52 protein-coding genes and 1 pseudogene (1 of these 53 only partly in view) are annotated in these 55992 nt (G+C 71.0%); 20 read left to right on the forward strand and 33 right to left on the reverse strand.

The window, feature by feature from the left end:
• Together RNB18_RS33120 and RNB18_RS33125 are read right to left on the reverse strand one after the other, a co-directional pair.
• Positions 1–444: acyl-CoA dehydrogenase family protein (locus RNB18_RS33120; RefSeq protein ID WP_311717790.1), on the reverse strand; the 444-nt coding region annotated here is incomplete at its 3' end.
• Position 445: 1 nt separating this feature from the next.
• A complete protein-coding gene (locus tag RNB18_RS33125; protein ID WP_311717791.1) occupies positions 446–1579 on the reverse strand; it encodes an acyl-CoA dehydrogenase family protein in 1134 nt (377 codons plus the stop codon).
• 139 nt (positions 1580–1718) lie between these two features.
• On the opposite strand from RNB18_RS33125, the gene RNB18_RS33130 reads away from it, so the two are divergent.
• The gene (locus RNB18_RS33130; RefSeq protein WP_311717792.1) at positions 1719–3227 is read left to right on the forward strand and encodes a class I adenylate-forming enzyme family protein; all 1509 of its coding nucleotides are present in this window, start codon (positions 1719–1721) and stop codon (positions 3225–3227) included.
• On the opposite strand, the gene RNB18_RS33135 is transcribed toward RNB18_RS33130, so the two are convergent.
• Both RNB18_RS33135 and RNB18_RS33140 read right to left on the reverse strand, forming a co-directional pair.
• The gene (locus RNB18_RS33135; RefSeq protein ID WP_311717793.1) at positions 3206–3718 is read right to left on the reverse strand and encodes an EF-hand domain-containing protein; all 513 of its coding nucleotides are present in this window, start codon (positions 3716–3718) and stop codon (positions 3206–3208) included. The genes RNB18_RS33130 and RNB18_RS33135 overlap by 22 nt on opposite strands.
• A gap of 173 nt (positions 3719–3891) precedes the next feature.
• Positions 3892–4272: an STAS domain-containing protein gene (locus RNB18_RS33140; protein WP_311717794.1), complete on the reverse strand. Its 381-nt coding sequence runs from the start codon at positions 4270–4272 to the stop codon at positions 3892–3894.
• A gap of 313 nt (positions 4273–4585) precedes the next feature.
• On the opposite strand from RNB18_RS33140, the gene RNB18_RS33145 reads away from it, so the two are divergent.
• Together RNB18_RS33145 and RNB18_RS33150 are read left to right on the forward strand one after the other, a co-directional pair.
• Positions 4586–5167, forward strand: coding sequence for a sigma-70 family RNA polymerase sigma factor (locus RNB18_RS33145; protein ID WP_311717795.1), 582 nt, complete (start codon positions 4586–4588; stop codon positions 5165–5167).
• A gap of 107 nt (positions 5168–5274) precedes the next feature.
• Positions 5275–6652, forward strand: a pseudogene (locus RNB18_RS33150) (MDMPI N domain containing protein).
• Positions 6653–6698: 46 nt separating this feature from the next.
• Here RNB18_RS33150 and purU read toward each other — a convergent pair.
• Both purU and RNB18_RS33160 read right to left on the reverse strand, forming a co-directional pair.
• Positions 6699–7568, reverse strand: coding sequence for a formyltetrahydrofolate deformylase (purU, locus tag RNB18_RS33155; RefSeq protein ID WP_062044560.1), 870 nt, complete (start codon positions 7566–7568; stop codon positions 6699–6701).
• A gap of 46 nt (positions 7569–7614) precedes the next feature.
• Positions 7615–8115 (reverse strand): SCO4402 family protein, encoded by a 501-nt coding sequence (locus tag RNB18_RS33160; protein WP_311717796.1) that lies wholly within the window; start codon positions 8113–8115, stop codon positions 7615–7617.
• Between the two features lie 118 nt (positions 8116–8233).
• Here RNB18_RS33160 and RNB18_RS33165 point away from each other — a divergent pair, with 118 nt between their 5' ends.
• Positions 8234–9583, forward strand: coding sequence for an ABC transporter substrate-binding protein (locus RNB18_RS33165; RefSeq protein WP_311717797.1), 1350 nt, complete (start codon positions 8234–8236; stop codon positions 9581–9583).
• Positions 9584–9617: 34 nt separating this feature from the next.
• Here RNB18_RS33165 and RNB18_RS33170 read toward each other — a convergent pair whose 3' ends face one another.
• Positions 9618–11447: a hypothetical protein gene (locus tag RNB18_RS33170; RefSeq protein WP_311717798.1), complete on the reverse strand. Its 1830-nt coding sequence runs from the start codon at positions 11445–11447 to the stop codon at positions 9618–9620.
• A 170-nt stretch (positions 11448–11617) separates the two neighbouring features.
• On the reverse strand, positions 11618–13003 hold the full coding sequence (locus RNB18_RS33175; protein WP_311717799.1) for a tetratricopeptide repeat protein: 1386 nt from the start codon (positions 13001–13003) through the stop codon (positions 11618–11620).
• A 457-nt stretch (positions 13004–13460) separates the two neighbouring features.
• On the opposite strand from RNB18_RS33175, the gene RNB18_RS33180 reads away from it, so the two are divergent.
• The 4 genes from RNB18_RS33180 to RNB18_RS33195 all read left to right on the forward strand — a co-directional run bounded on the left by RNB18_RS33180 (position 13461) and on the right by RNB18_RS33195 (position 19171).
• A complete protein-coding gene (locus RNB18_RS33180) occupies positions 13461–14123 on the forward strand; it encodes a bifunctional DNA primase/polymerase (protein WP_311717800.1) in 663 nt (220 codons plus the stop codon).
• A gap of 36 nt (positions 14124–14159) precedes the next feature.
• Positions 14160–14930 carry an ABC transporter ATP-binding protein gene (locus RNB18_RS33185; RefSeq protein ID WP_311717801.1) on the forward strand — a complete coding sequence of 257 codons (771 nt, stop codon included), beginning with the start codon at positions 14160–14162 and terminating at the stop codon, positions 14928–14930.
• Positions 14927–16516 (forward strand): transporter, encoded by a 1590-nt coding sequence (locus tag RNB18_RS33190; protein ID WP_311717802.1) that lies wholly within the window; start codon positions 14927–14929, stop codon positions 16514–16516. Before RNB18_RS33185 ends, RNB18_RS33190 begins: the two co-directional genes overlap by 4 nt.
• Before the next feature lie 117 nt (positions 16517–16633).
• The gene (locus RNB18_RS33195; RefSeq protein WP_311717803.1) at positions 16634–19171 is read left to right on the forward strand and encodes a hypothetical protein; all 2538 of its coding nucleotides are present in this window, start codon (positions 16634–16636) and stop codon (positions 19169–19171) included.
• Positions 19172–19259: 88 nt separating this feature from the next.
• On the opposite strand, the gene RNB18_RS33200 is transcribed toward RNB18_RS33195, so the two are convergent.
• Together RNB18_RS33200 and RNB18_RS33205 are read right to left on the reverse strand one after the other, a co-directional pair.
• Entirely contained in the window at positions 19260–20171 is a 912-nt protein-coding gene (locus tag RNB18_RS33200; protein WP_311717804.1) for an alpha/beta fold hydrolase, read from the reverse strand.
• Positions 20172–20717: 546 nt separating this feature from the next.
• Positions 20718–21410: a metal-dependent transcriptional regulator gene (locus RNB18_RS33205; RefSeq protein ID WP_057608532.1), complete on the reverse strand. Its 693-nt coding sequence runs from the start codon at positions 21408–21410 to the stop codon at positions 20718–20720.
• Between the two features lie 205 nt (positions 21411–21615).
• On the opposite strand from RNB18_RS33205, the gene RNB18_RS33210 reads away from it, so the two are divergent.
• The 4 genes from RNB18_RS33210 to RNB18_RS33225 all read left to right on the forward strand — a co-directional run bounded on the left by RNB18_RS33210 (position 21616) and on the right by RNB18_RS33225 (position 25142).
• Positions 21616–22392, forward strand: a complete 777-nt coding sequence (locus RNB18_RS33210; RefSeq protein WP_311717805.1) for an SIS domain-containing protein — start codon at positions 21616–21618, stop codon at positions 22390–22392.
• 366 nt (positions 22393–22758) lie between these two features.
• Positions 22759–23157, forward strand: a complete 399-nt coding sequence (locus RNB18_RS33215; protein WP_311717806.1) for a RidA family protein — start codon at positions 22759–22761, stop codon at positions 23155–23157.
• Positions 23158–23188: 31 nt separating this feature from the next.
• Positions 23189–23608 (forward strand): GNAT family N-acetyltransferase, encoded by a 420-nt coding sequence (locus RNB18_RS33220; protein WP_311718014.1) that lies wholly within the window; start codon positions 23189–23191, stop codon positions 23606–23608.
• 121 nt (positions 23609–23729) lie between these two features.
• Complete coding sequence (locus RNB18_RS33225; RefSeq protein WP_311717807.1) at positions 23730–25142, forward strand: PAS domain-containing protein; 1413 nt, start codon at positions 23730–23732, stop codon at positions 25140–25142.
• A gap of 20 nt (positions 25143–25162) precedes the next feature.
• On the opposite strand, the gene pdxH is transcribed toward RNB18_RS33225, so the two are convergent.
• Positions 25163–25834: a pyridoxamine 5'-phosphate oxidase gene (pdxH, locus tag RNB18_RS33230; protein ID WP_311717808.1), complete on the reverse strand. Its 672-nt coding sequence runs from the start codon at positions 25832–25834 to the stop codon at positions 25163–25165.
• A 124-nt stretch (positions 25835–25958) separates the two neighbouring features.
• Between pdxH and RNB18_RS33235 the strand changes: the two genes are divergently transcribed.
• Positions 25959–27071: a citrate synthase 2 gene (locus tag RNB18_RS33235; protein ID WP_311717809.1), complete on the forward strand. Its 1113-nt coding sequence runs from the start codon at positions 25959–25961 to the stop codon at positions 27069–27071.
• Here the strand turns inward: RNB18_RS33235 and RNB18_RS33240 are convergent.
• The 8 genes from RNB18_RS33240 to RNB18_RS33275 are packed head-to-tail and all read right to left on the reverse strand — an operon-like array spanning position 27068 to position 37066.
• Positions 27068–27682 carry a TetR/AcrR family transcriptional regulator gene (locus tag RNB18_RS33240; protein WP_311717810.1) on the reverse strand — a complete coding sequence of 205 codons (615 nt, stop codon included), beginning with the start codon at positions 27680–27682 and terminating at the stop codon, positions 27068–27070. The two genes, RNB18_RS33235 and RNB18_RS33240, sit on opposite strands and share 4 nt — an antisense overlap.
• Positions 27670–28404 (reverse strand): enoyl-CoA hydratase family protein, encoded by a 735-nt coding sequence (locus RNB18_RS33245; RefSeq protein ID WP_311717811.1) that lies wholly within the window; start codon positions 28402–28404, stop codon positions 27670–27672. Before RNB18_RS33245 ends, RNB18_RS33240 begins: the two co-directional genes overlap by 13 nt.
• Positions 28401–29969 carry a 4-coumarate--CoA ligase family protein gene (locus tag RNB18_RS33250; protein ID WP_311717812.1) on the reverse strand — a complete coding sequence of 523 codons (1569 nt, stop codon included), beginning with the start codon at positions 29967–29969 and terminating at the stop codon, positions 28401–28403. The genes RNB18_RS33245 and RNB18_RS33250 overlap by 4 nt, the downstream gene beginning before the upstream one ends.
• 17 nt (positions 29970–29986) lie before the next feature.
• The gene (locus RNB18_RS33255; RefSeq protein WP_311717813.1) at positions 29987–31117 is read right to left on the reverse strand and encodes an acyl-CoA dehydrogenase family protein; all 1131 of its coding nucleotides are present in this window, start codon (positions 31115–31117) and stop codon (positions 29987–29989) included.
• Positions 31118–31159: 42 nt separating this feature from the next.
• Positions 31160–33001, reverse strand: a complete 1842-nt coding sequence (locus tag RNB18_RS33260; RefSeq protein WP_311717814.1) for an acetyl/propionyl/methylcrotonyl-CoA carboxylase subunit alpha — start codon at positions 32999–33001, stop codon at positions 31160–31162.
• An 11-nt stretch (positions 33002–33012) separates the two neighbouring features.
• Positions 33013–34653, reverse strand: coding sequence for an acyl-CoA carboxylase subunit beta (locus RNB18_RS33265; protein ID WP_394817712.1), 1641 nt, complete (start codon positions 34651–34653; stop codon positions 33013–33015).
• Entirely contained in the window at positions 34608–36275 is a 1668-nt protein-coding gene (locus RNB18_RS33270) for an acyclic terpene utilization AtuA family protein (RefSeq protein ID WP_311717816.1), read from the reverse strand. The genes RNB18_RS33265 and RNB18_RS33270 overlap by 46 nt, the downstream gene beginning before the upstream one ends.
• The gene (locus RNB18_RS33275; RefSeq protein ID WP_311717817.1) at positions 36272–37066 is read right to left on the reverse strand and encodes a TIGR03084 family metal-binding protein; all 795 of its coding nucleotides are present in this window, start codon (positions 37064–37066) and stop codon (positions 36272–36274) included. The genes RNB18_RS33270 and RNB18_RS33275 overlap by 4 nt, the downstream gene beginning before the upstream one ends.
• A 125-nt stretch (positions 37067–37191) precedes the next feature.
• Here RNB18_RS33275 and RNB18_RS33280 point away from each other — a divergent pair, with 125 nt between their 5' ends.
• A complete protein-coding gene (locus tag RNB18_RS33280) occupies positions 37192–37932 on the forward strand; it encodes a class I SAM-dependent DNA methyltransferase (protein ID WP_311717818.1) in 741 nt (246 codons plus the stop codon).
• Positions 37933–38176: 244 nt separating this feature from the next.
• Here RNB18_RS33280 and RNB18_RS33285 read toward each other — a convergent pair whose 3' ends face one another.
• The 5 genes from RNB18_RS33285 to RNB18_RS33305 all read right to left on the reverse strand — a co-directional run bounded on the left by RNB18_RS33285 (position 38177) and on the right by RNB18_RS33305 (position 44105).
• Positions 38177–39115, reverse strand: a complete 939-nt coding sequence (locus RNB18_RS33285; protein WP_311717819.1) for an EamA family transporter — start codon at positions 39113–39115, stop codon at positions 38177–38179.
• Between the two features lie 129 nt (positions 39116–39244).
• Positions 39245–39706, reverse strand: coding sequence for a GNAT family N-acetyltransferase (locus RNB18_RS33290; RefSeq protein WP_311717820.1), 462 nt, complete (start codon positions 39704–39706; stop codon positions 39245–39247).
• Between the two features lie 22 nt (positions 39707–39728).
• Positions 39729–40499 carry a metallophosphoesterase family protein gene (locus RNB18_RS33295; protein WP_311717821.1) on the reverse strand — a complete coding sequence of 257 codons (771 nt, stop codon included), beginning with the start codon at positions 40497–40499 and terminating at the stop codon, positions 39729–39731.
• A 30-nt stretch (positions 40500–40529) separates the two neighbouring features.
• A complete protein-coding gene (locus RNB18_RS33300; protein ID WP_311717822.1) occupies positions 40530–41114 on the reverse strand; it encodes a hypothetical protein in 585 nt (194 codons plus the stop codon).
• 93 nt (positions 41115–41207) lie between these two features.
• Entirely contained in the window at positions 41208–44105 is a 2898-nt protein-coding gene (locus RNB18_RS33305; protein ID WP_311717823.1) for an FAD-binding and (Fe-S)-binding domain-containing protein, read from the reverse strand.
• A gap of 91 nt (positions 44106–44196) precedes the next feature.
• Between RNB18_RS33305 and serC the strand changes: the two genes are divergently transcribed.
• Positions 44197–45315, forward strand: a complete 1119-nt coding sequence (serC, locus tag RNB18_RS33310) for a phosphoserine transaminase (protein WP_311717824.1) — start codon at positions 44197–44199, stop codon at positions 45313–45315.
• Between the two features lie 69 nt (positions 45316–45384).
• Here serC and RNB18_RS33315 read toward each other — a convergent pair whose 3' ends face one another.
• A complete protein-coding gene (locus RNB18_RS33315) occupies positions 45385–46206 on the reverse strand; it encodes an RpnC/YadD family protein (RefSeq protein WP_311717825.1) in 822 nt (273 codons plus the stop codon).
• 168 nt (positions 46207–46374) lie between these two features.
• Positions 46375–47310 (reverse strand): NADP-dependent oxidoreductase, encoded by a 936-nt coding sequence (locus RNB18_RS33320; RefSeq protein ID WP_311717826.1) that lies wholly within the window; start codon positions 47308–47310, stop codon positions 46375–46377.
• 66 nt (positions 47311–47376) lie between these two features.
• Here RNB18_RS33320 and RNB18_RS33325 point away from each other — a divergent pair, with 66 nt between their 5' ends.
• From RNB18_RS33325 to RNB18_RS33335, 3 genes are all read left to right on the forward strand, one after another.
• Positions 47377–47586, forward strand: a complete 210-nt coding sequence (locus RNB18_RS33325; RefSeq protein ID WP_311717827.1) for a winged helix-turn-helix transcriptional regulator — start codon at positions 47377–47379, stop codon at positions 47584–47586.
• Positions 47587–47744: 158 nt separating this feature from the next.
• Positions 47745–47915 (forward strand): hypothetical protein, encoded by a 171-nt coding sequence (locus RNB18_RS33330; protein ID WP_311717828.1) that lies wholly within the window; start codon positions 47745–47747, stop codon positions 47913–47915.
• A complete protein-coding gene (locus tag RNB18_RS33335) occupies positions 47912–48193 on the forward strand; it encodes a winged helix-turn-helix transcriptional regulator (RefSeq protein WP_311717829.1) in 282 nt (93 codons plus the stop codon). The genes RNB18_RS33330 and RNB18_RS33335 overlap by 4 nt, the downstream gene beginning before the upstream one ends.
• Here the strand turns inward: RNB18_RS33335 and RNB18_RS33340 are convergent.
• The 4 genes from RNB18_RS33340 to RNB18_RS33355 form a co-directional block, all read right to left on the reverse strand.
• Positions 48177–48851, reverse strand: a complete 675-nt coding sequence (locus RNB18_RS33340) for a Type 1 glutamine amidotransferase-like domain-containing protein (protein WP_311717830.1) — start codon at positions 48849–48851, stop codon at positions 48177–48179. The genes RNB18_RS33335 and RNB18_RS33340 overlap by 17 nt on opposite strands.
• 156 nt (positions 48852–49007) lie before the next feature.
• Positions 49008–50522 carry a cellulase family glycosylhydrolase gene (locus RNB18_RS33345; RefSeq protein WP_311717831.1) on the reverse strand — a complete coding sequence of 505 codons (1515 nt, stop codon included), beginning with the start codon at positions 50520–50522 and terminating at the stop codon, positions 49008–49010.
• Positions 50523–50651: 129 nt separating this feature from the next.
• A complete protein-coding gene (locus tag RNB18_RS33350) occupies positions 50652–51461 on the reverse strand; it encodes an ABC transporter permease (protein WP_311717832.1) in 810 nt (269 codons plus the stop codon).
• Positions 51458–52423, reverse strand: a complete 966-nt coding sequence (locus RNB18_RS33355) for an ATP-binding cassette domain-containing protein (RefSeq protein ID WP_311717833.1) — start codon at positions 52421–52423, stop codon at positions 51458–51460. Before RNB18_RS33355 ends, RNB18_RS33350 begins: the two co-directional genes overlap by 4 nt.
• Before the next feature lie 89 nt (positions 52424–52512).
• Between RNB18_RS33355 and RNB18_RS33360 the strand changes: the two genes are divergently transcribed.
• A complete protein-coding gene (locus tag RNB18_RS33360; RefSeq protein WP_311717834.1) occupies positions 52513–53274 on the forward strand; it encodes a TetR/AcrR family transcriptional regulator in 762 nt (253 codons plus the stop codon).
• Here RNB18_RS33360 and RNB18_RS33365 read toward each other — a convergent pair.
• The gene (locus tag RNB18_RS33365; RefSeq protein WP_311717835.1) at positions 53269–54261 is read right to left on the reverse strand and encodes a WD40 repeat domain-containing protein; all 993 of its coding nucleotides are present in this window, start codon (positions 54259–54261) and stop codon (positions 53269–53271) included. The genes RNB18_RS33360 and RNB18_RS33365 overlap by 6 nt on opposite strands.
• Positions 54262–54375: 114 nt before the next feature.
• On the opposite strand from RNB18_RS33365, the gene RNB18_RS33370 reads away from it, so the two are divergent.
• Positions 54376–55053 carry a GDSL-type esterase/lipase family protein gene (locus RNB18_RS33370; RefSeq protein ID WP_311717836.1) on the forward strand — a complete coding sequence of 226 codons (678 nt, stop codon included), beginning with the start codon at positions 54376–54378 and terminating at the stop codon, positions 55051–55053.
• A 111-nt stretch (positions 55054–55164) separates the two neighbouring features.
• Here RNB18_RS33370 and RNB18_RS33375 read toward each other — a convergent pair whose 3' ends face one another.
• Entirely contained in the window at positions 55165–55950 is a 786-nt protein-coding gene (locus tag RNB18_RS33375; protein ID WP_311717837.1) for an ABC transporter permease, read from the reverse strand.
• Positions 55947–55992, reverse strand: partial view of an ATP-binding cassette domain-containing protein gene (locus RNB18_RS33380; RefSeq protein WP_311717838.1) — the 3' end only. Its footprint extends 917 nt past the window's final position; the window shows 46 of its 963 coding nt (coding positions 918–963); its start codon lies beyond the right edge, outside the window; its stop codon occupies positions 55947–55949. The genes RNB18_RS33375 and RNB18_RS33380 overlap by 4 nt, the downstream gene beginning before the upstream one ends.

Consider the following 55992-nt stretch of genomic DNA (forward strand, 5'->3'; position numbering starts at 1 on the left):
TCCTGGAACCCGGTGCAGCGGCGTCAGCGGGTCCACGGACCGCAGCGATACGGCCGCCGTGGCGTCCCCGCGTACGACGTCCGCCTCGGACAGCCACTCGACCAGCCCGCCGCTGTCGACGTCCGTCACCACCGCCTCGCCGGAGGCCGCCCCCGGTACCGTGCCCGCCGCGAGGTGGGTCGCCACCAGTGGCCCCGGCAGCAGGGCCCGCCCGGCCTCCTCGAAGACCAACACGGCTTCCGGCAAGCCCAGCCCGACCCCGCCGTCCGCCTCCGGTACCCGCAGCGCGAAGAACCCGGCCGCACCCAACTCCCGCCACAGCGCCCGGTCCAGACGGGGTTCCTCCGCGGCGGCCCGCTGCGCAGCCCCGTCGTAGCGCCGTGCGAGCAGCTCCCGCATCCCGGCGCGCAACGCCTTCTGGTCCTCGGTCAGTTGAAAGCGCACGTCAACGCCCCTTCGGCAGCCCGAGGATCCGCTCGGCCACGATGTTCCGCTGAATCTGCGAGGTCCCGGCCGCGATCGTGTACGACAGCGAGGACAGCCGGTCGAGCACCCAGGGCCGGTCGAGATCCAGACTGTCCGGCCCCAGTACGTCCGCAGCGGTGTCGTACAACTCCTGGCGGGCGTGCGAGTAGCGGAGTTTGAAAACCGAACCCCCCACCCCCGGCACCCCGCCACTCGCCTCGGCCTCGCTCACGTTCCACTGCGTCAGCCGCCACAGCGCACGGAACTCGGCGTTCAGCCGCCCCAGCCGCCGCCTCAGCACGGGATCGTCCCAGCGCCCGTTCTCCCGTGCCGTACGGGCGAGTTCGCCCAGCACCCGCCGGCAGGCGACGACCTCGCCCACGAAGGCCGTACCGCGCTCGAAGGACAGCGTCACCATGGTCACGCGCCAGCCGTCGTTCTCCTCGCCCACCCGGTTCGCCACCGGCACCCGCACCTCGTCGAGGAACACCTCGGCGAACTCGGCGGAACCGGCGAGCGTGCGCAAGGGGCGCACCACGACACCGGGCGAGGACATGGGCATCGCGAGCCAGGTGATGCCCTTGTGCTTCGGAGCCGCCGGATCCGTCCGCACCAGCAGCTCGCACCAGTCGGCCACTTCGGCATGCGAGGTCCAGATCTTGGACCCGGTCACCACATAGTCGTCGCCGTCCCTACGCGCGCGCGTGCGCAGTGCCGCGAGATCGCTCCCGGCGTCCGGTTCGCTGAACCCCTGGCACCAGACCTCCTCGCCCCGCAGGATCGGCGGCAGCCAGCGTGCCCGCTGTTCGGCGGTGCCCTCGGCGGCGATCGTCGGTCCCGCGTGGAGCAGTCCGACGAACCCGGCGCCCACATAGGGCGCGCCCGCGGCCTCCGTCTCCTCCAGGAAGATCAGCCGCGTGGTGGGCGACGCGTCCCAGTGCACGTGGGCGTACCCGGCGTCGTACAGCATGCGCTGCCAGCCGAGGTCGTAGGTCCGGCGCCCGGGCCAGTCCTCCGGGGACGGCTTCGGGGGCAGCGTGGGGAGCGCCTTGGCGAGCCACTCCCGCAGCCGCGCCCGGAACTCCTCCTCTTCCGGCGTGTACGCGAGATCCATGACGGCACTCCATATCTGATAACCCGTCAGATACCGCTCGCACCGGAAGGCTAAGTCCCGCACCCCTGGACCGACAAGGCGTCCCGCCCTACGCTCTGCCCACGATCTGACTACCCGTCAGCTCCACTAGGGGGCCGCCGTGACCGACACCGCCCACGCGCTCAGCGCGTCCCGCACCCTCTGGGAGCTGGTCGCCCGCCGCGCCGACCTGACCCCCGACCGCCGGGCCCTCCTCCAGGACGACCGCACCCTCACCTTCGGCGGGCTGCACGCGCGTGCCGAGCGGGTGGCGGCCGGCCTGTACGACATGGGCGTACGCCCCGGCACGGTCGTCGCCTGGCAACTGCCCACCCGTATCGAGACAGCCCTGCTCTCCTTCGCGCTCGCCCGTCTGGGCGCCGTACAGTCGCCCGTCATCCCCTTCTACCGGGACCGCGAAGTCGGCTTCGCCCTGAGGGAGTCGAAGGCGGAGTTCTTCGCGGTACCGGGCGTCTGGCGCGGCTTCGACCACACGGAGATGGCCCGGCGGCTCGGCGCGAAGGGGATCTTCGAGGCGTACGACGACCTCCCCGACGGCGATCCGGCCGTCCTGCCCGCCCCGCCCGCCGACGGCACCTCCGTCCGGTGGATCTACTGGACCTCGGGAACCACCTCCGACCCCAAGGGCGTTCTGCACACGGACCGGTCGCTGATCGCGGGCGGCTCCTGCCTCGCGCACGCGCTGCGCCTGACGGCGGACGACGTGGGGTCGATGGCCTTCCCGTACGCGCACATCGCGGGCCCGGACTACACCGTGATGCTGCTGCTGTACGGCTTCCCGGCGGTGATGTTCGAGCAGTTCGCCCTGCCGGAGGCGCTGGCGGGATACCGCCGCCACGGGGTGACGGTGGCGGGCGGTTCGACGGCGTTCTACTCGATGTTCCTCACCGAGCAGCGCAAGCGGCCGGGCGAGCAGATCATCCCCTCCCTGCGGCTGCTCGCGGGCGGCGGGGCGCCCAAGCCGCCGGAGGTCTATCACGCCGTCGTACGGGAGCTGGGGGTGCAGCTGACGCACGGGTACGGCATGACCGAGGTACCGATGATCACCATGGGCGATCCGGACGACACGGTGGAGAACCTGGCGACCACCGAGGGACGGCCGCCGGAGGGGATGTCCGTGCGGATCGTGGACGGGGAGGTGCGGCTGAAGGGGGAGGCGGTGTGTCAGGGGTATCTCGACCCGTCCCAGACGGCGGAGGCCTTCGACGAGGAGGGCTACCTGCGCACAGGTGATCTCGGACGACTCACGGGCACCGGCCACCTGGTCCTCACCGGACGGCTCAAGGACGTGATCATCCGCAAGGGCGAGAACATCTCGGCGAAGGAGATCGAGGACCTGCTGGCCGCGCATCCGGCCGTCGGGGACGTCGCGGTGATCGGTCTGCCGGACGCCGAGCGCGGGGAACGCGTGTGTGCCGTGGTGGAGCAGCCCGAGGGGGCCGGGAAGTTGACCCTGGACGCCGTGACGGCGTATCTGCGCGCGGAAGGGCTGTCGACCCACAAGCTGCCGGAGCAGGTGGAGGTCGTGGACGCCCTCCCGCGCAACGAGACCCTGCGGAAGGTCCTGAAATACAAGCTCAGGGAGCGCTATTCGGGCACGGTGAAGTAGCGGGCGAAGGCGGGCACGATCTCGTCCTCGCCGACCTTGCCGTCGCCGTCGGCGTCCAGGGTGGCCGCGGCGGCCCGCGCGATGTCCTCGCTCACACCGAGGATCCTCAGCACGCGCGCGGTGTCCTCGACGGTGGCGCGGCCGTCGCCGTCCTGGTCCGCGACGGCGAGCGCGGCGTGCAGGAAGGGGCGGGCGATCTCGGCGAAGCGCTCCGGGTTGTCGCGCAGCCGCTTGACCGCGCCGTTCACGAACTCGTCCCGGGTGATCCGCTGGTCGCCGTCCCGGTCCGCGATCCCGGCCATGCCCTGCCAGAAAGCCTCCGCGCCGACGTACAGCGCCTGTCCCTTGTCGGAGCGTGCCGCGACACCGAACTCCGTGAGCAGGGCCTTGGCCGCCACGTTGAAGTCCTCGCGGTCGATGTAGCCGTTGCCGTCCTGGTCGAAGGTGACGAACCGGCCGGCGATCCTGCGCTCGTACTCGCTGCTGACCATGTCTCTTCGGGCCGCCTCACATCACATCGGGTGCATCTCGCACGGAGCGTACGACGCGGGCGGCGCCCCGGGGGCCGGAAGGCGGCGCCTGTGCCAAGACCGGGGGAATTTCGGGACAACGGTGTGGCAGTCGGGGTGCCCCAGGTCACAACCGGGCGAGTTTACTGACGCGCTCAGGCCGACAGTGGTCCCGCCTCCTCGTCGGTCGCCGAGTCCAGGTCCGGGTGGACCTCGAACAGGCGGCGGACGCCGAGGGCGCCGAGGACGCGGTTGACGTGCGAGCCGTCGGCGGCGCCCTGGGCCGGGAGGATCAGGCGCAGATCGCCCTGGCAGGAGCGGATGAGGCGGCGGGAGGCGATGAGGACGCCGACACCGCTGGAGTCGCAGAAGTACACATCCGAGAGGTCGAGGACGAGACTGTGGCGCCCCTCGGCCACCACGTCGTGGACGCGCTGGCGGAGCACCGGCGAAGTCACCAGATCCAGCTCGCCCGTCACACTGAGCACGGTCCAGTCGCCCTGCTCGTTGCCGGTCACATTGAACGCCACCACCATGCCCTTCGCTCGCCGGAAACAAACGGAAGCCTTTCCTACGCTTCCTTGCAGCGCGGCTGCCCAGCGGCCGTTCCCTGAAACAAAGACCGAGAAACGGAAATCGTTCGAAAGAGGCTTGTTTTAGTCGGCTTCGATCCTGTTCGATCAGGTCTGATCAGCGAGTGGGCGGGTAGGCAAGGTCCACTACCACCTGCGGGCCCCCAGGGGGCGTGCATTGGAACAAAGGGGCGTGCGCTGTCGGAGGTGCCGACTACATTCGAGGAGACGGTGGGCGCAGGCTTGACCCGGACACTTCCAGGGGTGAGGGGGCCGCATGGCGAAGAACGACGCACCGCCCCGCTGGGACCGCAAGATGCAGCAGCGGCTCGCACGCGGTGAGGCGGCCGCCCTCGGCGAGCTCTACGACCGTTTCGCTTCACTCGTGCACGGTCTCGCCCATCGCGTGCTCGGAGACGAGCGCGCCGCCGACGGCATCACACGGGAGGTCTTCGTCCACGTCTGGGAGCACCCCGAGGCCTACGACCCCAAACAGGGCCCACTGCGCTCCTGGGTCGCCGGGCTGACCCACCGCCTGGCCGTGCAGCGGCTGCGCGCCACCGAGACCGCCGCGCTCACCCAGGGCACCGAGGGCTCCACGGAGGAACTGGAGCGCAAGGTGCGCCACGCCTCGGTCGCCGCCCGCGCCGACTACATCGTCCAGTCCATGCCCACCCCGCTGCGGGCCGCCCTGGAGCTGGCCTACTTCCAGCGCCGTGACTACCGCCAGGCGGCCGCCGACCTCAGCATCACCGAGGACGAGGCCCGCCGGCGCCTCCGCCTGGGCCTCCAGCTCCTGTCCACGGCCCACGACACGGGAGCGCCTGGGGCGCCGCCGGGATACGGAGGCGCGGCGTGAGCGGAGCAGACGGTTTCGAGGCGCACGACGAGCAGGACGGGTACGAGGGCAGGGGGGCGCGGGAGGGTTCGGAGGACGGTGGGGTGCTTCCCGAGGACACGGAGAAAATGACCGACGACCTCGGGACCGACGCCGTCGGCACCGGCAGCGCGGCCGACGCCCACGAAGGCGGCCCGGGCGCGGACAAGCACGGCAACGGCGACACGACCCGCGCCGGCACAGACGAGCACGACCCCGCCGACCCCGTGGGCAACCACCCGGACGGCACCGAACCCCACCACCCGCCCCGCATACCGCTCCCCCGCGCCTCCGTCGAGGACACCGGCCGTCCGCTGCCGGTGCTGGAGGAGCCGGTGCCCTCCGCTCCCCTCGTCCTGGAGCACCGTGTGCTGAAGGCGCTGCTCGGGGCGTGCGTGGGCGCTGGCCGCGTGTTCGGCGGAGGAGACGGCCGCCGTGGAGGACCACCTCGGCGTCTGCGGCGCCTGCGCCGACGAGGCACTGCGGCTGCGCGGGGCGGTGGGCCTGCTGCAGCGCCCGGAGAGCCTCGACCTGGACCCGGGCCTGCGCACCCGCGTCCTCGACGGCTGCCTCGACCGGCGTCCGCCGCGCATCCCGATGCCCGAGTGGGCCACGCCGTACGACGCCGAGACCGCCCGCCTCGACGCCCTGCTGCAGGACTTCGGCGACGCCGAGTGGCACGCGCCCGTGCGGCTGCGCTGGTTCGACGCCGACGAGGCGACGAGCCGCCGTACGACGGTCGCCGGGGTCATAGCCCACCTGCTGTCGGTCGACGGCCTCGTCGCGGTCGCCCTGGGCCTGGACGACCCGATGGGCGAGGTCCCCGCGGACGCGCCCACACCGGCCGGCCGCACCGAGGCGTACTGGCGCGCGTCGCACTTCCCGCCGACCCGCTCCGTCCGGACCCCCTGGCGCGAGCAGAGCCACGACCTCGTCCGCACGGTGTCGTTCACCGGCGGCACCTCCGGCAAACTCGAGGTGGCCTACGGCGACTTCGTCCTCCCCCTCCACGACGCGATGCTGGACCGCGCCTTCGAGTGCTGGGTCCACGCGGAGGACATCGCGGAGGCGGTCGACTACCCGTACGAGCCACCGTCCCCCCGTCATCTCAACCGCATGATCGACCTGGCGGCCCGTGTGTTGCCCGCGGTGCTGGCGGAACGGCGGCAGAAGGGCTTGGCGTCACCGGCCCACGGACGGCATCTCGTGAGCGCCGGCGGCCCTGGCCGCACTCTGCGTCTGGAGATCGAGGGGCTGGGTGGGGGTGAGTGGCTGATCCCCCTGGACTCCCCGGCGGCCGTGGGTTCGGCGGAGCACGAGGTGGCTCATGTGGCGCTGGACGGCGTGGAGTTCTGCCAGCTGGCCGCGGGCCACGTGCCGCCTGCGGAGGCTGCGGCGGGGCAACTGGGTGATCGCGAGGCGATCAGGGACGTACTGTTCGCGGCGGCGAGCTTGAGCCGGATGTAGGGGCGGGCAGCGCTTTCGTCGGGCGGCGCGCAGAACCCCTGAGTTCTTAGGCGAAAACGACCGTCCGCCGCCCGTTCAGCAGAATCCTGCGCTCGGCGTGCCACTTCACGGCCCGCGCCAGCGCCTGGCACTCCACGTCCCGCCCGATCGCGACGAGCTGGTCCGGCGTCACGCCATGCCCCACCCGCTCGACCTCCTGCTCGATGATCGGCCCCTCGTCGAGGTCCGCGGTCACATAGTGCGCCGTCGCCCCGATCAGCTTGACCCCCCGCGCATGAGCCTGGTGATACGGCTTCGCGCCCTTGAAGCTCGGCAGGAACGAGTGGTGGATGTTGATGATCCTGCCGCTGAGCTGCTTGCACAGATCGTCGGACAGCACCTGCATGTACCGGGCGAGCACGACGAGCTCGACGTCCTGCTCGCGCACCAGCTCCAGCAGCCGCGCCTCCGCTTCGGCCTTGTTCTCCCGCGTCACCGGAATGTGGTGGAAGGGAATGTTGTACGACCCCACGAGCTCAGCGAAGTCGGTGTGATTGGAGACCACCGCGGCGATCTCCACCGGCAGCGCACCGATGCTCGCGCGGAAGAGCAGGTCGTTCAGGCAGTGCCCGAACTTGCTGACCATCAGCACGACCCGCATCCGGTCCTCGACCCGGTTGATCTGCCAGTCCATGTGGAAGGAGTCACCGATCGCGGCGAACGACGCCCGCAGCTTGTCCACCCGCACCGGCGCCTCCGCCGAGAAGTGGACGCGCATGAAGAACAGACCCGTGTCGTGGTCGCCGAACTGCTGGCTGTCCTCGATGTTGCAGCCGGTCATGAAGAGATAGCTCGACACGGCGTGCACGATGCCCTGCTTGTCGGGGCAGGACAGGGTCAGGACGTACTGGTCGGCGGGGGCGGACTGCTCGTTCATGCAGGACAGGGTCGCATATCCACCGGTGCGGCAGACATCGCGTCCGTCACGCGGACCGGGTCATGATCTGCAGCACCTCGAGCGTGCGCGGCGGCCCGTCCGGGTCCTCCCCGTCGGCCGTCGCCATGCGCACGTGCGCGTCCCGCGCCGCCCGCACCGCGTCCGGCCATCCCGGGTTCTGCATGTACACGGAGACGGGGGCGTCGGGACCGACCTGGTGCATGATCCGCAGCACCCGCAGGACGGCGGTGTCGACGAGGGCCGCCTCCTGGGAGTCCCGGAAGATCGTGCCCACGTATTTCTCGGCGGACCAGTTGTCCAGCCAGGTGTCCTCGACGAGTCGGTACACGGCGTCGGTGACGTCCCCGTACCCCTCGACGCCGGCCAGCCAGACGTTCTGCTGGAACCCTGGGTCGGAGAGCATGTGCAGCGCGGAGCGCACATTGCTGCGCCAGCGCCACCACGGCATGTCGTTCAGTGGCATGCCGCCCATGGTGGAGGAGCGACGGCCGCGACGGGAAGAGTTCTCCGAACCTTGCACGGTCACCGATCGTACGTTCTTCCCCCATACGTGCCTCACAGGCCCCCGCTGTTCACCTTTACGTCACCCTTCATCTACCGAGGGTCACTCCCGAGTTGGCGATGTGACGGAAGCGTGTGGGTCCATGACCGGCAGGCGACGCATCCGCAGCACCTTCCTCCCCCAGCACCACCGGCCCGTCAGAGCCACCGCCCTCGCGGCGGGGGCACTGGTGGCGTGTGCTTCCCTCGCCGTCGGTTGCGGGGTCGTCCCCGGCACCACGGGGGGTTCCGGGGACGGCCCGATCAAGGTCATGACCTGGGCCCCGTCGGACACCAAGGCGACCAACAAGCCCGGCATGCCCGCCTTCGCCCAGGCGTACGCCCGCTGGATCAATTCCAAGGGCGGCATCAACGGCCGTAAGCTCACCGTCCTGACCTGCAACGACCACAACGACGGGGTGTCCGCGGCGAAATGCGCCCGGCGCGCGGTCAAGGAGAACGTCGTCGCGGTCGTCGGCTCCTACAGCCAGTACGCCGACTCCTTCTTCCCGCCCCTCGAAGGCGCGGGCATCCCCTACATAGGCGGCTACGGCGTCACCAACGCCGAGTTCACCAGCCCGCTGTCCTACCCCGTCAACGGCGGCCAGCCCACCCTGCTGGCCGGCCTCGGCAAGGCGCTCGCCACGGCCTGCGGCAACGTCACCCTCGTACGGCCCGACACCATCGCGGGCGACGAGCTGCCCGTCCTGCTGGACTCCGGGCTGACCACCGGCGGCCACCGGGCCGCGGGTGACGTGCGGGCGGCGGACGACGCCACCGAGTACTCGGCGCAGTCGACGAAGGCGCTCGACGGCTCGACGTCCGGCACCCCGGCTTCCGGCTCGGTCTCCGGCTCGAAGGAGGGGTGCGTGGTGCCCGCGCTCGGCGACCGCACCAGCACCTTCATGGACTCCTTCCGGCGCGCCCGGGAGGAGTACCCGCAGGTGCGCACGGCCATGGCGATGGGCAGCGTCGACCAGACGGTGATCGACGCGTCCGGCGGGGCGTCGGGACCCTACGAGGGGTCGTACATCACCGGCTGGTACCCCGTGGAGAGCGATGCCCGCTGGGCCGCGATGAAGAAGGTCATCGACAAGGCGGCCTTCGGCGACAACCGCATCGACTCGGCGGACGCGGGGGTGCAGACCACCTGGATCGCCTACACGGTGTTCACGAAGGCCGTCGAGTCGCTCGGCAGCGGCGAGGTGTCCGCCGGCAGCATCCGCGCCACCCTCAACAACGGCCTCAAGATCCCGACCGGCGGTCTGACGCCCACCCTCCGGTGGACCACCCGGGACACCTGGAGCTCCACCGACGACCTCGCCTCGGTCGGCTTCCCGCGCATGGTCAACGCCCATGTGACGCTCCAGGTGGTGCGCCAGGGCCAGCTCGTGGCGGCACGCAAGGGCTTCACCGACGTGACGACGACACTCCAGAACGCGGACGTCAACTGACCCGCGGGGGGCCGGGACGCCCCCCGCGGACCGCTCACAGCTGGGTCGCCGTGCGTTCGGTCAGGCTGTACTTCCTGGCGATCGCGTTCCACAGCCGGGCCGCCTTGGCCTTCTCGGTGCTGGCGGTGCCACTGTCCCGGTTGCCGGCCTGGGTCTGGCCCGTGGTGCGGGCCTGGCCCTTCTTGCAGCCCTTCTTGCCGGCGGACTGGTCCGCCCAGGCCGCGTAGTGGTTGTCGGCGGACGCGGACGCCTGCCAGGCCTTGGTGAGGGCGTCGGTCAGCTCGGCGTGGCTCGGCAACTGGTCGACGGGGAGCGCCTTGAGCCGGGTCACCAGGCCGGTGCGCTGGGCCGCCGCGTCCCGCAGGTCCTGGGCCGCCTGGCCGAGGTTCTTGCAGGACTTCACGTTCGCCACCGCGCTGATCACCGAGGAACGGCTGTTGCCACTGTCGGCGAGCAGCTTGTCCAGCTCGGCGGCCTGCGCCTTCGCGGGATCGGCGGAAGGAGAGGCGGAGCCGTCGGTCGCGGGGGCCGTCGCCGACACGGTCTGGTTCTTGTCGCCCCCGTCGTCGCCCCCGCCCCCTGCGAGCAGCGCGCCCGCACCGATGCCGAGCACGACGATCCCGATGCCCACAGCCGCGATGACCGGCACCCGCGAGCGCCTGCGGCCGCCTCGGTCGCCGTCGTCGTAGACGTCACCGCCCGGCGGGCCGTACGGCGGCTGGGCACCGTATGACGGCTGCTGGGCGCCGTACGACGGCTGCTGGGCGCCGTACGACGGCTGCTGGGCCCCGTACGCGGGCGGTACGGCCTCGGGCTGGGCGAACCGTGGCATCTGCTGCGTGGACGCGGCCCCGCCGTCACCGCCCGGCCCACCGCGGAAGAGGTTGTCGAACTCGGAGGGCGGCTGCCGTTCCCCCCCGTAGGGCGCGCCGGGGGCCTGCCCGGGCACGGGCGCGATGAACTGCGTGGCCTCGGCGTCGGGGCCGCTCGGCGCGCTGGGCGGGAACGGGCCGGCGCCGGGGGCCGCGTGCTGCGGGGGCTGCGCGCCGTACGGGGACTGCGGCTGCTGCCTCGGGTAGTGCGCCGCCTCGGCGGACACCTCGGGCGGGAGCGCGCCGGGGCGGACGGGCGGGAGGTACTGGGTGGCCCCCTCGGGGGCGGCCGTGACCGGCGGTATGAACTGCGTGGCGCCCTCGTCGGCGGGCGGCAGGGGCGCGGAGGCGGGTATGCCGGGGCCCGACGGGAGGGGCCGGCCCACGGGCGGGAGGTAGTAGGAGGTCGGCTCGTTGGAGTCATAGCCCGGCGCGGGCTGCTGCTGCGGTGCACCGGCCCCGGGAGCCTCGTAGGGCGCGACCTGGCCCTGCTGCGGGGGCAGCGGCTGGGACTGGGGGGCGGGCCGGCCGACGGGCGGCAGGTAGTACGAGGTCGGTTCGTCCGTGTCGTAACCCGGCGCGGGCTGCGGCTGGGACTGGGGCGGCATGCCGCCGGGCGGCTGGGGCGTGCCCCAGGTCTGGGTGGGCGGCTGCGACCAGTCCTGGGCCTGCGGCTGGTCCTGGCTCTGCTCGGCCTGCCCCTGCTGCTGGCCGGGGCCCCACGGGGTGCCCCACGCCTGGCCGCCGGGCGGCTGGCCGTAGGACGGGGCGCCGGAACCCTGGCCGTACGCCGCGTCGGGCGCCTGGCCGGACGGGCCCGGCTGCGGAGGGCCGCCGTATCCGCCCTGCTGCGGGGGGCCGTATCCGGGCTGCGGACCGCCGTGTCCACCCGTCTGTCCCGGCAGCAGGGGTTCCCCGCCGTCGGAGGGCAGCACGATGCCTTCGCGCGCTTCGCGCGCCGAGGGCTGCTCGCCCTGTCCACTCTGCGTCACCGGGACTCCTACTGATGCGGGAACTTCGGAATCGTCGGTTCACGCTACCGGGTCCTCCGAGCCCGGTGCCACGTAGCACAGGACGTGACCTGCGTCCCTGTGACCGCAGTAACAAATCCCGGGAGATCACGTGACAGTTCCGGGCCCGCATCCGCTGTATACGTCCTCCTTTACGCGGCCGCCTGAAGGTCCAGCCGGGCCCCGAACTCCCTTACGACGGGCTCGTCCCGGAACGGCTCGAGGCGCTGCTGGAAGTCGTCGAGGTACTCCGCACCCCGGTTGGAGCGCACGGTCTCCAGCAACTCGACCGCTTTCAGGCCGGTGTTGCAGGCCTGTTCGATCTCGCGCTGCTGCACCTGCGCGGAGGCGAGCAGGACCAGACCGATGGCCCGCCGGCGCGCCTTGTTCTCGGGAAGCCCGTCCAGGGACTCCTGCGCGCACCGCGCCGCCGCCTCGGCCTGGCCGAGGTCACGGTGGCAGTGGGCCAACTCGTCGGCCAGATAGGCCTCGTCGAAGTGCGCGATCCAGGCGGGGTCGTCGCCGGAGGAGGGGTCCGCCGCCTCCAGCGCGTGCACGGCCCGACCGGACGCCGCCTGGGTGGCCCGCGCGTCGCCCATGAGTGCGTGCCCGCGGGCCTCCGCCGCGTAGAACATCGCCTCCGCGCGCGGTGTCACACGACCCCGCGCCCCCTCCTGCGCCGCCCGAGCCAACTGGGCGATCTCGCGCGGATTCCCGAGCTGCGCGGCGAGGTGGCTCATGGACGCGGCGAGCACATAGCCGCCGTATCCGCGGTCGCCCGCCGCCTGCGCGAGCCGCAGCGCCTGGATGTAGTACCGCTGGGCCAGGCCCGGTTGCCCGGTGTCGATCGCCATGTACCCGGCGAGCTCCGTCAACCGGGCCACCGCGGCGAACAGTTCACGCCCGATCGCCTCCCGGTACGACCCCGCGAGCAGCCCGGAGACCACGCTGTTGAGGTAGTGCACCACGACCGGGCGCACATGCCCGCTGCCGTACTGGTGGTCGAGGTCGACGAGCGCCTGGGTCATCGCGCACACGGCCGCCACGTCGGACTGCCCCACGCGCGGGCCCGCCTGGCGCGCCACCTGCGAGTCGGGCGAGGAGATCAGCCAGTCGCGGCTCGGCTCCACCAGCGCGGACGCGGCGACCGAGGAGCCGGACAGGAAGTCCCGGCGACCCACGTCACTGCGCCACAGCTCACACACCTGCTCGATGGCGCCCAGTACGGTCGGCGAGAACTGGAGCCCGACGCCGGAGGCGAGGTTCTTGCCGTTGGCCATGCCGATCTCGTCGATCGTGACGGTACGGCCGAGTTTGCGCCCGAGGGCCTCCGCGATGATCGCCGGCGCCCTGCCCCGCGGCTGTTGTCCGCGCAGCCAGCGTGCCACGGACGTCTTGTCGTAGCGCAGGTCGAGGCCGTGCTCGGCGCCGCACATGTTGACCCGGCGGGCGAGCCCGGCGTTCGAGCACCCCGCCTCCTGAATGAGCGCCTGCAGCCGTTCGTTCGGCTGCCGCGCGACGAGAGGCCTTGCGGCCATTGGCGTACCCCCTGTGGCTGCGGTGCCTGCCCACGCACCGAGTTGACGTGTCTTCCACCGGATCGGTCCGTCGGATCCCTTCGAACCCACCGAAAAGATCCGGCCGTGAAGATCAATGCCCCACCAAGACGTCTAAAATGCGAGGCATGCGAGGATTGCCGGGGTAAAGGCAGAAGCCTGCCCCCCTCGTGGTTACCCAGCCCACGCCCCGGTTCCTCTCGCGCGCCCCCACACGTGCATCCATGCGCCCCAGTTGCCCGATCAATGCTCCTCCCCCGCGCGCGCAGGTCCTGGCGTCGGACCGGCTCCGTCCGCCTGCAGGGCGCGCCTCACGGCCGACGACGGCAATCCCCCGCGCGAGCGCAGCGGAGCACGCCGGAATACGCGCCGGCATCACGCGGCAGAAGTCGGTCCGACGCCGGTGCCCTGGCCGTAACCCGAGGTGGGCGCTGGAGTTGTGCTGAGCGTGGAAGAGACGATCGCGGGCACCGAAGCCGTTCAGATTCCGAAGCAGCGCGGGGAATCGCTGTTGGAGACAGCCGTTCGATACGCCGAGGAGCGCCACTGGGACGTCTTCCCCGGCACCTGGCTAAAAGCCGTCGACGGGGTGCAGCGGTGTTCCTGCGGTGACGCCGCGTGCGCCGTGCCCGGGGCACACCCCTCCCGGGAGGACTGGGCGACGCAGGCCACCGGCAGTGCGACGGTCGCGCGCCGGATGTGGCAGAAGCAGCCGACGGCGTCGATTCTGCTGCCGACCGGCCGGACGTTCGACGCGATCTCCGTTCCGGAGACGGCGGGGTTTCTCGCGCTGGCCCGTATGGAGCGGATGGAGTCGACTCTGGGGCCCGTGACGTTGACGCCCGATCGCCGGATGCACTTCTTCGTGTTGCCGGGTGCGTCGGTGAAGGTGCCGGACCTGGTACGGAAGCTCGGCTGGACGCCCTCGTCGCTCGATCTGATCGCGCTGGGGGAAGGGTCGTACGTCGCCGGTCCCCCTACTCGGTATGGGTCGTCCGGTGCCGTGCAGTGGGCCTGCCGTCCGACGCCCGCGAACCGTTGGCTTCCGGATGCCGAGGAGTTGATCTCGCCGCTTGCCTATGCGTGCGGTCGGGACAGGTGACGTGGGTGGTGTCCCGCGCGCCTAAGGTTGGCGTTCATGACGTCGGCTGTGAGTGTGCGTGGGCTCTGGAAGCGGTTCGGGCAGCAGGTTGCTGTCGCCGGGATTGATCTCGAACTGCCTGCTGGGAAGTTCATCGGGCTCGTGGGCCCCAACGGGGCCGGGAAGACCACCACTCTCTCCATGGTCACCGGGCTGCTCCGCCCCGATCAGGGATCTGTCGAGATCGTCGGGCAGGACGTGTGGCGGGACCCGGTGAACGTCAAGGCGCGGATCGGCGTCCTGCCCGAGGGGTTGCGGCTGTTCGAGCGGCTGTCGGGTCGTGAACTGCTCGCCTATTCCGGCCGGTTGCGGGGGCTGCCCGGGACCGAGGTCGACCGGCGGGCCGCTCAGCTGCTCGACGTGCTCGATCTGGCCGCGGCCCAGCACAAACTGGTCGTCGACTACTCGACCGGGATGCGGAAGAAGATCGGGCTCGCGGCGGCCCTGCTCCACAACCCCGAAGTGCTGTTTCTCGACGAGCCGTTCGAGGGCGTCGACCCCGTCTCCGCACAGACCATCCGGGGCGTGCTGGAGCGGTACACGGCGTCCGGCGCCACCGTCGTCTTCTCCTCGCATGTGATGGAGCTCGTGGAGTCCCTGTGCGACTGGGTGGCCGTCATGGCCGCCGGGCGCATCCGCGCCCACGGGCCGCTCGACGAAGTGCGCGGCGGCGCGCCTTCACTGCAACGGGCGTTCCTCGAACTGGTCGGCGCACAGGGGCAGAACACCGGCGCGAACCTCGACTGGCTGGGCGGCGGGGCCCGATGACCGGAGACGTCACCCCGGTCGTCGTACGACTGAAGCTGTCGCTGCTCAGGAACGGCCTGCGGCAGTCCGGCGGGCGGCGGGCCGCCTACATCGCCTCGGCCGTCGCCGTACTCCTCTTCTCCGTCCTCCAGCTGCTCGGCCTGATCGCCCTGCGCGGCAACGAGCACGCCGCCTCCGTCGTCGTCCCGCTGGTCGCCGTGCTGGCGGCCGGCTGGGCCGTGATGCCGCTGTTCTTCCCCGGCGGCGACGAGACCCTCGACCCCACCCGCCTGGTGATGCTGCCGCTGCGGCCCCGGCCCCTCGTACGGGCGCTGCTGGTGGCCTCACTGCTCGGTATCGGGCCGGTGTTCACGCTCTGCATGCTCGTCGGGTCCGTCGTCTCGGTCGCGCACGGGGCGCCGGCGTACGTCGTCTCCGTGCTCGGTGTCGCGCTCGCGCTGCTGGTCTGCGTGGCCCTCGCGCGAGCCGTCGCCGTGGCCAACATCCGGCTGCTGACCAGCCGCAAGGGCCGGGATCTGGCGGTGCTGAGCGGACTGGTCATCGCGGTCGGCGCGCAGGTCGTGAACTTCGGCGCGCAGCGGCTCGGTTCGGGCGGACTCGGGCAGCTGGACGGGCCTGCGGAGGTGCTGAAGTGGATCCCGCCCGCCTCGGCGATCGGGGCAGTCGACTCGGCGAGCGAGGGGTCGTACGGGGTCGCGGCCCTCCAACTGACCCTGTCCGCAGCCGCGTTGGTCGGCCTGCTCGCTCTCTGGTCCCGCCATCTGACCCGGTTGATGACCTCCCCCGACGGCTCCACCCTCCCCTCCTCCCAGGGGGCCGCCCGTGAGCGGAGCTCGACGGGGCTCGCCCGGCTGCTGCCCGCCGGTCGCACCGGCATCGTCATGGAGCGCAGCCTGCGCTATGTGTGGCGCGACCCCAAGACCAAGGCCGCATGGGTGACTTCGCTGGCCATCGGGCTGATCGTGCCGGTGTTCAACGCAGTACAGGGCACGGGGTCCATCTATTTCGCGTGCTTCGCCGCGGGAATGCTCGGCGTGCAGATGTACAACCAGTTCGGGCAGGACACCTCCGCGTTCTGGATGGTCGCGATGACCATCTCCTCGACGCGGGACGCCTACGTCGAACTGCGGGGGCGGGCGCTGGCGTTGCTGGTGATCACATTGCCGTACGCCACCCTCGTCACGGTTCTGACGACCGCGCTGATCGACGACTGGCCGAAGCTGCCCGAGGTGCTCGGCGTGTCCTTCGCGCTGCTCGGGGCGATGCTGGCGACCGGGGCGTGGACGTCGGCACGCTTTCCGTACTCGATTCCGCAGGAGGGCTACAAGAACGTGGCCCCGGGACAGTCCGGTCTCGCGGCAGCCGCCGTCGTCGGAGGGATGGTCTCGGCCGCCCTGCTGTGCGCTCCCGTGATCGCCCTGACGATCTGGGCCAACCTCAGCGCGGACGGCGACGAGTGGAGCTGGATACTGCTGCCGATCGGCGCGGTGTACGGCACCGCGATCACGCTGGGGGGACTACGGCTGGCGGCCCCACGAACGGCACGTCAGCTGCCGGAGATCCTGGTGGCGGTCAGCAAGGGCTGACGGATCGGCGGGGTGACCGGGGCCGGTGTCAGACCCCCTGTCTAGAGTGCACTGTGCGACTCCTGTGAGGTGGACCGGGAAGGTCGCGAAGGGGATCAGGGGCAAGGGGGCTTATTCATGAACGGTGTTCGAAGATCCGTCGGGACGGGGCTGTGCGGGGCGATACTGATCGCGTCCGTGCTGCTCGCGCCTTCAGCCGGGGCGACTCCCTCGGTCGAGGCGGCTCGGGCGACGGCCGGCACAGGGACGGTGCACGCTCAACCGGGCGCTGCGGGCGTCGAGTTGGGCAACGGCGACCGTGTGGACCTGGTCGGCGGCCGGAACCTCCACATCACCGCGGCGGACCGCGCGGAGCGGACCCGTTACTCGGTCGCGTCGCTCGACGGCCGGGTCTCCGTGCGGCCGAGCGCCGAGCGCGCGGCGGACCGGGCACCGGCGAGCCTCGCAGTGCAGCCGGCCGCGACCACCGCCACCGCTTCCGCGGCGACGTACTCCGTCAAGCTGACGATCACGCACGCGAGCGTGGCGAGCAAGCTGTTCTACGTCTGGAATCGCAAGACCTGGACGTCGTACCCGGTCAACAGCGACGCGTACGGTCCGACGTCCAGCGTCAAGCTGCCGCCGGGCGACTACTTCGCGGTGGCGCTGCACAACGACTGGCTCCAGCCGAGCTATCTGCTCGCCCAGTCCTTCACGGTCGGCTCGGCCGCCAGAACGGTGAACTTCGACCAGCGGGCCGCCAAGGAGACCGGCATCCGCACCGACGACACCACCGCCACCCGGCAGTCCGCGGCGGTCTGGCTGAGCGTGCCGGGCGGTGACCTGGCGGGCTTCGCCGGCTCCGACGACGCCAAGGTGTACGTCACGCCGTTCACCATGCCGGGCGTCTCGCTGCGCATCCACGACGTCCTGGCGAAGAAGGGCTCCTCGGCGAACGTCCCGAGCCCCTACCGCTACGACCTCACCCACAGCTTCACCACCACCGTGCCGACCTCGCCGGTCAAGAAGGTCACCAGGGCTTCCCTGGCCAGGACCGTCACCCAGGTAGGCGCCCCCGGCACCCGCACGACCGCAGTCCTCCAGTCGGTGCCCTTCTTCGGCGAGTGGACCGGCGTCTACATCGGCACCGCCGTGCCGGTGGCCGGTTCCGTCACCGAGTACGTCACCCCGGGCGTCGAGTACGGCCGGCTCCTGGACTACGGCACCTTCGACCAGTACCTCGACCTGGCCGCCCGCACCCTGCCCGCGGGCACCAGCGCGGGCGAGACGGTGGGCGCGGCCCCGCTCCAGCCCGTGCTCGGCGAGTTCACCGCCTCGGAGCTCTACAACCGCAGGTTCTACCTGGACGAGGGAAGCGCGTTCGGTGACGCCGACGGCCACCAGGGAACCGACGGCCGCGCGCGGTCCTCGTACCGGGTGACGGGCGAGGACGGCGTCGTCTACGCCGACGGTTCCGGCATCGACGCGTACCACTCGCTGAGCTCCTCGGCGCTGCCGGCGCGCGAGCAGTCGTACACCCTGCAGCAGACCGTGCACCGCCGGGTGCCGTACGCGCGGCTGACCACGGACGTGCGCAACACGTGGACGTTCCGCTCCAGCAGCACCTCCGCGGGTGTCGCCGGGCCTGCGCTCCCGCTCATCGACGCCCAGGTGAAGGTCCTGGGCCTCGACGCCTCGGGCCGGGCCGCAGCCGGGACCGTGCGGGTCGCCGCGACCGCGACCACCCGCAACGCCGACGCGGACACCGCGCACACCCGCGTCACCGGCCTCGCCGCCTCCACCGACGGCGGCACGACCTGGACCGACCTGCCGCCGGCGGCGGACGGTTCGGCGCCGTACGCCGTCCCGGCCGGCGCCGCCTACGTCACCCTGCGCGTCACCGCCGTCGACGACCAGGGCGGCAGCCTCGACCGCACCCTCGTGCGGGCCTTCGCGGGCCCCGCCCGGCAGGGCGACGAGACGGTCGGCTCGACCCGGATCTCCAACGTCGTCGTCAACGGCGGCAAGCCGGTCCGGCTCCACGACCAGCCGCTCCAGGAGTTCACGGCGAAGTTCACCGCCACCGACCCGTCCGGCATCGCGAGCGGCGACATGTACCTGTACAAGGGGTCGTACGACGCCCCGAGCGCGGTCCTCTACGGCACCTGGCCCGCGTCCTGCACCAAGGTCGACGCGACGACGGCGACCTGCACGGCCCAGTTCGCCTACATCTGGCCCCGCTGGAACTTCGGGCGCAACGCCCTCGCCGGCACCTGGAACGCGGCCGCCTGGGCCGAGTCCGCCGACGGCGGCGGGTACACCGACCGGCACGCGGTGAAGTCGGTGCCGGTGCTGCGGGACGCGGCGATCACCGTCAACGCCTCCCCGGAGCCCGTCGCCAAGAACAAGACCCTCACCGTCACCGGGAAGCTCTCCCGTGCCGACTGGGAGACCCTCGGCGGCTTCCACGGGTACGTGGGCCAGAAGGTCCAACTGCAGTTCCGCAAGAAGAGCGCGACCACGTACACGACCGTGAAGACGGTCACGACGAACAGCACCGGAAACCTGCAGACCACGGTCAAGGCGACCACCGACGGCTACTGGCGCTACAGCTTCGCGGGCAGCACCACGACCGCGACCGCCACGGCCGGCGGCGACTACGTCGACGTGCGCTGATCCTTCCGGCCCCCGGCGGACACGGTCCGCCGGGGGTCTCGCGTCCGTCAGGAATACGAGGGCGCCCGCCTCGCGGCCCTGCCGTGCGTCAGCCGGTGTTCCCGCCGCCCAGGCCGTCCAGGCCGTCCAGGAAGGGCTCTATGGCGGCCCGCCACGCCTCCGGCTGGTCGTAGTGGACGAGGTGGCCGGCGTCGGCGACCTCGGCGTACTCGCCGCGGGGCAGGACGCGGACCATCTCCTGGGCCTCGGCGCGGCCCAGTTCGCCGTCGAGACCGCGGACGACCAGGGCGGGGCACCTGACCTGGGTGAGTTCCTCCCAGTGGGCGTCGTAGACCCAGGTCTCGCGGGAGGACAGCATCTGCTCGGGCTCGAAGACGGGGCGCCAGCCGTCGGGGGACTCGGCCATCACCTCGGCGTAGAACTCGCCGCGCGCCGGGTTGGGCCGCTCCACCCAGGGGTCGTCCTCGCCGAACCACTTGCGTACGTCGGCGAGCGTGGCGAAGGGGACGGGCCAGGCCTTGAACCACTCGCCCCACTCCCGCTGCGAGGCGGCGCCGAGCGCGGAGGCCCGCATGTCGCAGATGATCACCCCGCGGACCAGGTCGGGCCGCCGCGCGGCGAGCTGCCAGGCGGTGAGGGCGCCCATGGCATGGCCGATCAGGACGGTCGGGGCGAGATCGAGCTGTTCGAGGGCGGCCTCGGCGTCCTCGACGTACGCGTCACGGGTGAATGCGGCCCGAGGGGGCTTGTCGCTCTGGCCGTGACCGCGCTGGTCGAGCGCGACGGCGCGGTAGCGCTCGGAGAGCCAGCGGGCGGTGGACGCCCAATGCGAGGCTCGGCCCATCAGGCCGTGGAGTAACAGCACCCCGGGTGATCGTTTCTCCGGGGCTTGCGGGAACTCCCGCGCCGGATCCGTCGGGTCGGTCTTGGGAGGATCACCGAACTCCCAGGCCGCAAGACGTACGCCGCCCGCCCCGGTCACGTCGATGCGCCGCGCCATTGGCACCCCCCTAGCTCCGCCCGGACCGCCCGCTCCCGCTCGAGCCGCCCTGTGAACCGTGTCCTGACTGCCGTGCCTGTCCTGTCTGCCGTTGCGTGCCGTACATCTCTGCAGCGCACGTCGGGTGCGTCCCGTCACTCGCAGATTATCGAATACACATTCGGAGATGGGCCCTCGGAACGGCAACACCCCTCGTTCGAGTGACCCCCCTCAAGGAATGATCGCCGCCGCCGAGGGGAGATCTTCAGCGGGAGGCGGACCGCTCGGGGAAATCGGTCCGCGGGGAATGACCCTGAGAGCTCGGGGCTCCGGGTCAGCACAGGGGAGGACCGGCCCCGGCACCGAAAGGTGCCGGGGCCATCCATATGTCTACGGCACATCCGCCCGCCCCCTCAGGTCATATGCCCCACGCGACAGCCTCGCACGGGAAGCGTCGAAGCGCTGCGATTCCGCATACTGAATCTTGGTTTCGACGGCCCCCGGGAAGAGGCTCAGGAAAGCCACAACTGCCCCACAGGACCCGGCAATTGAGCCCCCCGGCGACCGTCAGCGCTTGGCCACGAACACGTGCGAGGCAACGTCCGACTCCAGCTCGGCCGCCTCGCCGCCGCTGCCCACCAGCACCCCGCCCGCCGACTCCGTCACGCTCACCACCGAACCAGGCTGCACACCCGCCCGACGCAGCGTGTACATCAGCTGCGCGTCCGTCTGGATCGGCTCGCCGATACGGCGTACGACGACCGTCTTGCCGTCGAGACCCGGGTCCAGCTCGGCCAGCGACACCATGCCCTCGTCCAGGAACGGATCGGCACCGTCCTTCTCGCCCAGCTCCTCCAGACCAGGGATCGGGTTGCCGTACGGCGACTCGGTGGGGTGGCGCAGCAGCTCCAGCACCCGACGCTCCACCGCCTCGCTCATCACATGCTCCCAGCGACACGCCTCCGCGTGGACCTGCTCCCACTCCAGCCCGATCACGTCGACCAGCAGGCACTCCGCCAGCCGGTGCTTGCGCATCACGCGCGTGGCCAGCCGCCGGCCCTCGTCCGTCAGCTCCAGATGCCGGTCACTGGCGACCGACACCAGCCCGTCGCGCTCCATCCGCGCCACGGTCTGGCTGACCGTCGGCCCGCTCTGGTCGAGCCGCTCGGCGATCCGGGCGCGCATGGGGACCACACCTTCCTCCTCCAGCTCGAGGATGGTGCGGAGATACATCTCCGTGGTGTCGATCAGTCCGGACATACGTGCCCCTTGATGAGATTGCCGGAAGCACGACAGCTTCCCGGCGCGTGCGCTGGCCCTGGCATCAATTCTGCCGGATACCACTGACAAGCGTGCCGCGCCGTTGAAACCAAGCGGTTACGACCAGGCGCGCGGCCGTATTGACATCCCACTGGTCCAGACCGCACGGTGATCCGCGACACGGCGACGAAGGGTTGGACGACGCATGGGCGAGACGGGCTCCGAGAGCGCTGACGGCAAGCTGTCCGGGCAGTTCTTCGACGCCGCGATCGGGCTGCTGCAACGGGTCCGGGACGAGGAGGCCGAGTCCGTCGCGGCGGCCGGTGAGCTCCTCGCCGACACCGTCGCCGCCGGTGGCCGCCTCTTCGCCTTCGGCGCCGGGCACTCCTCGCTCGCCGCACAGGACCTCGTCTACCGGGCCGGCGGACTCGCCCTCATGAACCTGCTGACCGTGCCGGGGGTCGTGGGCGTCGACGTCATGCCGGCCACCCTCGGCTCCGCCCTGGAACGCGTCGACGGCCTCGCGAGCGCCGTCCTGAGCTGCTCGCCCCTCCGCGCGGGCGACGCCCTCGTGATCATCTCCCTCTCCGGCCGCAACGCCCTCCCCGTGGAAATGGCCCTGACCGCGCGCTCTCTGGGCGTGAAGGTCATCGGCGTCACGTCGGTCGCCTATACGACGGCGACGAAGCCCCGCCACAGCTCCGGCACCTTCCTCAAGGACCACTGCGACGTCGTCCTCGACTCCAAGATCGCCGTCGGCGACGCGGAACTCTCCCTGGACACCATCCCGGCCCCCTTCGCCCCCGCCTCCACGGTCGTGACCTCGGCACTGCTCCAGGCTGTGATGGCGACGGCGGCGGGAGCGCTGGCGGAACGGGGGATCGAGCCGCCGCTGCTGCGGTCGGGGAACGTGGATGGCGGGCTGGAATGGAATGAGCGGGTGTTCGAGGAGTACGGGGACCGGATCTTCTACCGGCAGTAAGCAGAACGCAGACGACCCGCGAGCTCTGGTCCCTCTGCCTTGCGGCGAGGGAGCCGGCCGGACGTACCGGCGAGCTCGCGGGTCGGGTGACTGCGTTGAATTGGCCGGCTGCGTGCACCTTGTACACGCGGGTCCGGCACCGCACTGAATGTGGTGGCAGGCCGCTAGCCCGCAGCCACCTCGCGCGTCCGGGTTTCAGTCATTTACCCGATCACCTCCCTTCATGCGTAGACCACACCCTAGGAAGCAGTCGGGCATCGATCAACCGATTTTCCGGGATGTTGACTCCGAGGGCTCCGACCGAGTGCTGTAGCCGTATCCGTCGCCTCGTGCCAGGAGGGTCTGACAGCGATTAGCGTTCCGTGCATGACAACGCGACGAGCGATCATGAGTGGTTCCGCCTTCGAGGAACACATCGGGTACGCGCGCGCCGTGGTGGACGGGGACCGGGTGCACGTGTCCGGGACGACCGGGTTCGAATATGCCGCGATGACGATCTCGGACGACGTGGTGGAGCAGGCCGAGCAGTGTCTGCGGAACATCGGGGCCGCGCTGGCCGAGGCGGAGTGCACCTTGGCGGACGTGGTGCGGGTGCGCCACCTGTTGCCCGACCGGGACGACTTCGAGCCTTGCTGGCCGGTCCTGCGCCGCCACTTCGGCGATGTCCGGCCAGCCGCCACGATGCTCGTGTGCGGCCTCGCCGATCCCCGGATGAAGATCGAGACAGAGGTGTACGCGCGAAGGGGAAGTGGTGGCCGTGACTGATCTGCGGATCGAGCCCGTCGTCGGGGACGGCATGCTCGAGCAGTGGCGGTATGTGCACAACGTGATCGTTCCGCCGGCTGCCATGAGCGCCGAAGACGCACGCGAGCGTGGCCGGCGATATCGGCTGGAGAACGCGTATCTCGGGGACACTCTCGTGGGGTGCTCGACTGTTCGGCCGCCGGACGGGGAGGACGCCGTGGCGACCGTCATCGCGCGTGTGCTGCCCGATTACCGGGGGCGGGGTTTCGGGACGGCTCTGTACGAGAAGGGTCTTGATCATGCGCGTGTGCTCGGCGCCCGGGTGATCGAGACATGTGTGCTGGCCGTCAATGGGGACGGAGTGCGGTTCGCGCTGGCGCGCGGGTTCGTCGAGGTCGACCGGTATGTCCTGGACGGCGAGAGCGACGAGTGGATCGACCTGCGGCTGGAGCCGGACCGGAGAGCTGTTTAAGGGGATTCGGAGCGTTTCCGGCGTACAACGATTCCTTCAATCTTGCGGGAACCTGGTGTGTGCTGCGTCACGTTCGAGTTGAATGATTGTTAGTGAGTGAAGCAGCCGGCAGGGGGTCCAGGTGAGTGCTTCCCGGCGTAGTGGGACCACCGACGAGCTGGGGCCGGACGGGCCCGGGCCGGACGGTCCGGAGGGCTCGGACGGCGGCTCGGACCTGCTCGCCGCGCTCCTCGACGGGATGGACGCGGCACTGTGTGCCTTCGACGCGGACGGTGTCGTCACCCATTGGAATCGTGAGGCGGAGCGGATCCTGGGCTGGACCGCGGCCGAGGCCGTGGGGCGGCACGGGTTCGCCGGGTGGGCCGTACGGCGGGCGGACGCCGAGGAGGTCGAGGCGCGGCTGATGTCCGCCATGCAGGCGCCCGGGCGGCAGGTGCATGAGTTCGCGCTGCTGACCAAGGACGGCGGCCGGGTGCTCGTACGCACCCAGTCCGCGGCCGTACGCGGGCCCGACGGTGAGCCGGCCGGTGTGTACTGCGCCTTCAGCGAGGTGCACACGCAGATCGACCTGGAGCGGTCGATCGCGCTGAGCGAGGCGTTGTTCGAGGACGCCTCGTGGGGTGTCGTGCTCGTCGACGCCGATCTGCGGCCCGCCGTGGTCAACGCGCACGCGGCCCGGTCGCTGGGCATCGGGCGTACGTCCGTGCTGGGGCGGCCCCTCGGGGAGCTCCTCGCGCAGGGCGTGGAGGAGCTGGAGAGCGCGCTCACTCATGTGCTGGCCGAGGGCGCGCCGCCGGCTCCGGCCGAGATCTGGGTGGGGGTGCGGACTCCGGACGGCGAGAAGCGGCGCTGCTGGCGCTGCGGGTTCGTACGGCTGGCCTCGCCGCTCGCGGAGGAGCCGGTGCCGTTGGGTGTCGGCTGGCTGTTCCAGGACGTCACCGAGGCCAAGCAGAGCGAGCAGGAGGCCTCGCTGCTGCGGTTCCGGACGAACCAGCTGCACCGGGCGGCCCGGGCGGCCGCGGAGTGCGAGGATCCGGTCGAGGCTGCCGTCGTGCATCTGGACTTCGCCCTTGCCGGGTTCGCCGACCACGCGCTGATCGACCGGGTGTCCGGGGAAGCGGTGGCCGACGGCGAGGAGACGAGTCCGGTCCGTCTCGTAAGGGTCGCCGCGACGCCGTCCGGGGCACCCGGGCCGAGTCTGCAGGCGTCGGGCAAGGCCGGGTTTCCCGTGCGGTACGGGGAGGGGCATCCGGCGCTGCAGTGCGTGGACCGGATCGGTTCGGTGCGGGCGAGTGTGGGGTCGGTGTCGGGTGAACGGGCCCGTGAGTGGGCCGTGGCCCGGCAGTGGCCTCCGGATGTGGTGCACGCGTTGTGTGCGGTGCTGCGGAGCCGGGGGCGGACGCTGGGCGTCGTGACGTTCTTGCGGGGGTCCGGGAGGGGACAGTTCGAGCGGGGCGACGCGGTGTACGCGGAGGACGTGGCGGTCCGGATCGCTGCGGCGCTGGATCTGAGCGGGGTGGTGGGGCGGGCGTAGGGCCGCGTCGAGCCGCTTCTTCAGGGGCTCAGCCGCTCCACCCGCCAGCTCCCGTCCGCCTCCGCCACGTATCGCAGCCGGTCGTGGAGGCGGTTCTCGCGGCCCTGCCAGAACTCGATCGTCTCCGGCGCGACTCGGAAGCCGCCCCAGTTCGGGGGGACAGGGACCTGTTCGCCTTCGGGGTAGCGGGCGGCCAGTTCGGCGTAGGCGGTGTCGACCTGGTCGCGCGTGTCGATCACGGAGGACTGGGCGCTGGCCCAGGCGCCGAGCTGGGAGCCGTGGGGGCGGGTGCGGAAGTAGGCGGCGGTCTCGTCGCGGCCGGTGCGGCGGGCGAGGCCGGTGACGATGACCTGGCGGCCCATGGGGTGCCAGGGGAAGAGCAGGCAGACGTACGGGTTCTGTGCGAGGTCCCTCGCCTTGCGGGAGTCGTAGTTCGTGTAGAAGACGAAGCCCTGTTCGTCGAACTGCTTGAGGAGCACCGTGCGGGAGCTGGGGCGGCCCTCGGCGTCCGCGGTGGAGACGATCATGGCGTTCGGCTCGAAGAGGTGCGCCTCGGTCGCCGCCTGCTTGAACCAGCGCGCGAACTGTTCGACGGGGGTGGCGGCCAGGTCGGTCTCGGCGAGACCCTCCGCGCGGTACTGCTGGCGCATGGAGGCGGGGTCCGGGGCGGCGGCGTCTGCTGCGTCGGTCACGCGGTCATCTTGCCGTACGGATGCACTCACCGATGGTGGCACTGAGTGCCGCAGAGGCTCCCCAAAGGTGGCACTCGGGGATATCGTGGCGTCATCCGTCGTACACATCATGAGGAGCCGCCTGATGTCCGACTTCGACCCCGGCTTTGTCCCTGGCCTCGAAGGAGTCATCGCGTTCGAGACGGAGATCGCCGAACCGGACAAGGAGGGCGGCGCGCTGCGGTACCGGGGCGTCGACATCGAGGATCTGGTCGGCCATGTCTCGTTCGGCAACGTGTGGGGGCTGCTGGTGGACGGCGCCTTCAATCCCGGTCTGCCGCCCGCCGAGCCGTTCCCGATCCCGGTGCACTCCGGGGACATCCGCGTGGACGTCCAGTCGGCGCTCGCCATGCTCGCCCCGGTGTGGGGGCTCAAGCCGCTGCTCGACATCGATGCGGGGCAGGCGCGTGCCGACCTCGCCCGGGCGGCCGTGATGGCCCTGTCCTACGTCGCCCAGTCCGCGCGCGGGCAGGGGCTGCCGATGGTGCCGCAGCGGGAGATCGACAAGGCGCAGTCCGTCGTCGAGCGGTTCATGATCCGCTGGCGGGGGGAGCCGGATCCCAAGCATGTGGCCGCCGTGGACGCCTACTGGACGTCGGCCGCGGAGCACGGGATGAACGCGTCCACGTTCACCGCGCGCGTGATCGCCTCCACGGGTGCCGATGTCGCCGCCGCGCTCTCCGGGGCCGTGGGTGCCATGTCCGGGCCGCTGCACGGCGGGGCGCCCTCCCGGGTGCTCGGGATGATCGAGGAGATCGAGCGGACCGGGGACGCCGAGGCGTACGTCAGGCGGGCGCTGGACCGGGGTGAGCGGCTGATGGGGTTCGGGCACCGGGTGTACCGGGCCGAGGATCCCCGCGCGCGTGTGTTGCGTCGTACCGCGCGGGAGCTGGGGGCGCCGCGGTTCGAGATCGCGGAGGCGCTGGAGAAGGCGGCGCTGGCGGAGTTGCATGCGCGGCGGCCTGATCGGGTGCTGGCCACGAACGTGGAGTTCTGGGCGGCCATCATGCTCGACTTCGCGGAGGTGCCGGCGCACATGTTCACGTCGATGTTCACGTGTGCGCGTACGGCGGGGTGGTCGGCGCACATCCTTGAGCAGAAGCGGACGGGGCGGCTGGTGCGGCCTTCGGCGCGTTATGTGGGGCCCTCGGCGCGGGATCCCCGGGACATCGAGGGGTACGGAGGCATCGCCGACTAGGCCAGCGCCTCGTTCAGCAGTACCGCCCACTGCGTCACCACACGGTCGCGTCTGGCCGCGTCGTCCGTGAGGAGGTTGGCCAGGCCCAGGCCTCTGGCCATGTCCAGGAGGCCCTGGACCGTTTCGCGGACTCCCGGGCGTGACTCGTCCGCGCCGAGCAGGTCCACCGCGATCCGATGGGTCTCCCGGCCTACGCGCGCCTCCAGTTCGGTGACCTGGGGGCGCAGTTGCTCCTCGTTGGAGGCGGCGACCCAGAGGTGGAGGGCGGCGCGGAACAGCGGGCCGGTGTAGAGGTCCACGAGGGCTGAGATCACCGCGCGGCGGTCTTCGGCCGCGCCCTGCGGGAACAGGGCGCGCAGGGCCGTGGAACGCTCCTCTGCCACGTATTCGACCGCCGCCGTGAAGAGGTCCTCCCTGGTCGGGAAGTGGTGCTGGGCGGCGCCTCGGGAGACGCCGGCGCGTTCGGCGACGACGGTGACCGTGGAGCCGGCCCAGCCGTGTTCGGCGAGACAGGACACGGCGGCTTCGAGGAGGCGCTGCCGGGTGGCCCGGCTGCGGTCCTGCTTGGGTACGCGTTCGGCGCGGTCGCCGATCGTGGTCACACCAGCCATGAGGGATCCCGTCGTTCCAGGAAGGCCGTCATGCCTTCGCGCGCGTGCGGTGAGGCGAACAGCCGGGCCGAGAGCGCGGTCAGGTCGGCCGCGTCCCGGTCGAAGGTCTCCAGCACCTTAGCCGTGAGCAGCCGTTTCGTCTCGGCCAGGGCCTCGGGGGCGGCCCGGCGCAGACCGTCCAGGATCGGTTCGAGTACGGCGTCCACGTCGTCGCCCGCCGTCGTCACCAGGCCGATGCGGGCCGCCTCGGCGGAGTCGAAGCGCTCGCCGGTGAGGTAGTGGCGGGCGAGGGCGCGGGGGTCGGTGCGGGGCAGCAGCGTCAGTGAGATGACCGCGGGGGCGAGCCCGATCCGTACCTCGGTGAAGGCGAAGGTCGACTCCGTGGACGCGGCCGCGATGTCGCAGGCGGCGAGGAGGCCGAGGCCGCCCGCGCGGACATGGCCGGTGACGCGTGCGACGACCGGCTTGCCGAGCTCCACGATCTGCCGCAGGAGCCCCACCAGGGCGGCCGGGTCCGGGGGGGCCTTCAGATCGGCGCCCGCCGAGAAGGTGTTGCCGGTGTGGGTGAGGACGATCGCACGTACGGCGTCGTCCTTGGCGCAGTCCGCCAGGCAGGAGGCCAGCTCCCCCACGAGCGCCGCCGACAGGGCGTTGCGGTTGTGCGGGGAGTCGAGGGTGAGGGTTTCGATGCCACGCGCGCGTGTGCGGCCGATCAGTGTCATGCGCGCTCCCTGAGCTGTCGTCGGAGAATCTTGCCGGAGGCGGCCCGGGGCACCGCGTCGATGAAGGTGACCTGGCGGACGCGTTTGTAGGGGGCGACGCGCTCGGCGACGTACATCATGACCTCGCCCTCGGAGAGCTCCGTGGCGGTCGGCTGGCGGACGACGAAGGCCTGCGGGACCTCGTTGCCGTCGTCGTTGTAGACGCCGATGACGGCCGCGTCGGCGATCTGGGGGTGGGTGAGCAGGAGGGCCTCCAGTTCGGCGGGGGCCACCTGGAAGCCCTTGTACTTGATCAGCTCCTTGACCCGGTCGACGACGAACAGCCAGCCGTCGGCGTCGACATGGCCGACGTCGCCGGTGTGCAGCCAGCCGTCGGGGTCGATCATCGCGGCGGTGTCGTCGGGGCGGCCGAGGTAGCCCTTCATGATCTGCGGGCCGCGGATCAGGATCTCGCCGGGCTCGCCGATGTCGAGGTCCTTGTCGGGGTCGTCGAGGGAGACGATCCGCATCTCGGTGCCGGCGATGAGCTTGCCCACCGTCCCGGGGGGTGCCTCGCGCATGGCGGACAGGGGGACGACGTGGGTGCCGGGCGAGAGTTCCGTCATGCCGTACGCCTGGCCGACGGGCGGGAGGCCGAGCCGGGCCGAGCAGGCGGCGGCGAGCCGGGCGTCCAGGGGGGCGGCGGCGCTGACGATGTAGCGCAGGGACGACAGGTCGTAGTGCTCGACCAGCGGGTGCTTGGCGAGGGCGAGGACGATCGGAGGGGCCACGTACAGGCCGGTGATGCGGTGGTTCTGGATCGCCGCGAGGAAGGTCTCCAGGTCGAAGCGGGGCAGGACGACGACGGAGGCGCCGAGGCGCAGGGGTGCGTTCATGAGGGCCGTGAGGCCGTAGATGTGGAAGAAGGGCAGGACCGCGAGGATGCGGTCCTCGGGGCCCGCCGCCATCAGCGGTTCGAGCTGGGCGAGGTTGGTGGCGATCTGCCGGTGGGTGAGCATCACGCCCTTGGGGGTGCCGGTGGTGCCCGAGGAGTACGGCAGTGCCGCCACGTCCGTCACCGGGTCGATGGCGAGGTCCGGCTCGGGGGCCGTCGAGGACAGCATGTCGATCAGGGAGCGGTGACCGGGCGCGCTGTCGCAGACGAAGATCTCCCGTACCCCGCCCGCGAGTTCGGCGGCCCGCCGCGCCACCTCCAGGAGGGGGGAGACGGTGACGATCCAGCGGGCCGCGGAGTCACTGAGCTGCTTGGCGAACTCCTCCGGCGTGGAGAGCGGGTGCACGGTCGTGACGGAGGCACCCGCGCGCGTGGCGGCGTAGAACGCGGCCGGGAAGGCGATCGTGTTGGGGCTGTGCAGCGCGAGCACGTCCCCCTTGGCGACGCCCGCCTCCGCGAGACCGGCGGCGACCCGGCGGTGGAACCGGTCGAGCTGTCCGTAGGTGAGGGTGGCGCCGTCGGTCCCGTCGATCAGGGCGGGCGCGTCACCGAACTCGGCGGCTCGCGCCAACACCGCGTCGTGGATGGGGAGTTCTACCGGCGTGACGTCTGCGTACTCGCTGCGGAACATGGTTCCTCCAACACGGCCTAGTACGACTTGGGCAGGCCCAGGGTCTGGTGGGAGACGTAGTTGAGAATCATCTCCCTGCTCACCGGTGCGATACGAGCCACGCGCGCGGCCGTTATCAATGAGGCGAGCCCGAACTCGCGGGTGAGGCCGTTGCCGCCGAGGGTGTGGACCGCCTGGTCCACCGCCTTCACACAGGCCTCCCCCGCGGCGTACTTCGCCATGTTGGCGGCTTCTCCGGCGGCCACGTCGTCTCCCGCGTCGTAGAGGTGTGCGGCCTTCTGCATCATCAGGCGGGCGAGTTCGAGGTCGATGTGGGCCTGGGCGAGGGGGTGGGCGACGGCCTGGTGGGCGCCGATGGGGGTGTTCCAGACCGTGCGGTCCCTGGCGTAGGTGATCGCCTGCGAGAGGGCGTAGCGGCCCATGCCGATCGCGAAGGCGGCCGTCATGATGCGTTCGGGGTTGAGTCCGGCGAAGAGCTGGAGGAGGCCCGCGTCCTCGTCGCCCACGAGGGCCTCGGCGGGGAGGCGTACGTCGTCGAGGGTCAGCTCGAACTGCTTTTCCGCCGCCTGGAGTTCCATGTCTATCTGGCGGCGCGTGAAGCCTTCGGCGTCTCGGGGGACGATGAAGAGACAGGGCTTGAGGCGGCCGGTGCGGGAGTCTTCCGTGCGGCCGACTATGAGGGTGGCGTCGGCTATGTCCACGCCGGAGATGAAGACCTTGCGGCCGGTGAGCAGCCAGTCGGCTCCGTCGCGGTGGGCCGTGGTGGTGATGCGGTGGGAGTTGGAACCGGCGTCCGGCTCGGTGATGCCGAAGGCCATGGTGCGGGTGCCGTCGGCGAGGGCGGGGAGCCACTCCTGTTTCTGGGCTTCCGTGCCGAAGCGGGCGATCACTGTGCCGCAGATGGCGGGAGAGACGACCATCATGAGGAGGGGGCAGCCGGCTGCGCCGAGCTCCTCGAGGACTATGGAGAGTTCGGCGATGCCGCCGCCTCCGCCTCCGTATGCCTCCGGCAGGTTGACGCCGAGATATCCGAGCTTGGCTGCCTCGGACCACAGGGTCTCTCGGTCGTAGGTGCGGCCGTGGCGTTTGCCCAGGGCGGCTACTGCTTCCCGTAGGGACTTGTGCTCATCGGTTTCGGTCGTGGGCATGTGGCTCCTTCGTGGGGGCTGGTCGCGCAGTTCCCCGCGCCCCTAGGTAGATCGAACTACTGCCAGTAGAGAGCCGACCGTTACCTGTTGGCCGACAACTGCATTCAGCTCGCTGAGCGTTCCTGTGTGCGGTGCCGTGATCTTGTGTTCCATCTTCATTGCCTCCAGCCACAGCAAAGGCTCTCCGGCCTCTACTGCGGCTCCCTGGGCCAAGCCCTCGGCGATCCGGACCACCGTTCCCGGCATGGGAGCCAGCAGGGAGCCCGGGGCGTGTTGCGTGGTGGGGTCGGGGAAGCGGGGCAGGGCCGTCAGAGTCGTACGGTTGACGTGGACCTGGTCGTCGTACCTCGCCACCTCGAACTTTCTCTGCACACCGTCCACTTCGAGTACGACCCGGCTCGGGTCCGCGTGAAGCACCCGGACCCCGTCCGCCTCCAGCCCCTCCCTCGTGTGGCGGTAGTGGACCTCGTGTTCCTCGCCCGCCATCGCGTACCGCTTCGTCTGGGGGGCCGAGTGCAGGTTGCGCCAGCCGCCGAAGCGGGAGCGGCCGACCGCGTCCGCGAGGGACGCGGCCAGGGGGGCGTACGGGTCGGAGTTCGGCTCGGTGAGTTCGGGCAGGTGGCGGTCGTAGAAGCCCGTGTCCATGCGGGCCGTCGTGAACTCCTTGTGGCGCAGGGAGTTCACCAGCAGGTCCCTGTTCGTGGTCGGGCCGTGGATCGTCGCCCTTTCCAGGGCGCCCGCCAGTTTGCGGACCGCCTCCGCGCGGGTGGGGGCGTACGCGACGACCTTCGCGAGCATCGGGTCGTAGTGGACGCCGATGTCGTCGCCGCTCTCGTAGCCCGTGTCCAGGCGGACGGACGGGGGGATCGAGAGGTGGTGCAGGGTGCCGGTCTGGGGGGTCCAGTCCCGCGCAGGGTCCTCGGCGTAGAGGCGCGCTTCGACGGCGTGGCCACGCGCGCGTGGGGGCTCGTCGGGCAGCGGGGTCCCTTCGGCGACGCGGATCTGTTCCGCCACCAGGTCGACGCCGAACACCGCCTCCGTGACCGGGTGTTCGACCTGGAGGCGGGTGTTCATCTCCAGGAAGTGGGCCCGGGTGCCGGAGACCAGGAACTCGACCGTGCCCGCGCCCACGTAGTCCACCGCGCGTGCCGCTCGTACCGCCAGCTCGTGCAGTTCCTCCCTGAGGTCGTCCGGGAGTCCGGGGGCCGGGGCCTCCTCGATCACCTTCTGGTGGCGGCGCTGGAGGGAGCAGTCGCGGGTGCCCAGGGCCCACACCGTGCCGTGGGTGTCGGCGAGGATCTGGACCTCGACGTGGCGGCCGTCCTCGACGTACGGCTCGACGAAGACCTCGCCGTCGCCGAAGGCGCTCGTGGCCTCGGCGCGTGCGCTCTCCAGGGCGGCGGCCAGGTCCTCGATACGGCGGACGACGCGCATTCCACGGCCTCCGCCGCCCGCGGCCGCCTTCACCAGTACCGGCAGATCGGCCGGTGTCACGTCCCCCAGGGTCGCCAGCCCCATCAGTTCCTTCGCACGCGTCTTGGACGCCATCGCCTCGATCGCGGACGGCGGCGGTCCTATCCAGACCAGGCCGGCGTCCAGGACCGCCCGCGCGAAGTCGGCGTTCTCGGAGAGGAAGCCGTAGCCGGGGTGGACGGCGTCGGCACCGGAGGCGATCGCCGCCTTCACGATCAGGTCGGCGCGCAGGTAGGTGTCGGCGGGGGCCGCTCCCGGGAGTCGTACGGCCGCGTCCGCCACGCGCGTGTGGAGGGCGTTCGCGTCCGGGTCCGAGTGCACCGCGACGGTTCGGATTCCCAACTCACCGCAGGTGCGGAAGATCCGGCAGGCGATCTCGCCCCGGTTGGCGACGAGCACAGAAGTGATCACTGAAGGGTTCCTCACATCCGGAAGACGCCGAAGCCGCCGCGTGTGCCCTCGTAGGGCGCGGTGTGGATCGCGGACAGGCACATTCCCAGTACCGTCCGGGTGTCGCGGGGGTCGATGACGCCGTCGTCGTAGAGCCGCCCGGACAGGAACATGGGCAGCGACTCGGACTCGATCTGCTGCTCCACCATGGCGCGCAGGGCGGCGTCGCCCTCTTCGTCGTACGGCAGTCCCTTCGCGGCCGCCGACTGGCGGGCGACGATGGAGAGCACGCCCGCGAGCTGCTGGGGGCCCATCACGGCCGACTTGGCGCTGGGCCAGGCGAAGAGGAAACGGGGGTCGTAGGCGCGGCCGCACATGCCGTAGTGGCCGGCCCCGTAGGAGGCGCCCATGAGGACGGAGAGGTGCGGGACCTTCGAGTTGCTCACCGCGTTGATCATCATCGCGCCGTGCTTGATGATGCCGCCCTGTTCGTACTCCCTGCCGACCATGTAGCCGGTGGTGTTGTGCAGGAAGAGCAGCGGGATGTCGCGCTGGTTGGCGAGCTGGATGAACTGGGCCGCCTTCTGGGACTCCTCGGAGAACAGGACGCCCTGGGCGTTGGCCAGCACGCCCACCGGATGGCCGTGCAGCTCGGCCCAGCCGGTGGCCAGGCTCGTCCCGTACAGGGGCTTGAACTCGTCGAAGTCGGAGGCGTCGACGATCCGGGCGATCACCTCGCGCGGGTCGAAGGGGGTGCGCAGGTCGCCGGGGACGATGCCGAGGAGTTCGTCGACGTCGTACTTGGGCGGCTCGGCGGGGCCCGGATCGCCGTACGCCTTGCGGTGGTTGAGGCGGGCCACGACCCGCCGTGCCTGCCTGAGCGCGTCCTGCTCGTCCACGGCGAAGTAGTCCGCGAGGCCCGACACGCGTGCGTGCATCTCGGCGCCGCCCAGGGACTCGTCGTCGCTCTCCTCGCCGGTGGCCATCTTGACGAGGGGCGGACCGCCGAGGAACACCTTGGCCCGCTCCTTGACCATGATCACGTGGTCGGACATGCCGGGCACGTAGGCACCGCCGGCCGTGGAGTTGCCGAAGACGACGGCGACCGTGGGGATTCCGGCGGCCGACAGCCGGGTCAGGTCCCGGAAGATGGCACCCCCGGGGATGAAGATCTCCTTCTGGGAGGGGAGGTCCGCGCCGCCCGACTCCACCAGGCTGATGCAGGGCAGCCGGTTGGCGAGGGCGATGTCGTTGGCGCGCAGGGCCTTCTTCAGCGACCAGGGGTTGCTGGCGCCGCCGCGCACGGTCGGGTCGTTGGCGGTGATCAGGCACTCCACGCCCTCGACGACCCCGATGCCGGTGACGAGGGAGGCGCCGACCGTGTACTCGCTGCCCCAGGCGGCGAGCGGCGACAGCTCCAGGAAGGGCGTGTCCGGGTCGAGGAGCAGTTCGATGCGCTCCCGGGCGAGCAGCTTGCCGCGGCCCCGGTGCCGCTCGACGTACTTCTCTCCGCCGCCCGCGAGAGCCTTCGTGTGCTCGGCGGTCAGCTGTTCCAGCTTGGCGAGCATGGCGTCGCGGTTGGCGCGGTAGTCCGCACCTGCCGTGTCCAGGCCGGAGTCGATGACGGTCACAGCAAACCCTCCGGGATGTCCAGGTGGCGGGAGCGCAGCCATTCGCCGAGGGCCTTGGCCTGCGGGTCGAAGCGGTGCTGGGCGGCGACACCCTCGCCGAGGATGCCCTCGACGACGAAGTTCAGGGCGCGGAGCTGGGGCAGGTCGTGGCGGGTGATGGGCAACTCCGCGGTCTCCGGCAGGAGTTCGCGCAGGCGGTCGACGGTGAGGGTGTGGGCGAGCCAGCGCCAGGCCTCGTCCGTCCGGGCCCAGACCCCGATGTTGGCGTTGCCGCCCTTGTCGCCGCTGCGGGCACCCGCGATCAGACCGAGGGGGGCCCGGCGGGTGGGGCCTTCCGGCAGCGGTTCGGGCAGGGGTGGTGTCGGGGGATCATCGAGTACGGCGGTCTCCCGGGCCGGTGCCACAGGGATCCGCTGCCCGTCATTGAGGACGGCCACATGGTCCACGGCCCCATGGGGGACGTACACATCCTCGAAGACCCCATAGGGCGAGCCCTTCCCCGGTGGCGCCAGCACATGGAACCCGGGGTAGCTCGCCAGGGCCAGTTCTACGGCGGCCCCGCTGAGCGCGCGTCCGACGATCTCCTGGTTCGCGTCCCGGACGACCAGGCGCAGCAGGGCGCTCGCGGCCTCCTCGGTGCCGGCGTCCGGGCGGTCCGTGCGGACCAGGTCCCAGCGCACCTCGGCGGCTTTGGCGAGGGCCGGTTCCATCTGCTCCCGCACCAGCGCGGCCTTGGCCTCGATGTCCAGGCCGGTCAGGACGAAGCCGACCTCGTTGCGGAAGCCGCCGAGCCGGTTGAGGCCGACCTTGAGGGTGGGGGGCGGGGCCTCGCCGTGTACACCGGAGATCCGGACGCGGTCGGGGCCGTCCTGGGTGAGCCGGACCGTGTCGAGGCGGGCGGTGACGTCGGGGCCCGCGTACCGGGCGCCTTGCGTCTCGTACAGCAGCTGGGCGGTCACCGTGCCGACGTCCACGAAGCCGCCGGTGCCGGGGTGCTTGGTGATGACGGCGGTGCCGTCCTCGTGGAGTTCGGCGAGGGGGAAGCCGGGGCGGCGGACGTCTCCCTCTTGGAAGAAGGAGTAGTTCCCGCCGGTCGCCTGCGTTCCGCACTCCAGGACGTGCCCGGCGACGACGGCGCCCGCGAGCCGGTCGTAGTCCGTCGGTCCCCAGCCGAAGTGGGCGGCGGCGGGCCCGGTGACCAGGGCCGCGTCCGTCACCCGGCCGGTCACGACGACGTCCGCGCCCTCCCGCAGACAGGTCGCGATGCCGAAGCCGCCGAGATAGGCGTGGGCGGCGAGGCTGCCCGGGTGGAGGGAGGTGAGGTCGTCGCCCTCGACGTGGGCGACGCGGACCGGGAGGCCGATGCGATCCGCCAACTCCCTTATACGGGAGGCGAGTCCGGCCGGATTCAGCCCTCCTGCGTTCGCCACGATGCGGACGCCCCGCTCCCGCGCCAGCCCCAGGCACTCCTCCAACTGCCTCAGGAAGGTGCGGGCATACCCGGCCCCCGGGTCCTTCAGCCGGTCGCGGCCCAGGATGAGCATGGTCAGCTCGGCCAGGTAGTCGCCGGTGAGGACGTCGAGTTCCCCGCCGGTGAGCATCTCGCGCATCGCGTCGAAGCGGTCACCGTAGAAGCCGGAGGCGTTGCCTATGCGCAGGGTCATCCGGCGGCCCCCTGCGGCGGGCGGCCCTTGCCCGGCGGACCTGCGAAGGCCTGGGCGATGTCGAGCCACCGGTCGGCGTCCTCGCCCTCCGCGCGCAGGGCGAGGTCGGCACGGTGGGCCCGCTGGGTGACCAGGAGACAGAGGTCGAGAGCGGGGCCGGTGACGCGGTCGCTGGCGTTCTCGGGGCCGAAGGTCCACAACTCACCGGAAGGTGCGGTGAGTTCGATGCGGAACTCCTCGAACGGCGGGGTCAGTCCGTGCACGCCGAAGGCGAAGTCGCGGGTGCGGACGCCGAGGCGGACGATGTGCCGGAGCCGGTCGGTGGGGGTGCGGCTCACGCCCAGGGCGTCCGCCACGTCCAGGCCGTGGGCCCAGGTCTCCATGAGACGCGCGGTGGCCATGGAGGCGGTCGACATGGGCGGGCCGTACCAGGGGAAACGGGCGCCCTCGGGTGCCGTGCGCAGGGCCTCCGCCAGATCCTCGCGTCCCGCCCGCCAGTAGGCGAGCAGCCGGGACGGAGGCTTGCGGGCGCCCTCCTCCGCGCCGTCGTCCACGAAGTCCCCGGGGGCGGCGAGCGCCTTCTCGACCTCGCGGGAGAAGGCCGCCCGGTCGGTGACGGCGAGCAGGGAGGAGTGGTCGGTCCAGGCGAGGTGGGCGATCTGGTGGGCGACGGTCCAGCCGGGGGCGGGGGTCGGCAGCGACCACTGCTCCTGGCTCAGTCCGGCTACCAGCAGGTCGAGCTCCTCGCTCTCCGCACACAGGTCGTCGATGACGGGCGTGGGATCTGCCATGGGGTGAGAATGTCAGCGACTCCGGAAACAAGCAAGCGTGCTTGCATTAATTCTGCGCGCGGGCACGATCCTCGGGGCCTCGATATTCGGGGGCGCCCGGCCCCTCCCCGCAGTACGGTCGTCCGATGATCGATGACGACGGTTACTTCGGAGAGTCCGTCGCGGCGACGTACGACGAGTCGTCGGCGGACATGTTCGCGCCGGATGCGGTCGAGCCGGCCGTGAAGGTGCTGGCGGAGCTCGCCGACGCAGGGCGGGCCCTGGAACTGGGCGTCGGCACCGGGCGGATCGCGCTGCCGCTGGCGGGGCGCGGGGTCGAGGTGCACGGCATCGAGCTGTCGCGGGCGATGGCGGACCGGCTGCGGGCCAAGCCCGGCGGCGAGGCGGTCGGGGTGACGATCGGCGACTTCGCGTCGGCCCGGGCGCCGGGCACCTTCTCGGTCGGTTACCTGGTCTTCAACACGATCATGAACCTGACGACCCAGGACGCCCAGGTGGACTGCTTCCGCAATGTCGCGGCGCATTTGGCACCCGGTGGGACCTTCGTCGTGGAGGTCATGGTCCCCCAGCTGCGGAAGCTTCCGCCGGGCCAGAACGCCGTGCCGTTCTACGTGGGTGCGAACCGCCTCGGCTTCGACACCTACGACGTGGCCACCCAGGCGATGGCCTCGAACCACGTCAGGGTCGAGGACGGCCGTGGCTCCTTCCGGACCATCCCTTTCCGGTACGTCTGGCCCGCGGAGCTGGATCTCATGGCGCGGCTGGCCGGGATGCGGCTGCGGGACCGGTGGGAGGACTGGAGCGGCGCACCCTTCACGAGCGAGAGCGAGACGCACGTCTCGGTGTGGGAGAAGGTGGCGGACTGATCGGCCGGCCCGGGCGAGCGGCTCGTCGTGGCCGTCCGTCTCAGTGATACGGCTGTCGTCGAGGGCGATCACGCGGTGGGCGTAGCGGGCAGGCGAGGCCGGTGGTGGGTTCGTCGGGACTGGCAGCGGGGCGTCCTGGCCCTGCACTACACGGTCCGCGCTGACGGGCCCGCGCGGCCTACGCCCGCAACTCCATCGCGGGGCTCCCCGACGGCCTACGACAGTCCAGTCGGCCCCGGCTCGGTCAGTCGACCGACGGGAGCGCTGCCTTGCCACGTCCCACCTGAGTCCGGACCGCTCCCATGCTCGCCGCGATCACGAGCGCGACGGCGAGGGCCTGAAGCGTGGACAGGGACTGGTCGAGGATCAGGAAGCCCGCGAGGGCGGCCAGAGCCGGCTCCAGGCTCATGAGGATCGCGAAGGTGGAGGCGGGCAGGGTGCGCAGGGCGAGGAGTTCGAGGGTGTAGGGCAGGACGGAGGACATCAGGGCCACCGCCGCACCGAGGCCCACGGTCACCGGGTCGAGGAGCCTGGTGCCGGACTCCGCGATGCCGAGCGGCAGGAACGCCAGCGCGCCGACCGCCATCGCCAGGGCGAGGCCGTCGGCCTGCGGGAAACGGCGGCCGGTCCGCGCGCTGAAGACGATGTACGCCGCCCACATGGCGCCCGCGCCCAGCGCGAAGGCGACGCCCGCCGGGTCCAGGTCGCCGAAGTCCCCGCCGCCCAGGAGGAAGACACCGGCGAGCGCGAGTCCGGCCCAGACGGTGTTGACCGCGCGGCGGGAGGCGAGCACCGAGAGGGCGAGGGGCCCGAGGAACTCCAGGGTCACGGCGGCGCCCAGGGAGATGCGGTCGACGGCCTGGTAGAAGAGGCCGTTCATCGCGGCCAGGGTGAGGCCGAAGACGACGACCGTGCCCCAGTCGGTGCGGGAGTGCCCGCGCAGCCGGGGGCGGCAGAGGACGAGGAGGACGACCGCGGCCGCCAGCAGCCGCAGGGTCACGACCCCGAGGGCGCCCGCCCTCGGCATCAGGGTCACGGCCAGCGCCGCACCGAACTGCACGGAGACGCCCCCGGCGAGCACCAGGCCGACGGGACCGAGGGAACTGGAGCGGCGGGGCCCGTGGGCGGGCGTGCTGCCCACCGGGGTCGGCGACGACGTCGGGGCGCTGCTGGAGGTGGTCACGGGGCTTCCAGGGATCGACTCGGGGTTCGTCCATCATGATGCACTACTCAGTTCACGATAGTGGACCTAGTCATGTGCGTAAACCCGTTATACGACTGTCCCGGTAGCTCAGTTGCAACCCCCGAACCGCTACCGGCGCGGCCCCCGCACCATGAAGACGTCCACCGGGTCCTCGCTCTCCACGGTGAAGCCGTGCCGCTCGTACAGGCGTCGGGCCGCGCTGCCCTGGAGGACGTTCAGGCGGACGGGTTCGCCGTCGGCGTCGGTCCGTGCGAGGAGGCTGCGCAGGACGGCCGAGCCGAGGCCGAGGCCCTGGAGTTCCGGGGCGATGAAGAAGTGCTCCAGCCAGTGGCCGTCCGCGGCCGGCCGCAGTGCGACACAGCCGGCGAAACGCCCCTCGGCCATGATGATCGACATGTGCCGCTCGACGAAGGCGTCCCGGAACCGCTGCCGTACCCGATGCTCGTCGAACCGGCCCAGACGCTCCAGGTCGGGGCGCATCACCACCGCCCGCAGTTCCACGATGACCTCGACATCGGCCGGTGTCGCGGCACGCAGGGTCCAGTCGGTGAGACGTGTGTTCGTTTCCACTCCCGGAGTATCCCAACGGGGCCTACGAGCCCGCCCTCCCGTCTCGCACCCCGAACGCCTCCAGCGCCTCCGTGTCCGTCGCCCGTGCGTTGAGGTAGTAGTCCGCCCACTCCGCGATCCCCGGCCAGTCGCACTCCGCGACGAGTCGCTCGACGGCCGCCGGGATGTCGTACGGCGTCACCCGCAGGTCGGTGCCGGGGCCGAGCAGACACCAGTGGGCGCCGGGGCGGCCGTACGGCATGCCGACGCTGCCGGCGTTCACGACCAGGCGGCCGTGGGCGAGGCGGACGTACGGCATGTGGGTGTGGCCGCAGACGATCGTGCGGACGGTGCCTGGGACGTCCGCGAGGACCTCCGTCCAGCGGGCGGGGCGTGAGTCGACGAGGACGATCTCCTCGTCGTCGCGGGGAGTGGCGTGGCAGAAGAGGACCTCGCCGAGGCCGCGGACGGTGAGGGTGAGGGTGGTGGCGAGGGTGGCCAGGAACTCCACGTCCTCGTCGGTGAGTTGGGCTGCGGCGTAGGCGCCGATCGGGTCGGGGATCTCCGGCCGTTCTCCCCTGCGGTACTCGACGAGCTCCCGGTCCGCGTTGCCCGCGATCCACAGCACGCGCTCCCCCTGTGCCCTCAACAGGGCCAGGACTTGCGCCGGTTGGGGTCCCGCGGTGATGTCCCCGGTCAGCACGATCCGCTCGGCGGCGGCCACCTCCGGCTCGGCCAGGACGGCCTCCAGCGCGGGGAGCACGCCGTGGATGTCGGAGAGGACGGCGACGCGGTGCAGGGTGGTGTCGGTCATGGGCCCACTCTGCACCGCGCCCGCGTGCGCTCAGCCCTGGTCGGCCGGTGCGAAGTGCACCGGGATGTACTGGTCGTAGAGCCGGTTGCCGGTGGCCGTGTAGTCGGCGCGGGTGACGATCGCGCACTTCACGGTGGCGTCGCAGACGACGCCGTCGGCGATCTCGGGCTTGAGGTCGAGGGTCGTGGTGAACCGGCCGCCCTTCTCGTAGGGGATCGTGACGCCGGGCGTGCCCGTGCCCTGGTCGGTGATGCGGCGGGCCGAACCGTCCGTCGACTCGCGGCCGCCGAGGCACGGGGTGGGGAGGGTGGTGTACGTCGAGGGGTCGCCGGCCACGACGCCGTCGGGGATCACGCAGAACGCGAGGAAGATGCCCTGCGCGCGGTTGTAGCCCTTGCCCCGGACATCGACCGTGCCGCCCGCCGCGGGCAGGAACGTGGACTCGGCGGTCAGCCGAAGGTGGAAGGTCTCGCCGTCGGCGGCGGTGACGGTGCGGTGGGCGTGACCGACGAGCGGGGAGGCGCTCGCCGTGCCGGCGAAGGGGAGTACCGCCGCGAGTCCGGCGGCGAGGACGGCCGGTGCGCGGCGCAGCAGCTTCTTGGTGGGGGGTGTCATGGGACGGAGTCCGCCCTTTCACTTATGTGCGTGCTGTGAACTCCTTGATACCTAAAACATGACTGATCAGTAGGCAACGCCCGCCGGATCCCTTCACGGGCCGCCCACCACATCGGCACGTTCACCGCTCCGCAGCGCCTCCGCGAGCACCTCCGCCAGATGCCGCCCCCGCACCCCGGCCAGCTGTTCCAGCTGCGTACGGCAGGAGAATCCGTCGGCCAGCACCACCGCGTCCTCGGCTGCCTGCCGTACCGCCGGCAGCAGTTGATCCTCCGCGCAGGCCCGTGACACCTCGAAGTGCCCTTTCTCGAAGCCGAAGTTGCCGGCCAGGCCGCAGCAGCCGCCGGCCAGGTCGCCGGTGAGGCCCGCGGCCTCGCGCAGCCGGCGGTCGGCCAAGTCGCCCAGGACGGCGTGCTGATGGCAGTGGGTCTGGCCGACGACCGGCCGGTCCAGGGCCGGTGGCCGCCAGCCGGGGGCGAGTTGCTCCAGCGCCTCCGCGAAGGTGCGGACCCGGGAGGCGAGCCGGGCGGCCCGCGGATCGTCGTGCAGCAGTTCCGGCAGGTCGGTGCGGAGCGCGGCCGCGCAGCTCGGTTCCAGGACGACGACCGGGGCCGAGGTCTCCAGCACCGGAGCCATCAGGTCGAGGGTGCGGCGCAACACCGCACGGGCGCGGTCGAGTTGCCCCGTCGACACGTACGTCAGGCCGCAGCAGACCCGGCCCCGGCCGCGCAGGAGGGACACCGGGTCGAGGGCGACCGTCCTGCCGTCGCCCACCGGCGCCTTCTCCAGGTGCACGGTGGGAGGGAGCACCACCCGCAACCCCGCCGCCTCCAGCACGCGTACGGCCGCCTGTCCCACGGACGGTGAGAGATGCTCGGTGAAGGTGTCCGGCCACAGGATGACCGGTTCACCACCGGCACCCCGGGCCTTTCGCCTGTCCCACCACCGGCTGAACGTCTCCGTCGCCACCTTCGGGATCCGCCGCTCGGGCGCGATCCCGCCGAGCCGCTTGGCGACAGCCGCCAACGGCCCTACGGAAGCAAGGGCGTTGACCACCGCCGCCGCTCTCATACGGTCCACCGCGCGCAGCCACCTCGGCAGCCGGCCCATGCTGTGGTGGGCGGCCGGGCGCCGTCGACCGGCGTAGTGGTGGTGCAGGAACTCCGCCTTGTACGTGGCCATGTCGACCCCGACCGGGCAGTCGGAGCGGCAGCCCTTGCAGGACAGGCACAGGTCCAGCGCCTCGCGCACCTCCTCGGAGCGCCAGCCGTCGGTGACCAGTTCGCCCGCCTCACCGGCCAGCATCTCGTGCAGCAGCCGGGCACGCCCGCGCGTGGAGTGCGCCTCCTCGCCGGTGGCCCGGAAGGACGGGCACATGACGGCGGACCCGGTCGCCGAGGTCGTACGGCATTTCGCGACCCCGACGCAGCGCCGTACGGCGGCGGAGAAGTCACCGCCGTCGGCCGGGTACCCGAAGGCGACCTCGACCGGCTCGCGGGGCAGGACGGAGAAGCGGAGGTTGGTGTCGAGGGGGGCCGGGCGGACCAGCATCCCCGGGTTGAGCAGGTCGTCCGGGTCCCAGATGCCCTTCGCCCGCTCGAAGAGGGCGACCATCTCCTCGCCGTACATCCTCGGCAGCAGCTCGGCCCGCGCCTGCCCGTCCCCGTGCTCTCCGGACAGCGAGCCGCCGTGCGCCGCCACCAGGTCGGCGAGTTCCTCGGAGAAGCGCCGGAAGCGGGCGATGCCGGGCCCGGTGAGCAGGTCGAAGTCGATGCGGACGTGGATGCAGCCGTCGCCGAAGTGTCCGTACGGGGTGCCTCTGAGGCCGTGGGAGACGAGCAGTCCGCGGAAGTCCCGCAGATACGCGCCCAGCCGCTGCGGCGGCACCGCGCAGTCCTCCCAGCCGGGCCAGGCCTCGGAACCGTCCGGCATCCGTGTCGCCGTACCGCTGGCGTCCTCGCGGATGCGCCACAGGGCCCGCTGCCCCGCCGGGTCGGTCACCACGAGCGCGTCGAGGACGTCGGCCGCGCGCACGATCTCCTCCGCACGCGCGCGTGCCTCGGCCTCGGCGGAGCCGCCGGTCTCCACGAACAGCCAGGCGCCGCCCCGCGGCAGCGCGGCCGCCGAGGGCACCAGGTCGGCCGCCATGCCCTCCACCGTCAGGGGGCGGTGCACCAGCAATCCCGCCGCTGCCTCGGCGGCCGCGCCCTCGTCCGCGTACCCGAGGACCGCGAGCGCACGCGCGCGTGGCGCCTCCACCAGCCGGACGACGGCCTCGGTGAGGACGCCCAGGGTGCCCTCGCTGCCGCAGAAGGACCGGGCGACGTCGGCCCGGTGTTCCGGCAGGAGGGCGTCCAGGGCGTACCCGGAGATCCGGCGGGGCAGCTCGGGGAAGCCGGTCCGCAGCCGTGCCAGTTCCCCGTCGACCAGCTCCCGCAGCCCCGTCGGCGCCCCGGCCCACTCCTGTCCGAGCCGCAGCCGCAGTCCGCGCGCGGTGACGACGTCCAGCTCCGCCACGCTGTCCGCGGTCGTCCCCCAGGCCACCGAGTGCGAGCCGCACGAGTTGTTGCCGATCATTCCGCCGAGCGTGCACCGGCTGTGGGTGGAGGGGTCGGGCCCGAACCGCAGCCCGTGCGGCGAGGCGGCGTCCTGGAGCCGGTCGAGCACGAGCCCGGGCTGGACGACGGCGGTACGCGCCTCGGCATCGAGCGCGAGGACCCGGTTCATGTGCCGGGTGAAGTCCAGCACGACCCCGGTACCGGTGGCCTGTCCGGCGATGGAGGTACCGCCGCCGCGGGGAACGACGGGGACGCCATGGGTGCGGCAGACCTCCAGTACAGCGGCCACGTCGTCGGCGTCCCGTGGAGCGACCACCCCGAGCGGGACCCGCCGGTAGTTGGACGCGTCCATGGTGACCAGGGCCCGGGAGGTGACGTCGAAACCGACCTCCCCCCGGACGGCCTTCCGCAGATCGGCCTCAAGATCCGTCATGACTCCAGCAAACCAGTCCGGTCAACACCGCCGCGTCTCACCCGACGGACTACGTTTCGACCAGGTTTCCTCCAACGGCTACGCTCCCCTCGTGGCTGAGATCCAGATTCCCGCTGACATCAAGCCCGCCGACGGTCGTTTCGGCGCGGGCCCCTCCAAGGTGCGGACGGAAGCGCTGGACGCGCTGGCCGCAACCGGTACCTCCCTCCTCGGCACCTCCCACCGCCAGGCCCCGGTCAAGAACCTGGTCGGCAAGGTGCGCGAGGGCATCAGTGAGCTCTTCTCCCTCCCCGAGGGCTACGAGGTCGTCCTCGGCAACGGCGGCTCCACCGCGTTCTGGGACGTCGCGACGCACGGCCTGATCGAGAACAAGTCGCAGCACCTGACCTTCGGCGAGTTCAGCTCGAAGTTCGCCAAGGCCTCGAAGCTGGCCCCCTGGCTGGCCGAGCCGACGGTGATCTCCAGTGACCCGGGCACCCACCCGGAGCCGCAGGCCGAGGCCGGCGTGGACGTGTACGCGTTCACGCACAACGAGACCTCCACCGGTGTCGCCGCCCCGATCAAGCGGGTGGCCGGCGCCGACGAGGGCGCGCTGATCCTCGTGGACGCCACCTCCGGCGCCGGCGGCCTCCCGGTCGACGTGTCCGAGACGGACGTCTACTACTTCGCCCCGCAGAAGTCCTTCGCCTCCGACGGCGGCCTGTGGATCGGCGTGTTCTCCCCCGCGGCGATCGAGCGCGCCGAGCGGATCCACGCGTCCGGCCGCCACGTCCCGGAGTTCTTCTCGCTGCCGACGGCGATCGACAACTCCCGCAAGAACCAGACGTACAACACCCCGGCCCTCGCCACGCTCTTCCTGCTGAACCAGCAGCTGGAGTGGATCAACGGCCAGGGCGGCCTCGCGTGGTCGACGGCCCGTACGAAGGACTCCTCGACGCGTCTGTACAGCTGGGCGGAGGAGTCCAAGCACGCGACCCCGTTCGTCACCGACGCGGCCAAGCGCTCCCAGGTCATCGGCACGATCGACTTCTCGGACGAGATCGACGCCGCCGCGATCGCCAAGGTCCTGCGCGCCAACGGCATCGTGGACACCGAGCCCTACCGCAAGCTCGGCCGCAACCAGCTGCGCGTGGCGATGTTCCCGGCGATCGACCCGGCGGACGTCGAGGCCCTGACGAAGTGCGTCGACTACATCATCGAGAAGCTGTAGCCGCTTCCAGAGCTACGACGACGAGGGCGCCCGGCGCATTGCCGCGGGGCGCCCTTCACGTGGGTCCGGCTACTCGTCGGCGAACAGTTCCTCAGCGGTCTCCACGGTCAGGGAACGGTCGAACCAGGTGCCCAGCAGCTCCAGGTCTGTGCAGGACATGACCTGCTCCCGGACGGAGTCGGGGACTTCGACGCCCCGTACTTCAAGGACCCGAAGAATGTCCTCGGCCTTGCCCTCGGCCTTGCCCTCGGTCTTGACCTCGCGCCACGCCTCCTCCATGACGCTGCCACTGCCGGGAAAATTCGGGGTGTACACGGCCATGAGTTCCCTCCAGTGTTCGCGGCCGGGACCTTCGTCCAGACCGATCTCGACGTATTCCGCCCAGTCCGCGTAGGGCCCCAGCACCGGCGCCACCGCGTCCAGTATCGCAAGGATGCCCGGGTCCTTGGCGTTGATGAGAATGGAGAACGTGGCGAGCGCCAGGTCTTTCGCCGCCTCCTCCGGATCGGTGATCGGGCGCACGCCGATCGGCCCCAGAACCAAGGGGAACACCTCCATGCTCGTGTGGAATCTGCGCCCGATTCGGATGGGGTCCCTCGCCCACTCCGCCGTTTTCTTGTCCCGGCACACCACCAACAGAATCGGCGGCAACCGGTACTTGGCATACATGTGCGCCAAGTAGTACGCCCAGCTGTTGTGCTTGTCCGGGTCCGGATGGCTCTGCGACTCGACAGCGAGCAGAAACCCGCCTTCGTCGTCGACCGTACGAACCCGGAAGAAGCTGTCCACCCGACGCTCCAACGGCCTGATCTCGGTGAGATCGGTGTCGAGCGGCTCGATCGAGCTGTACTCGGGGAACCTGACGCCCGCCTCCGGCACGAGACGGGCCAAGAGATCCGGCTCCTGTCGGAAGATCCGATGCATGGCGTCATGCTGTGAACTGACCATGCGACGGAACGCAACCGAGCGAACACACGCTCTACGTCCGGATGCCTACATGATCAACCGTACGGGTGAACATGCCGCCGAGGACACCCAGTTGGTCAGGCCTCCGCCGTCTCACGGCACCAGCACCAGCTTGCCCGTGGTGCGCCTTTCCTCGATCGCGTGGTGGGCCGCGGCGGCCTCGGACAGTGGGTAGGTGTGTTCCACGGCGACCTCCAGGCGGCCCGCCTCGATACGGTCCGTGATCGGCTCCAGTGCCTGCCCGGACGGCTCGGCCGTGACCCAGACATAGCGCAACCCCCGGCCGGTGGCCTCCTGTTCGTCCGTACCGGGATCGATGGACGCCCCGATGAGCAGCCCGCCCGGCTTGAGCACGTCGAGGGAGCGCGGCCCGTACGCGCCGCCCACCAGGTCCAGGACGACGTCCACCGGCGATACGGCCGTACGGAAGTCGCCGGCCGTGTAGTCGATCAGCTCGTCGGCGCCGAGTTCGCGCAGCCACCCGTGTTTGGCCTGACGCGCGGTTCCGATGACGTGGGCACCGATCTCCTTGGCCAGCTGGACCGCGACATGGCCGACGCCGCCCGCCGCCGCGTGGATCAGTACCCGGTCGCCGGGCCGGACCCGGGCCAACACGGCCAGCGCCTGCCAGGCGGTGATCGCGACCAGGGGAACGGCCGCGGCCTGCGCGAAGTCGAGGTTCTTCGGCTTCAGAGCCAGCGCGGCGGCCGGCGCGGCGGTGTACTCCGCGTACGCGCCCCGCGGGGAGACCGGCAGCATCCCGTACACCTCGTCGCCCGGCACGAACCGCGTCACCCCCGCACCGACCCGCTCGACGGTCCCGGCCACGTCGTTGCCCGGTGTCCAGGGCAGGGCGACCAGGTCGGGGACCCGGCCGGACCTGAGCACCGCGTCCCCCGGATTGACCCCGGCACCACCGACCCGCACCAGCACTTCCGCGGGGCCGGGCTCCGGCACGTCGGTCTCGGTGTAGCCCAGCACCTCGGGGCCGCCGAAGACGGACTGGACGATGGCATGCATACGCTTCATGCCACCCATCCTCCGGCCGCCAATCCCCCGGCGGAAGAAGGCACTTCTCTGATATCGAGGTTCTTCATGGATACCGGCTTCGACCTGAGAGAACACGGCGGCGTGGACGTCTTCCTGCGCGACTGCCCCACCCGCGCCGTGCTGGAGCTGATCGCGAGCAAGTGGACCATGCTGGTGCTGGTGGCCCTCGAGGACGGCCGTCCCATGCGGTTCGCCGAACTTCGGCGCCGTCTGGACGGGGTTGGGAACTGCTGCCGCTGGACTTGGCAGAAGTGACTTCTGGTGTTCGTGAGTGAGCGCGTGTACTGGATGCGGTGGTTCATCTGCGCGACAGGAGGGTCTGCCGACGGGGGTGTGCTGCCTGCTCTTTCGGGAGGGAACGCGAGTTCGCGGGTCGAATGGGTGACCTTTGCGGATGCTGCTCGTTGACTGCCGTGGACGGGGATCTTCGGCAGGGCGGGGGTGTACGAGTGGGCGGGCTGCGGGAGGTGGCGGCGTCGTTCGTGGTGCCCGGCCCGGCCGGAGTGGCGATCCGGGACCGGCTGCGGGTGTCGGATGCGGACGCTGCGGTCCTCACCGAGGTCGGCGTCTACTTGGAACGGTGACCCCGAAGGTCCTGACCTCGACCCTGCGCGCCCTGGAACGCGAGGGCCTGCTGACCCGCAGCGTGTACCCGACCGTGCCGCCGCGCGTCGAGTACCGCCTGACCGGCCTCGGGCGGGAGGTGGGCGGGCTCCTCCAGTCCATCACCGACTGGTCGCAGGCCAACATCACCGCCATCCAGAGCGCCCGCCACGATTTCGACGAGCGCACCGCCCGCCTGGCCGAGGACGCGGTCGAACCCGTACGTCCGACGGAGGAGCGCTTCACGAGGTCGGGTTGAACAACTTCCAGTGTCCCTCGGAGACCACCTCGACGGTTCCGTCCGCCACCTTGATGGCGGTCTGCTCGTCGATCGCGTACGCCGGACCCCCGATCCCGGCCGCCCATCGTTCTGCCTCGGCCATGGTGTTCTCCGGACAGGCCGGATGATCCAGGTGCGGGAAGATCGAGAAATCGACCAGGCCCAGTGTGCTGTCGCCTCCGGTGGCCGGCTTCCAGCCCACGAAGTCCTGCCCGATGCGGGGGGTCATCACCATGCTCCCGGCGCTGAGTCCCACGTAGACCGTGTCGGGCAGCGACGGCAGGAGTTCAACGAGCCCGGATTCCCGCATCCAGTGAGCCAGGTACAGCGCGTCACCGCCGTTGACCAGCAGGGCGTCGGCCTCCCGGACCCAGGAGACCCAGCGCGCTTCGTCGATGCTGGGCAGCGCGGTGAGCTCCAGCACGCCCACCGACTTCCACCCCAGCCCGGTCATGTGGAGGGGGGATCGTCCACTGATGAATCGCCATGGCCCGCCCGGATCAGCGTCGGGGGCCCCGTACCCCGCGGTGGGGATGCACAGGGCGCTGGACTCGGCGATCGGCTTGCCCAGGAGGTCGACCAGCGCGTCCTGGATGCGCGCGTTCTTGACACCGGAGTCGGTGAGGAGAAGCTTCATCGTGTCCTTCCGGAGTGAGGACGGGGTCGCAGGGGGACCCACGCAGGTCGAGCCTGACATGAACCATGAACCATGAGCCAGGAGTCAGTAGAGCAGCTCCGGCATCCCCCGTTGACGGGGCGCTCGGCACCCACCGAGCGCCCCGTCACCCCGCCCTCACGCGGCCGTACAGCTCACACTCGGCACACCTCCGCCCCCAGGCGCTCCCCCGAAGCCGAAGCTCGCCGAACTCCCCACCGGTACCGCCCCGTTGTGCGACGCGTTCGTCGCCGTCACGGTCGAGCCGGTCTGGGTGTACGACGCGTTCCACATGGAGGTGACCTTCTGCGAGCCCGGCCAGGTCCACGTCACCTTCCAGGAGGAGAGGGCCGTGGACCCCGAATTGGTCACCTTCACCTCGGCGTTGAACCCGCTCCCCCAGTCGCTGCTGACGGAGTAGGAGGCGGTGCAGGCCGCCGTGCCGCCGCCGGGGTCGCCCGGATCCCCTGGATCGCCGCTCGACGGGAAGCCCGGCGCCTTCACACTCGCCAGATACCCGTCCTTGACGGTGTCCACGGTCTGCCAGTCGTCCTTCAGGATTCCGCCCGTGTCACCGGAGTTGGGGTTCCACGACCAGAAGGTCCAGTGAAAGGAGTCGGCGCCGTACGTCGAGGTCGGCCGCAGATACGAGACCAGCGCCGCCAGCCACTTCTGGTCCACGCTCGACTGAAGGGTGGTGCCGAACTCGCCCACCCACACCGGGGCGATGTTCTGCTTGAAGATGTACCCCCAGTACTTGTCCCAGATCCCCGGCATGTTGGCGGGGAAGGACGGGTCGCTGAACCAGCTCTGCTGGGCCACGCTCGTCGCGTAGTCGTGGGCGGAGTACACGACCCGGTTCGCGACATTCAGCTGCACCGGGTACTGGGCGACGCCCATCAGGTTGCCGCCCCACCAGCCGGAGACACCGTTGAAGGTCTGCACGCCCTCGACGAAGATCAGCAGGTCGGGGTTGACGGACAGCACCGCGTTCCCGGCCCGCTGGGCGGCGAGGCGCCAGTCCGTGGCCGTGTCTCCGCAACCCCAACAGGCGGGATCGTGGGGCTCGTTGTGCAGGTCGATGCCCACGACCGTGTCCTGGCCCTGGTATCGCGTCGCCAGTGCCTTGAGGTTGGCGATCCACGTCGACTCCGGAACCGCGGAGGTGTACCAGAGCGCCGACTGGCCGCCGGAGTCCGGGCGGTGCCGGTCGAGGATGACCTTGAGGCCGTCCTGACCGGCGTACGACACGATCTTGTCCAGCACGCCGAGGGAGTTCAGCCCCTGGAGGTCGGCGTTCTTGCCGCTGGAGAAGTCGATGCTGTTGGGGACCGTCCCCGACTTGAAGATGTCGTCGCTGTACGGAATGCGGAGGGTGTTGTAGCCCAGCGACTTCATCTGGTCGATCATGGACTTGTAGTCGCGGGACCAGAGGCCGTGGACGGCGTAGTTGCCGGTCTCGAAGCCGAACCAGTTGATCCCGGCGATCCGGACCGGCTGCCCGGACTCGTCCAGGATCTGGCGGCCGCCGGTGTGCCAGTAGCCGGCGCCGGCCGTCTCGGCGGCGTGGGCCGACTGAAGACCAGCGGTCCCCAGCGGTAACAGGAGCGCCGCCGCCACCGCACACAGCGCTCTTCGCAAGCTGCGGAACATGTTCGCTGCTTCCTCTCGGGAGGCGCGGGCCCGGAACTCTGTGGGAGCGCTCCCACTGCCCTGCACCCCCCATGGAAGTCAGGTCACATGGACACGTCAAGACATGGGACGTCACTTGTGCGCGGGACGTCACCTACTCAGCTTCTGGAACCTCCGTACCGCCAGCGGCAGGAAGATCGCCGTGAGCACGACGGGCCACACCCCGGCCATCAGCAGCGCGTGCTGCTCGACCCAGGAGTCCCCGCCGCCCACCGGCGTGCCGAACAGGTCGCGGCTGGCGGCAGCGGTCGAGGAGATCGGGTTCCACGCGGCCACCGCGCCCAGCCAGTCGGGCATCAGCTGAGGTGCGACGAAGATGCTGGAGATCATCGTGAGCGGGAAGGCGACCGCGAACAGGCCGCCCGCCGCCTCCGGGTTGGGAACCATCAGGCCCAGCCACACCCCGATCCAGATCAGCGCGAACCTGAGCCACAGCAGCAGTCCGAAGGCGGCGAGGAAACCGAGCCCGCCGTCGGGCCGCCAGCCCATGGCCACCGCGGTGAGCATCATGATCGCCAACTCGGCACAGGCGACGAGCAGATCGGTCACCCCGCGCCCCGCGACCACCGCGGCCGAGGCCATCGGCATCGAGCGGAACCGGTCGATCACGCCCTTCGTGGCGTCGTACACCACGAGGGTGGCCGTGTTGATGAAGCCGAACGCCATCGTCATCACGAACATGCCGGGCATCAGGAAGTCCTTGTAGTCCCCGCCGCCGGGCACCTGCATGGCGCTGCCGAAGACATAGCCGTAGAGCAGGACGGAGAGGATCGGGAAGCCCAACTGCCAGGCGATGTTGATGGGTTGGCGCTGGTAGTGGGTGAGGCCGCGGCGGACGATGTTCCACACGTCGGCGAGGACCCAGTAGGTACGGCCGTGGGTGGCCTCCATGGTGCTCATGCAGCCGTCTCCTTCTCCGTCCGGTGTCCGGTCAGGCGCAGGAACACATCGTCGAGGCTCGGCCTGCGCAGCCCGATGTCCTCGACCCGCACGCCCTCGTCCTGGAGGGTGCGGGCGACTTCGGTGAGCGCGGAGACGCGGTCGACCACGGGGGCGTGCACTCGCAACTCCCCTTCCTCCGCCTCGGGTTCGCCGTCGGAGACCCGGGCGACGACCTTCACCACGCGCGGGATCTCGGACCGTTCGGCGACCACGACCTCGATACGGTCGCCGCCGACCCGGTCCTTGAGCCCGTCCGGCGTGTCGTCGGCGATGGCCCGGCCCTGGTCGATGACGGTGATGCGGGAGGCGAGCTTGTCGGCCTCCTCCAGGTACTGCGTGGTCAGCAGCACGGTGGTGCCGCTCGCCACCAACGCCCGTACGGACTCCCAGACTTCGCCGCGGCTACGGGGGTCCAGGCCCGTCGTCGGCTCGTCGAGGAAGAGCACGGCGGGCGCGAGGATCATGGAGGCGGCGAGGTCGAGCCGGCGCCGCATACCGCCGCTGTACTTCCCTACGCCCTTGTCGGCGGCGTCGGTGAGGTCGAACTGCTCCAGGAGTCCGGCGGCCCGCTGCTTGGCCCGCCGCCCGCCGAGGTGGAACAGCCGCCCGAACATCTCCAGGTTCTGCCGGCCGGTGAGGACCTCGTCCACGGCGGCGTACTGACCGGTGAGCCCGATCCTCGACCGCACCTCGCGCCCCTGCCGGGCCACGTCCAGTCCGGCCACGGTGGCCCGGCCGCCGTCCAGCCGGATCAGCGTGGACAGGATGCGGACCGCCGTGGTCTTCCCCGCGCCGTTCGGCCCGAGCAGGCCGTGCACGGTGCCCTCGCGGACGGCGAGGTCGAAGCCGTCGAGGGCGCGTTTCTCGCCGTAGCGCTTCTCCAGCCCCTCGGCGTGGACGGCGTATCCGTGGTCGGTCATGGGTTCCCCCTTCGCTCCTTAACTGAGTACAGCGTACCCGATTGCGCGTACGCTGTACTCAGTTTTAGCCCGGAACTAAGCTGCACACCATGACGAGCAGCGGGGACACCAGTGGCAGCGGGGACATCGTCCGCACGCTCGAGCTGCTGTGGGACGGGGCTCCACGGCCCAGCCGGGGTCCCAAGCCGGGGCTGACGTTGGACCGGATCGTGGAAGCGGCCGTCCGGATCGCGGACGAGGAGGGGTTCGACGCGGTCTCGATGCGCCGGATCGCCACCGAGCTCGGCACCGGCGCGATGTCCCTGTACCGGTACGTCCCGGGCAAGGCCGAGCTGCTCGACCTGATGCTCGACCGCGTCCAGCGCCCCTCCGAGAACCCGGCCGACCTAGGCGACGGCAGCTGGCGCTCCGCCCTGGAGGCCATGGCCCGCGCCACGCTCGCCCTCTACACCCGCCACCCCTGGCTGCTCGGCGTCAACCAGGCCCGCCCGCTGCTCGGCCCGAGCGCGCTGGACGGCATGGAGAAGGTGCTCGGCCGGATCCGCCCGATGGGCCTGACCGATCCCGAGCTGGTGTCGGCGGTCATCATGGTCGACGGGTACGTCGTCGGGGCCGCGCGCACGCAGGTCTACCAGCGGGAGGCGGAGCGCACCTCGGGCATGACGACCGCGGACTTCTTCGCGGCCCAGGCCCCGTTCATCGAGAAGGTCATGGCCACCGGCCGCTACCCGGTCCTCGGCTCCCTCGCCGAGGACACGTGGAGCCCGGAGTTCGACCACTTCGAGTTCGGACTCCAGCGGATCCTGGACGGGCTCGAGGTGCTCGTGGCCGGCCGGCGCGAGGGCTCATGAGCGCCGGAACAGCCGCCGCAGTCCGAAGAGGGCGGCGACGGCTCCCAGGGCGAGGGCGCCGATCTTGATGGTGCCGTCGGAGGTCCCGCCGCCGTCGCTTCCGGAGGCCGAGGAACTCCCGTTCCCGGAGGGCGACTCGGAGCCTCCGTCCCCGGGTGCGTCCTGTGCCTCCACCTCGCTGTCCGCGCCCTCCATGCCGAGCAGGATCTTGGTCCCGTCGGGCGAGTAGGAGACGGACTCCCCCTGCCCGAGCGGCACGCTGATCCGCCCGCCGCGCTTGATGTCGCCGCCGTTCCAGTCGTACCAGATACCGCCGAGGTATCCGCGTACGACGAGCTGTTTGCCGTCGGGCGAGAACGCGGCGTCGGTCGCCCACAGGTCGACGGGCTTGACGGGCTTGAAGACGTTCGTCCCCGAGGGGGAGAGGGTGGCGGGCCCCTCGTAGAGATGCCCGCCGTCCTCGTGCTTGTCGATGATGTAGACGCGCCCGGTCTTGGGCTGGACGATCATCGACTCGGCGTCGCGCGAGCCGTCGGTGTACTTCACGACGTACTGAGTGGCCTTGACGGACTGGTCCTTGAGGACCTTCGGCTCAGGCAGCTTGTAGATCCACACATAGGGCCAGGTGACCCCGTCGTTGTCGCCGATGTCGCCGACCCAGATCTGGTTGTCGGGCCCGATGGCGATGGCCTCGACGTCACGCGGGGTGCCCACGCCGGTCATGGTGATCCTGGCGACGGTCTTGCCGGTGGAGCTGTCGACGGCATACAGGTACGCGCCGGTGTCCTGGTCGTTGTGGGTCCAGTAGATGCCCGGGTGCTGCCGCGAGGCGGCGAGCCCGCTGGACTCGGTGATCCGGGGATCGCTGATGGTGAAGCCCTTGTCCCCCTTCCCGTCCCCGTCGGCGGCGGAGGCGGGCACGGCGGCGGGCAGGGTGAAGGCGCCCACGAGCAGGGTCCCGGCGAGGAGGGCGAAGGGTCGACGCATGCCCCAAGACTGCCATCCCGACACGTGTTTGAAGGGGCGTGGCCGGGAGGGCACAACCGGAGGCGTGGCCGGACTCACATGCCGCCGCCCCCGCCGATGATCCATCATGAGCGGATGCTCAGATTCATGCCGGTCGGCGATTCGATGACGATCGGAAGCGCGGGCGAGCACACCTGGCGTTACCGGATGTGGCAGCACCTGCGTGACACCTGCGGCGGCCCCTTCGCCCTCGTGGGCCCGCGCGAGACGCTGTACGACAAGGGGGCGGACGCGCCGACGTCGTACGAGTACGCCGATCCCGACTTCCCCCGGGCCCACCTGGCCGGCTGGGGCGAGGGCTGGCTGCACATGGCCCCGCTGATCGGCGACGCGGTACGGGCGCACCGCGCGAACGTGCTGCTGGTGTCGCTGGGCCTGATCGACCTGGGCTTCTACACCAACGCGGAACAGACGGCGGAGAACGTCCGTGCCTTCGTCGCCGAGGCCCGCCTGGCCGACCCCCGGATCCGGATGGCCGTCCTCCCGGTGATCCCCAATGTCCGGGCGGAGTCGGACACGCCCTTCGCGACGGAGGTCACCCGCTTCAACGAGCTCCTCGCCAAGGCGATCGCGGACCTGGACGAGCCCCGTTCCCCCCTGCTGTCGGTCTCGCCCCCGGCGTCGTACGACATCAACCACGACACCTACGACGGTACCCACCCGAACGCGAGCGGCGAGCACAAGATCGCGGCGGCCTTCGCGGAGGCCATGTACCAGGCGTGGGACCTGGGCGGGCCGTACGAGTCCTGCTGATCCGGCACTTCGAGGCGCACACGAACGGGGCGGCGCACTCCGACGAGGTGTCGGTGTACGCCGCCCTGGGGTGGGACGGGGTGCGGGAGCCGGCCCGCGCTGTCATGGCGGTTACTTCGGGTCGGCGTTGAACTTCGCGGTCGACCAGCGGTAGCCGAGCACCGCGAGGCCGAGGCACCAGGCGACGGCGATCCAGCCGTTGTGGCCGATCTCGGTGCCCAGGAGCAGTCCGCGCAGGGTCTCGATGGCCGGGGTGAAGGGCTGGTACTCGGCGATCGGCTGGAACCAGCCCGGCATCGCGTCGACCGGCACGAACGTGCTGGAGATGAGCGGCAGGAAGATCAGCGGCATGGCGTTGTTGCTGGCGGCCTCGGCGTTGGGGCTGATCAGGCCCATGCCGACGGCGATCCAGGTGAGCGCCGTGGCGAAGAGCACGAGCAGTCCGAAGGCCGCGAGCCACTCCAGGACGGTGGCGTCGGTGGAGCGGAAGCCGATGGCCACGCCGACCGCGCCGACCAGGACCACGCTGACGACCGACTGCAGCACACTGCCGACGACGTGTCCGACGAGCACCGAACCGCGGTGGATCGCCATGGTCCGGAAGCGGGCGATGATGCCCTCGGTCATGTCGTTGGAGACGGAGACCGCGGTGCCGATCGTGGTGGAGCCGATGGTCATCAGCAGCAGGCCCGGTACGAGATACGCGATGTAGTCGGAGCGGTCGCCGCCGCCGATGCCCGCGCTCATGGTGTCGCCGAAGATGTAGACGAAGAGCAGCAACAGCATGATCGGCGTGAGCAGCAGGTTCAGGGTGAGCGAGGGGTAGCGCCGGGCGTGCAGGAGGTTGCGGCGCAGCATCGTGGACGAGTCGCGTACGGCGAGGGAGAGGTTGCTCATCGGACGGTCTCCTTGGGCTGGTCGGTGACGTCGGCGCCGCCG

Origin of the sequence: Streptomyces doebereineriae (assembly GCF_031845645.1) — a bacterium.
Classification (GTDB): Bacteria; Actinomycetota; Actinomycetes; order Streptomycetales; family Streptomycetaceae; genus Streptomyces; species Streptomyces canus.

What these genes read in the sequence shown, in the direction of transcription:
- RNB18_RS33125 (WP_311717791.1), bottom strand. Translation starts at nt 1,579, where the DNA reads ATGGATCTCGCGTACACGCCGGAAGAGGAGGAGTTCCGGGCGCGGCTG.
- RNB18_RS33135 (WP_311717793.1), bottom strand. Translation starts at nt 3,718, where the DNA reads ATGGTCAGCAGCGAGTACGAGCGCAGGATCGCCGGCCGGTTCGTCACC.
- RNB18_RS33140 (WP_311717794.1), bottom strand. Translation starts at nt 4,272, where the DNA reads ATGGTGGTGGCGTTCAATGTGACCGGCAACGAGCAGGGCGACTGGACC.
- RNB18_RS33145 (WP_311717795.1), top strand. Translation starts at nt 4,586, where the DNA reads ATGGCGAAGAACGACGCACCGCCCCGCTGGGACCGCAAGATGCAGCAG.
- purU (WP_062044560.1), bottom strand. Translation starts at nt 7,568, where the DNA reads ATGAACGAGCAGTCCGCCCCCGCCGACCAGTACGTCCTGACCCTGTCC.
- RNB18_RS33165 (WP_311717797.1), top strand. Translation starts at nt 8,234, where the DNA reads ATGACCGGCAGGCGACGCATCCGCAGCACCTTCCTCCCCCAGCACCAC.
- RNB18_RS33175 (WP_311717799.1), bottom strand. Translation starts at nt 13,003, where the DNA reads ATGGCCGCAAGGCCTCTCGTCGCGCGGCAGCCGAACGAACGGCTGCAG.
- RNB18_RS33185 (WP_311717801.1), top strand. Translation starts at nt 14,160, where the DNA reads ATGACGTCGGCTGTGAGTGTGCGTGGGCTCTGGAAGCGGTTCGGGCAG.
- RNB18_RS33190 (WP_311717802.1), top strand. Translation starts at nt 14,927, where the DNA reads ATGACCGGAGACGTCACCCCGGTCGTCGTACGACTGAAGCTGTCGCTG.
- RNB18_RS33195 (WP_311717803.1), top strand. Translation starts at nt 16,634, where the DNA reads ATGAACGGTGTTCGAAGATCCGTCGGGACGGGGCTGTGCGGGGCGATA.
- RNB18_RS33200 (WP_311717804.1), bottom strand. Translation starts at nt 20,171, where the DNA reads ATGGCGCGGCGCATCGACGTGACCGGGGCGGGCGGCGTACGTCTTGCG.
- RNB18_RS33205 (WP_057608532.1), bottom strand. Translation starts at nt 21,410, where the DNA reads ATGTCCGGACTGATCGACACCACGGAGATGTATCTCCGCACCATCCTC.
- RNB18_RS33210 (WP_311717805.1), top strand. Translation starts at nt 21,616, where the DNA reads ATGGGCGAGACGGGCTCCGAGAGCGCTGACGGCAAGCTGTCCGGGCAG.
- RNB18_RS33215 (WP_311717806.1), top strand. Translation starts at nt 22,759, where the DNA reads ATGACAACGCGACGAGCGATCATGAGTGGTTCCGCCTTCGAGGAACAC.
- RNB18_RS33220 (WP_311718014.1), top strand. Translation starts at nt 23,189, where the DNA reads ATGCTCGAGCAGTGGCGGTATGTGCACAACGTGATCGTTCCGCCGGCT.
- RNB18_RS33235 (WP_311717809.1), top strand. Translation starts at nt 25,959, where the DNA reads ATGTCCGACTTCGACCCCGGCTTTGTCCCTGGCCTCGAAGGAGTCATC.
- RNB18_RS33240 (WP_311717810.1), bottom strand. Translation starts at nt 27,682, where the DNA reads ATGGCTGGTGTGACCACGATCGGCGACCGCGCCGAACGCGTACCCAAG.
- RNB18_RS33245 (WP_311717811.1), bottom strand. Translation starts at nt 28,404, where the DNA reads ATGACACTGATCGGCCGCACACGCGCGCGTGGCATCGAAACCCTCACC.
- RNB18_RS33250 (WP_311717812.1), bottom strand. Translation starts at nt 29,969, where the DNA reads ATGTTCCGCAGCGAGTACGCAGACGTCACGCCGGTAGAACTCCCCATC.
- RNB18_RS33255 (WP_311717813.1), bottom strand. Translation starts at nt 31,117, where the DNA reads ATGCCCACGACCGAAACCGATGAGCACAAGTCCCTACGGGAAGCAGTA.
- RNB18_RS33265 (WP_394817712.1), bottom strand. Translation starts at nt 34,653, where the DNA reads ATGGCTGCGCTCCCGCCACCTGGACATCCCGGAGGGTTTGCTGTGACC.
- RNB18_RS33270 (WP_311717816.1), bottom strand. Translation starts at nt 36,275, where the DNA reads ATGACCCTGCGCATAGGCAACGCCTCCGGCTTCTACGGTGACCGCTTC.
- RNB18_RS33275 (WP_311717817.1), bottom strand. Translation starts at nt 37,066, where the DNA reads ATGGCAGATCCCACGCCCGTCATCGACGACCTGTGTGCGGAGAGCGAG.
- RNB18_RS33280 (WP_311717818.1), top strand. Translation starts at nt 37,192, where the DNA reads ATGATCGATGACGACGGTTACTTCGGAGAGTCCGTCGCGGCGACGTAC.
- RNB18_RS33295 (WP_311717821.1), bottom strand. Translation starts at nt 40,499, where the DNA reads ATGACCGACACCACCCTGCACCGCGTCGCCGTCCTCTCCGACATCCAC.
- RNB18_RS33300 (WP_311717822.1), bottom strand. Translation starts at nt 41,114, where the DNA reads ATGACACCCCCCACCAAGAAGCTGCTGCGCCGCGCACCGGCCGTCCTC.
- RNB18_RS33305 (WP_311717823.1), bottom strand. Translation starts at nt 44,105, where the DNA reads ATGACGGATCTTGAGGCCGATCTGCGGAAGGCCGTCCGGGGGGAGGTC.
- RNB18_RS33320 (WP_311717826.1), bottom strand. Translation starts at nt 47,310, where the DNA reads ATGAAGCGTATGCATGCCATCGTCCAGTCCGTCTTCGGCGGCCCCGAG.
- RNB18_RS33325 (WP_311717827.1), top strand. Translation starts at nt 47,377, where the DNA reads ATGGATACCGGCTTCGACCTGAGAGAACACGGCGGCGTGGACGTCTTC.
- RNB18_RS33340 (WP_311717830.1), bottom strand. Translation starts at nt 48,851, where the DNA reads ATGAAGCTTCTCCTCACCGACTCCGGTGTCAAGAACGCGCGCATCCAG.
- RNB18_RS33345 (WP_311717831.1), bottom strand. Translation starts at nt 50,522, where the DNA reads ATGTTCCGCAGCTTGCGAAGAGCGCTGTGTGCGGTGGCGGCGGCGCTC.
- RNB18_RS33350 (WP_311717832.1), bottom strand. Translation starts at nt 51,461, where the DNA reads ATGAGCACCATGGAGGCCACCCACGGCCGTACCTACTGGGTCCTCGCC.
- RNB18_RS33355 (WP_311717833.1), bottom strand. Translation starts at nt 52,423, where the DNA reads ATGACCGACCACGGATACGCCGTCCACGCCGAGGGGCTGGAGAAGCGC.
- RNB18_RS33360 (WP_311717834.1), top strand. Translation starts at nt 52,513, where the DNA reads ATGACGAGCAGCGGGGACACCAGTGGCAGCGGGGACATCGTCCGCACG.
- RNB18_RS33365 (WP_311717835.1), bottom strand. Translation starts at nt 54,261, where the DNA reads ATGCGTCGACCCTTCGCCCTCCTCGCCGGGACCCTGCTCGTGGGCGCC.
- RNB18_RS33370 (WP_311717836.1), top strand. Translation starts at nt 54,376, where the DNA reads ATGCTCAGATTCATGCCGGTCGGCGATTCGATGACGATCGGAAGCGCG.
- RNB18_RS33375 (WP_311717837.1), bottom strand. Translation starts at nt 55,950, where the DNA reads ATGAGCAACCTCTCCCTCGCCGTACGCGACTCGTCCACGATGCTGCGC.